At 41.3% G+C, this 55,735-nt stretch carries 46 protein-coding genes and 4 pseudogenes (1 of these 50 running past the window's edge); 18 read left to right on the top strand and 32 right to left on the bottom strand.

Annotated elements, in window-relative coordinates; all coding sequences use genetic code 11:
- Positions 1-193: 193 nt before the first annotated feature.
- Both V7L29_RS17235 and V7L29_RS17230 read left to right on the top strand, forming a co-directional pair.
- Positions 194-454 (top strand): hypothetical protein, encoded by a 261-nt coding sequence (locus tag V7L29_RS17235; RefSeq protein ID WP_334694095.1) that lies wholly within the window; start codon positions 194-196, stop codon positions 452-454.
- A 354-nt stretch (positions 455-808) separates the two neighbouring features.
- Entirely contained in the window at positions 809-3,094 is a 2,286-nt protein-coding gene (locus V7L29_RS17230; protein WP_334694096.1) for a two-partner secretion domain-containing protein, read from the top strand.
- A 432-nt stretch (positions 3,095-3,526) separates the two neighbouring features.
- On the opposite strand, the gene xylB is transcribed toward V7L29_RS17230, so the two are convergent.
- The 3 genes from xylB to V7L29_RS17215 all read right to left on the bottom strand — a co-directional run bounded on the left by xylB (position 3,527) and on the right by V7L29_RS17215 (position 7,142).
- Positions 3,527-4,993: a xylulokinase gene (xylB, locus tag V7L29_RS17225; protein ID WP_334736249.1), complete on the bottom strand. Its 1,467-nt coding sequence runs from the start codon at positions 4,991-4,993 to the stop codon at positions 3,527-3,529.
- Positions 4,994-5,237: 244 nt separating this feature from the next.
- A complete protein-coding gene (locus tag V7L29_RS17220) occupies positions 5,238-6,743 on the bottom strand; it encodes a mannitol dehydrogenase family protein (protein WP_334694098.1) in 1,506 nt (501 codons plus the stop codon).
- Between the two features lie 15 nt (positions 6,744-6,758).
- The gene (locus V7L29_RS17215) at positions 6,759-7,142 is read right to left on the bottom strand and encodes a TOBE domain-containing protein (protein WP_334736248.1); all 384 of its coding nucleotides are present in this window, start codon (positions 7,140-7,142) and stop codon (positions 6,759-6,761) included.
- A gap of 188 nt (positions 7,143-7,330) precedes the next feature.
- On the opposite strand from V7L29_RS17215, the gene V7L29_RS17210 reads away from it, so the two are divergent.
- On the top strand, positions 7,331-8,134 hold the full coding sequence (locus V7L29_RS17210) for an SDR family NAD(P)-dependent oxidoreductase (RefSeq protein WP_334694100.1): 804 nt from the start codon (positions 7,331-7,333) through the stop codon (positions 8,132-8,134).
- Between the two features lie 742 nt (positions 8,135-8,876).
- On the opposite strand, the gene V7L29_RS17205 is transcribed toward V7L29_RS17210, so the two are convergent.
- Positions 8,877-9,278 carry a fasciclin domain-containing protein gene (locus V7L29_RS17205; protein ID WP_334694101.1) on the bottom strand — a complete coding sequence of 134 codons (402 nt, stop codon included), beginning with the start codon at positions 9,276-9,278 and terminating at the stop codon, positions 8,877-8,879.
- A 450-nt stretch (positions 9,279-9,728) separates the two neighbouring features.
- Between V7L29_RS17205 and V7L29_RS17200 the strand changes: the two genes are divergently transcribed.
- Complete coding sequence (locus V7L29_RS17200; RefSeq protein ID WP_334694102.1) at positions 9,729-9,905, top strand: hypothetical protein; 177 nt, start codon at positions 9,729-9,731, stop codon at positions 9,903-9,905.
- A gap of 140 nt (positions 9,906-10,045) precedes the next feature.
- On the top strand, positions 10,046-11,008 hold the full coding sequence (locus V7L29_RS17195; RefSeq protein ID WP_334694103.1) for a hypothetical protein: 963 nt from the start codon (positions 10,046-10,048) through the stop codon (positions 11,006-11,008).
- 367 nt (positions 11,009-11,375) lie between these two features.
- Here the strand turns inward: V7L29_RS17195 and V7L29_RS17190 are convergent, their stop codons facing one another.
- Positions 11,376-11,576 carry a heavy-metal-associated domain-containing protein gene (locus tag V7L29_RS17190; RefSeq protein ID WP_334736247.1) on the bottom strand — a complete coding sequence of 67 codons (201 nt, stop codon included), beginning with the start codon at positions 11,574-11,576 and terminating at the stop codon, positions 11,376-11,378.
- Between the two features lie 467 nt (positions 11,577-12,043).
- Between V7L29_RS17190 and V7L29_RS17185 the strand changes: the two genes are divergently transcribed.
- Positions 12,044-12,214 carry a hypothetical protein gene (locus V7L29_RS17185; protein ID WP_334736246.1) on the top strand — a complete coding sequence of 57 codons (171 nt, stop codon included), beginning with the start codon at positions 12,044-12,046 and terminating at the stop codon, positions 12,212-12,214.
- A gap of 1,013 nt (positions 12,215-13,227) precedes the next feature.
- Here V7L29_RS17185 and V7L29_RS17175 read toward each other — a convergent pair.
- The 9 genes and pseudogenes from V7L29_RS17175 to V7L29_RS17135 all read right to left on the bottom strand — a co-directional run.
- Positions 13,228-13,466 (bottom strand): annotated as a pseudogene (locus V7L29_RS17175) (transposase); the annotation flags it as partial.
- A 245-nt stretch (positions 13,467-13,711) separates the two neighbouring features.
- Positions 13,712-13,852: a DUF928 domain-containing protein gene (locus V7L29_RS17170; RefSeq protein WP_334736245.1), complete on the bottom strand. Its 141-nt coding sequence runs from the start codon at positions 13,850-13,852 to the stop codon at positions 13,712-13,714.
- Positions 13,853-13,877: 25 nt separating this feature from the next.
- Positions 13,878-14,234: pseudogene (locus V7L29_RS17165) on the bottom strand (DUF928 domain-containing protein).
- A 19-nt stretch (positions 14,235-14,253) separates the two neighbouring features.
- Entirely contained in the window at positions 14,254-14,481 is a 228-nt protein-coding gene (locus tag V7L29_RS17160) for a hypothetical protein (RefSeq protein WP_334736244.1), read from the bottom strand.
- A gap of 877 nt (positions 14,482-15,358) precedes the next feature.
- A complete protein-coding gene (locus tag V7L29_RS17155) occupies positions 15,359-15,919 on the bottom strand; it encodes an HPP family protein (protein ID WP_334694108.1) in 561 nt (186 codons plus the stop codon).
- Between the two features lie 71 nt (positions 15,920-15,990).
- Positions 15,991-16,566, bottom strand: a complete 576-nt coding sequence (locus V7L29_RS17150) for a TetR/AcrR family transcriptional regulator (protein WP_334736243.1) — start codon at positions 16,564-16,566, stop codon at positions 15,991-15,993.
- A 53-nt stretch (positions 16,567-16,619) separates the two neighbouring features.
- Positions 16,620-18,248 (bottom strand): AMP-binding protein, encoded by a 1,629-nt coding sequence (locus V7L29_RS17145; protein WP_334736242.1) that lies wholly within the window; start codon positions 18,246-18,248, stop codon positions 16,620-16,622.
- A 497-nt stretch (positions 18,249-18,745) separates the two neighbouring features.
- Complete coding sequence (locus V7L29_RS17140; RefSeq protein WP_334694111.1) at positions 18,746-19,303, bottom strand: cupin domain-containing protein; 558 nt, start codon at positions 19,301-19,303, stop codon at positions 18,746-18,748.
- Between the two features lie 421 nt (positions 19,304-19,724).
- Positions 19,725-20,738: an iron-containing redox enzyme family protein gene (locus V7L29_RS17135; protein ID WP_334736241.1), complete on the bottom strand. Its 1,014-nt coding sequence runs from the start codon at positions 20,736-20,738 to the stop codon at positions 19,725-19,727.
- Positions 20,739-21,663: 925 nt separating this feature from the next.
- Between V7L29_RS17135 and V7L29_RS17130 the strand changes: the two genes are divergently transcribed.
- From V7L29_RS17130 to V7L29_RS17115, 4 genes are all read left to right on the top strand, one after another.
- Positions 21,664-23,010, top strand: coding sequence for an AAA-like domain-containing protein (locus V7L29_RS17130; RefSeq protein WP_334694113.1), 1,347 nt, complete (start codon positions 21,664-21,666; stop codon positions 23,008-23,010).
- On the top strand, positions 23,007-26,504 hold the full coding sequence (locus tag V7L29_RS17125; protein ID WP_334736240.1) for an eIF2A-related protein: 3,498 nt from the start codon (positions 23,007-23,009) through the stop codon (positions 26,502-26,504). Before V7L29_RS17130 ends, V7L29_RS17125 begins: the two co-directional genes overlap by 4 nt.
- Entirely contained in the window at positions 26,501-26,761 is a 261-nt protein-coding gene (locus V7L29_RS17120; RefSeq protein ID WP_334694115.1) for a hypothetical protein, read from the top strand. Before V7L29_RS17125 ends, V7L29_RS17120 begins: the two co-directional genes overlap by 4 nt.
- 138 nt (positions 26,762-26,899) lie before the next feature.
- A complete protein-coding gene (locus V7L29_RS17115) occupies positions 26,900-27,124 on the top strand; it encodes a hypothetical protein (protein WP_334736239.1) in 225 nt (74 codons plus the stop codon).
- Positions 27,125-27,412: 288 nt separating this feature from the next.
- Here V7L29_RS17115 and V7L29_RS17110 read toward each other — a convergent pair whose 3' ends face one another.
- Positions 27,413-27,643, bottom strand: coding sequence for a hypothetical protein (locus tag V7L29_RS17110; RefSeq protein WP_334694117.1), 231 nt, complete (start codon positions 27,641-27,643; stop codon positions 27,413-27,415).
- Positions 27,644-27,838: 195 nt separating this feature from the next.
- Between V7L29_RS17110 and V7L29_RS17105 the strand changes: the two genes are divergently transcribed.
- The 3 genes from V7L29_RS17105 (at position 27,839) to cobO (ending at position 30,774) form a co-directional block, all read left to right on the top strand.
- Complete coding sequence (locus V7L29_RS17105) at positions 27,839-29,107, top strand: plasmid pRiA4b ORF-3 family protein (RefSeq protein WP_334736238.1); 1,269 nt, start codon at positions 27,839-27,841, stop codon at positions 29,105-29,107.
- A 115-nt stretch (positions 29,108-29,222) separates the two neighbouring features.
- Positions 29,223-29,678, top strand: coding sequence for a GFA family protein (locus V7L29_RS17100; RefSeq protein ID WP_334736237.1), 456 nt, complete (start codon positions 29,223-29,225; stop codon positions 29,676-29,678).
- Positions 29,679-30,096: 418 nt separating this feature from the next.
- Entirely contained in the window at positions 30,097-30,774 is a 678-nt protein-coding gene (cobO, locus tag V7L29_RS17095; RefSeq protein ID WP_334694120.1) for a cob(I)yrinic acid a,c-diamide adenosyltransferase, read from the top strand.
- Positions 30,775-31,260: 486 nt separating this feature from the next.
- Here the strand turns inward: cobO and V7L29_RS17090 are convergent, their stop codons facing one another.
- The 4 genes from V7L29_RS17090 to V7L29_RS17075 all read right to left on the bottom strand — a co-directional run bounded on the left by V7L29_RS17090 (position 31,261) and on the right by V7L29_RS17075 (position 36,941).
- Positions 31,261-31,962, bottom strand: coding sequence for a hypothetical protein (locus V7L29_RS17090; RefSeq protein ID WP_334736236.1), 702 nt, complete (start codon positions 31,960-31,962; stop codon positions 31,261-31,263).
- A 519-nt stretch (positions 31,963-32,481) separates the two neighbouring features.
- Positions 32,482-33,465, bottom strand: a complete 984-nt coding sequence (locus V7L29_RS17085) for an RNA polymerase sigma factor, RpoD/SigA family (RefSeq protein ID WP_334694122.1) — start codon at positions 33,463-33,465, stop codon at positions 32,482-32,484.
- A 794-nt stretch (positions 33,466-34,259) separates the two neighbouring features.
- Positions 34,260-35,990, bottom strand: coding sequence for an ATP-binding protein (locus tag V7L29_RS17080; protein WP_334736235.1), 1,731 nt, complete (start codon positions 35,988-35,990; stop codon positions 34,260-34,262).
- 156 nt (positions 35,991-36,146) lie between these two features.
- A complete protein-coding gene (locus V7L29_RS17075; protein ID WP_334694124.1) occupies positions 36,147-36,941 on the bottom strand; it encodes a glutathione S-transferase family protein in 795 nt (264 codons plus the stop codon).
- 879 nt (positions 36,942-37,820) lie between these two features.
- Here V7L29_RS17075 and V7L29_RS17070 point away from each other — a divergent pair.
- Positions 37,821-38,684, top strand: a complete 864-nt coding sequence (locus tag V7L29_RS17070) for a fasciclin domain-containing protein (RefSeq protein WP_334694125.1) — start codon at positions 37,821-37,823, stop codon at positions 38,682-38,684.
- A gap of 520 nt (positions 38,685-39,204) precedes the next feature.
- On the opposite strand, the gene V7L29_RS17065 is transcribed toward V7L29_RS17070, so the two are convergent.
- The 3 genes from V7L29_RS17065 to hemL form a co-directional block, all read right to left on the bottom strand.
- Positions 39,205-39,504, bottom strand: a complete 300-nt coding sequence (locus V7L29_RS17065) for a hypothetical protein (protein ID WP_334694126.1) — start codon at positions 39,502-39,504, stop codon at positions 39,205-39,207.
- Between the two features lie 134 nt (positions 39,505-39,638).
- The gene (locus V7L29_RS17060) at positions 39,639-40,544 is read right to left on the bottom strand and encodes a polysaccharide deacetylase family protein (protein ID WP_334694127.1); all 906 of its coding nucleotides are present in this window, start codon (positions 40,542-40,544) and stop codon (positions 39,639-39,641) included.
- An 886-nt stretch (positions 40,545-41,430) separates the two neighbouring features.
- Positions 41,431-42,729: a glutamate-1-semialdehyde 2,1-aminomutase gene (hemL, locus tag V7L29_RS17055; RefSeq protein ID WP_334736234.1), complete on the bottom strand. Its 1,299-nt coding sequence runs from the start codon at positions 42,727-42,729 to the stop codon at positions 41,431-41,433.
- Between the two features lie 106 nt (positions 42,730-42,835).
- On the opposite strand from hemL, the gene V7L29_RS17050 reads away from it, so the two are divergent.
- Together V7L29_RS17050 and hisIE are read left to right on the top strand one after the other, a co-directional pair.
- Positions 42,836-43,042 carry a ChaB family protein gene (locus V7L29_RS17050; protein ID WP_334688411.1) on the top strand — a complete coding sequence of 69 codons (207 nt, stop codon included), beginning with the start codon at positions 42,836-42,838 and terminating at the stop codon, positions 43,040-43,042.
- A gap of 94 nt (positions 43,043-43,136) precedes the next feature.
- Positions 43,137-43,787, top strand: coding sequence for a bifunctional phosphoribosyl-AMP cyclohydrolase/phosphoribosyl-ATP diphosphatase HisIE (gene hisIE / locus V7L29_RS17045; RefSeq protein WP_334688410.1), 651 nt, complete (start codon positions 43,137-43,139; stop codon positions 43,785-43,787).
- Positions 43,788-43,908: 121 nt separating this feature from the next.
- Here the strand turns inward: hisIE and V7L29_RS17040 are convergent, their stop codons facing one another.
- Positions 43,909-44,802 (bottom strand): phosphotransferase family protein, encoded by an 894-nt coding sequence (locus V7L29_RS17040; protein WP_334736233.1) that lies wholly within the window; start codon positions 44,800-44,802, stop codon positions 43,909-43,911.
- A 152-nt stretch (positions 44,803-44,954) separates the two neighbouring features.
- Positions 44,955-46,238, bottom strand: a complete 1,284-nt coding sequence (locus V7L29_RS17035) for an MDR family MFS transporter (RefSeq protein ID WP_334736232.1) — start codon at positions 46,236-46,238, stop codon at positions 44,955-44,957.
- A 473-nt stretch (positions 46,239-46,711) separates the two neighbouring features.
- Between V7L29_RS17035 and V7L29_RS17030 the strand changes: the two are divergent.
- Positions 46,712-46,903: pseudogene (locus tag V7L29_RS17030) on the top strand (DUF2811 domain-containing protein); the annotation flags it as partial.
- Between the two features lie 1,164 nt (positions 46,904-48,067).
- Here V7L29_RS17030 and V7L29_RS17025 read toward each other — a convergent pair.
- Positions 48,068-48,787, bottom strand: a complete 720-nt coding sequence (locus V7L29_RS17025; RefSeq protein ID WP_334688407.1) for a response regulator transcription factor — start codon at positions 48,785-48,787, stop codon at positions 48,068-48,070.
- Between the two features lie 646 nt (positions 48,788-49,433).
- On the opposite strand from V7L29_RS17025, the gene V7L29_RS17020 reads away from it, so the two are divergent.
- Positions 49,434-50,060, top strand: coding sequence for a CPP1-like family protein (locus tag V7L29_RS17020; RefSeq protein ID WP_334688406.1), 627 nt, complete (start codon positions 49,434-49,436; stop codon positions 50,058-50,060).
- 475 nt (positions 50,061-50,535) lie between these two features.
- Here V7L29_RS17020 and V7L29_RS17015 read toward each other — a convergent pair whose 3' ends face one another.
- From V7L29_RS17015 to V7L29_RS16985, 7 genes and pseudogenes are all read right to left on the bottom strand, one after another.
- Positions 50,536-51,228: an HAD family hydrolase gene (locus V7L29_RS17015; RefSeq protein ID WP_334736231.1), complete on the bottom strand. Its 693-nt coding sequence runs from the start codon at positions 51,226-51,228 to the stop codon at positions 50,536-50,538.
- A 66-nt stretch (positions 51,229-51,294) separates the two neighbouring features.
- Complete coding sequence (locus V7L29_RS17010; RefSeq protein WP_334736230.1) at positions 51,295-51,735, bottom strand: GNAT family N-acetyltransferase; 441 nt, start codon at positions 51,733-51,735, stop codon at positions 51,295-51,297.
- On the bottom strand, positions 51,732-52,835 hold the full coding sequence (hppD, locus tag V7L29_RS17005) for a 4-hydroxyphenylpyruvate dioxygenase (RefSeq protein WP_334736229.1): 1,104 nt from the start codon (positions 52,833-52,835) through the stop codon (positions 51,732-51,734). The genes V7L29_RS17010 and hppD overlap by 4 nt, the downstream gene beginning before the upstream one ends.
- 106 nt (positions 52,836-52,941) lie before the next feature.
- Positions 52,942-53,646, bottom strand: a complete 705-nt coding sequence (locus tag V7L29_RS17000; RefSeq protein ID WP_334736228.1) for an SDR family oxidoreductase — start codon at positions 53,644-53,646, stop codon at positions 52,942-52,944.
- A gap of 91 nt (positions 53,647-53,737) precedes the next feature.
- Positions 53,738-53,824, bottom strand: a pseudogene (locus tag V7L29_RS16995) (cysteine peptidase family C39 domain-containing protein); the annotation flags it as partial.
- Between the two features lie 391 nt (positions 53,825-54,215).
- Positions 54,216-54,701, bottom strand: coding sequence for a hypothetical protein (locus V7L29_RS16990; RefSeq protein WP_334736226.1), 486 nt, complete (start codon positions 54,699-54,701; stop codon positions 54,216-54,218).
- Positions 54,702-55,139: 438 nt separating this feature from the next.
- Positions 55,140-55,735: the 3' portion of a phosphate ABC transporter ATP-binding protein gene (locus tag V7L29_RS16985; RefSeq protein ID WP_334688399.1), read on the bottom strand. The gene runs 184 nt beyond the window's last position; only the last 596 of its 780 coding nucleotides appear in the window; its start codon lies off the right edge, out of view; the stop codon is at positions 55,140-55,142.

Here is a 55,735-nt window from a genome sequence, read left to right as displayed (position 1 = left end):
GGTTATAAGCGAGGTCGCGCCAGAGCAGAAAAGGAAAGCTGTTTGAGTGATTGGGTTCTAGATTATGCCACACACAAATGCCAAGTTCTCGCTGTAGATGCTCATATAAATATTTTTTCTTAATTAGTCTTATAGAGTTCTTTAATAATACAATATAATTTCATAAATATCTCTGCAATAAAAACAAACAGTCATGGATACTCAAAAGCTAAACCAGTTAAAAGATCAGATAAAGCTAGAAATGAGTGAGATTTTGAATAACTCTAACTTCAGCAAGCTAACGGAGGATTATGGTATACAAGAAAAGGGGGCTTTGAAATTTAAGTTTCAATGTAGTATTGACCTAACTAAAATTGAATTTAGTGATCAGGATTCTTTACAAGCGATTCCAGATCAGCAAACCGTTGAATTGGATTGCATCTGGTGTATTAAGCATCAACGTTGTTGTGATTGATATATAAAGAGTACGAGAATTGAGGCAAGATACACATAAGTGAAATTTATGTTTAGAGGGGTTTGAGTAGCATGAAGCGCTATTACAATCGTCATCGTTTCACTTATGTGCATCCTTGACTTACTGAGTCCCTCTCCCATCATTGATGGTAGCTACGGTACTTGCTGCCAAATACTTTTCCAATGTTTACAAAAATCGTCCACATCACAAAAAACTTGGGTAACATCTAGCCGAAATACAATTGATTCCATCGCTAAGACACCATACGTATTTTTGTTCTAACATACCAGTCTCAGCTTTTTTTGTGTCGTTTTCAACCCCGTCGAACTCACGTAAAAAAGAGTAATATCTATTATGAGTAATCTTTGGGTCTGGTTGAAAAGTCTGGGAGTTGCAATAGGTAGTTTAATAGTCTTCTCTGCAAACTGTGCTATTGCAGAAATTACCCCAGATAGTACTTTAACTGAAAATTCTCGGGTTACAACACAGGACAAGCTCAAAATTATTGAAGGTGGAACCCGAATAAAAAGTAATTTGTTCCACAGTTTTAAGGAGTTTTCCGTACCTGAAGGGAGTACGGCTGAGTTTAAAAATGCTGACGGTGTTCAGAACATTATTAGCCGGGTAACGGGTAATAATGGTTCTAATATTTATGGCACTCTTAAAACTCAGGGTACAGCCAACCTGTTTCTGATTAATCCCAACGGGATTATGTTTGGTCCTAATGCTTCTTTAAACATTGGTGGTTCATTTATAGCGAGTACAGCAAGTAGTATAAATTTTGCTGATGGGACTAAGTTTAGTGCTACAAACCCCCAAACCACACCCCTGCTAACAGTAAGTGTACCCATTGGCTTACAATTTGGAGCAACTGCGGCTCTCATACGCAATCAATCCCAAGCAAGTCCAAATGGTGCAAGTTCCCCTGTAGGTCTGGAAGTGCAGCCAGGCAAAACATTGGCATTGGTAGGCGGTGATATAACGCTGGAGGGTGGAAATTTAACAGCAGAGTCGGGAAGAATTGAACTAGGAAGTGTCGCTAGCAATAGTTTGGTCAGTTTGAACTCAACGAACCAAGGTTGGGTTTTGGGGTATGAAAGAGTCAAGGATTTCCAGAACATTCAACTAATCCAGCGAACTGTTAACGGTTCTAATATTTTATCCTTTGTAAATACCAGTGGTGAGCGTGGCGGTATTATCCAGGTGCAAGGCAACGCTGTGGAACTAGTTGGTAATGGTGTTTTATTATTAACGCAAACTAGAGGTGACAAAAATGGCGAAGACTTAATGATTACCAGTAGAAAATTAATTGTTCGGGATGGCGCACAAGTACTCACTTCTACTATAGGTCAGGGTATGGGGGGAAATTTGATCGTGAATGCCTCTGAGTTCGTAGAATTAGTTGGTAGTAATACTGGAAGAACTACATTAGCTACGTCAACTTTTGGTGCTGGAAAGGCAGGTGATATTACAATCAACACTAACAGGTTGCGTATCCAAGATGGGGCAGAAGCATCAACAGAGTCTAGCGGAGTTTTCCTTGATGAGGAATCTCTTTCACAGCGGCTATTTAGACCAGCTATAGGAGTAGGAGGGAATTTAACGGTGAACGCTTCCGAGTCCGTAGAGCTAATTGGAACTTCAGCAACAGATCCCAGCAGATTGTTGGCCAGAACTTTAGGTTCCGGAGATGCTGGAGAAGTCAGTGTCACTACAAAGCAATTGATTGTCCGGGATGGAGCTGTAATCAATGTGAGCAGTGAACTTTTAAAGTCATTTTACGAAGGGAATGTACCCAATCTAGGAAAAGCAGGCAATCTAAATTTAAGCGCTCGCTCCATCCTGTTGGATAACGGAGGAAAACTCACAGCTACAAGTGAGTTCGGTCGAGGCGGTAATATTACGCTACAGGTACAAGACTTATTACTGATGCGCCGCAACAGTCAAATATCCACTGATGCAGGTCTAGCCCAGACATTTGGGGATGGTGGTAATATTACCATTAATATTCCATCAGGCTTCATCGTCGCCGTCAATAGTGAAAATAGCGATATCACTGCTAATGCATACAAAGGGAACGGCGGTAGGGTTGATATAACTACCACAGGTATATTTGGTATTCAGAGTCGAAAATCCAATACACCCCAAAGTGACATTACTGCAAGTTCCCAGTTTGGACTCAATGGCACAATACAAATTAACTCCCCAGATGTTGACCCCAGTAAAGGATTAGTAGAACTGCCCGAAAAGGTGGTTGATGCTTCTAGAAAAATTGTTGCTAGCTGCAATGGTGGTACAAAATTAGCAAGGAGTTCATTTACTATAACAGGACGTGGAGGAGTAGCATCTAGCCCTACAGAACCATTGACGGCTGATGCAGTGTTGGTTCCTTGGATAACACTGGAGCCAGAAGGTAGTAATCCTGCTAACGGTTTCCAAAACAGAGCGGTTATTCAGGAGCCAAGGCACACAAAAGATAATCCACAGAAAGTTAATTCTCTTAATCAACCTATTCAACTTGTGGAAGCCCAAGGATGGGTAGTAGATGCCAATGGTAACGTGGTTTTAGTTGCTCAAGAACCAACTGCGATACCCAACAGTCCTGCGCTGACTCCTGGATCTTGTGCTGCTCATTCTTGATTCTTAGTATAGATTTGCATAAGTTTGTAGCGAATTGACAGGTCAGCCCCAACTCTAGGAGACGCTACGCGTAGCTTGCTTCTCCGTAGGAGTACGGGGAAGTCAAAAGTCACTCATTCAAAAGTCAAAATTAAGATTAAGAACCACCAAAATAAATAATGGGGCTTGAGTCAACTGACGTAGTATTTCTTGTACTACGTATCTCGAAATACATTTTTTTATTTTCCATAAATAAATTTAACGCTTGCGTCAGAGCGGCGATTCCCGCTGTAGGCATCTGAACTTTGTAAGAGAGGGGCTTGTACCTTTTTCTTTCTGGTCAAAAATTTGAGTACATTTACTCTTGCCAAATGTGGGTTACATAGTTTTGTTTTTTCGTGCCGACCTACTTACCACAGGTGGATTAATCCTGCTTTTGGGAATGGTGTTCTGTCAACGAACGGCTTTCAAGATATCGTAAAGTAGCTTGTAGCGCTTAAACCCTGCTTCATATAAAGGATTTGCCTGCGGCTGTACCACATTTCGATCCTGTGCGTAGATATTGAGTGCAGCTTCTAAATTGGGGTAGGCACCAATCCCCACCATTGCCAAAATAGCTGCTCCGTAAGCAGCTCCTTCTTCGGCTTTGGGAGCAATGAGTTCTGTTTGCAAAACATCTGCCAAAATTCTTAACCAGATGTTAGAGCGTGCGCCTCCACCCGTTGCTAAGAGTTGATTAACGGGAGCGATCGCGCTGATGAGTGACAACGTTGACCGCAAGCTGAATGCAACCCCCTCTAAAACAGCACGAGTTATATCTGCTTGCGTATGAGCTAATGACAAATTCACTAAAGCACCGCGAGTATCTGGATCGAGGTGGGGACTACGCTCTCCTGAGAGGTGTGGCAGAAATAGAACACCACGGGCACCAGGCAGCGATCGCTCTGCCATATCCATCAGATCGGTGTAGGATATATGCGGTGCAAATCTATCTCGATACCAACGCAGAGAACCACCTGCTGCCAGCGTCACTCCCAGCAGATGATAGCCACCATCTACATGACAGAACAAATGCACCCGACCTTCTGGATCGGGAATTGGCTGATCGCACGGTGCAAAGATAACTCCCGATGTGCCAATACTCAAGCTACCCCGGTTCAGGTTGCTTGATGAGATGCCCAAACCGATGGCTGCTGCTGCATTGTCACCTCCGCCTGTGACCACAGGTAATCCCACAGGTAATCCCACGCGGGCGGCTATTTCTGATTTCAACTGTCCGGCGATCGCGGTAGATTTGATTACCGGGGGAAACAACGCAGGGTTGATATCAAGAGCATGGAGAATATCTATATCCCATTGCTGATTCGCCAGGTTCAGACAGCCGACACCAGAGGCATCAGATGGTTCTGTCACGGCTTCGCCCGTTAGCACATATCTTAGATAATCTTTGGGCAAAAGAATCTGCCACAACCGAGCATAGGCTTGTGGTTCTTCAGTCCGCAACCATAGGAGCTTCGGCAGTTGAAACCCTGTAATTGCCGGATTTCCAGTCCGCTCAATCAACTCCTGACGGGGAATCGTGGCTTCAATCTCAACAACAGCTTTACCCGTGCGCTGGTCGTTCCACAAAATTGCCGGTCTAATTACTTTGCCCTTTGCCTCAAGAGGAACCATACCATGCATTTGTCCAGACAAACCGAGGGCAATCGCCCGATGTCCGTCTAGCTGTTGAGTTACATCCAACAGAGCATCTAAACTTGCTTCGACCCAATCCGATGAGTTTTGTTCCGTCCAACCGGGTTGTGGAGTTAACAGGGGATAGCTTCTGGTTGACTGAGCGATAATTTGCCCTTGCAGATCAACTGCGATCGTTCGCACTCCTCCTGTACCCAAGTCTAAGCCAACTACGATGTCAGTCAATTGCCCCTCCAAATTCTTAAGATTAGAAGGCGGAAATGAAACTTCCGCTTTAAAAGGTCGCGGTTTTAAGCTCTCTTTAAGTTTTCTGCCAGAATCGGGCTAGTGGTCTGTCTTATTAATTTTGAGGGGGTTGAGAAACGAACCGCAAAGGACGCAAAGAGCGCAAAGGAAGAAAAATTAAGATCTTCCTTCGTGTACTTCGCGTACTTCTCTGCGGGACGCTGCACGAACGCGGTTCGTTCCCTTACCCATCCAATTTAGTGTGGTCGAGTACTAGTGTCTCTTTCGCTCCAAACTCATACAATCTGCGTAAATGGTTCGTAACTGACTCAACAAAATACAATGACTGCGATAAATCACCAAAAATCTCAGTGAGGTTGAGCAATTGTTTGGGGTTGCAGCCACTGGAACCAGCTAGTTGAGTCAAAGTACCTGCTATCGGATCATCAATGGGAATGGGGTTACCTTGGTCATCCAGCCCATTAAGGTAACGGAACCAAGCTGCAACCGTTAGGCTCATATAATCAATCGCTCCTCCTTGGCGCAGCGCGTCACGGACTGAGCCTAAAACAAATTTTGGCATTTTGGCGGAGCTATTCAGGCAAAGACGTGGAAGTTGATCCCGAATCTTAGGATTAGCAAAGCGTTCAATTAAGGTCTTTTTGTAATCGTCTAAATCAATCCCAGGTACAGGTTGAAGTGTAGGCGTAACTTCTGCCATCAAATGATCGACGGCTTGCCTAATCAATGGATCTGCCATGACCTGATGAACGTAGGTATAGCCTGCTAAGGAGCCAAGATAGCCAATCAACAAGTGACTAGCGTTGAGCAGCCGGATTTTCATCATCTCATAGGGATGAACATCACTGGTCATCTGAACGCCAACTGATTCCCACTCAGGTCTACCTGCGCTGAAATTGTCTTCGACTACCCACTGAAGAAACGGTTCGGCAACAACTGGAAAGGCATCATCGATGTTAAACTGTTCCGCCACCATTTTGATATCTGCTGGGGTGGTGGCGGGGGTAATGCGATCAACCATACAGTTAGGAAAGGCAACCTGTTCGGCAACCCAACGTCCCAATTCCGGGTTCTGCATTTGAACAAATGCAGTTAACATTTTGCGGGCAATGTTGCCGTTACCTTGCAAGTTGTCGCAGGACAACACGGTAAATGGTGCTATTCCCTGTTGACGGCGGCGATCAAGTGCTGCTGTCAAAAAGCCATATACCCCAATTGGCTGATCAGGATGCTGCAAATCGTACTGAATCGTCGAGTGATTGGCATCAAATTCACCGCTACCTTCAATATAGTAGTAGCCCCCTTCGGTAATGGTGAGGGTGACAATGCGGCATTTGGGATCTGCTAAGGTGTCAATCACAGCTTCGCGGTTATCTGGTGCAAACAAATATTGCGTAATTGCCCCAATTACACGAGCGCGATCGCCTGATGGTGATCTTTCAACTAAGGTATACAAACAATCTTGGGAACTCAATGCATCACGCATTCGTTTGTCGAATTCTAGTAGCCCAACTCCGCAGATTCCCCATTCACTGCCGGGATTTTGATGAAAGTAATTATCCAGATATAAAGCCTGATGTGCTCGATGGAACCCACCCACACCGATATGGACAATGCCATTAGTGATTTGATGGCGATCGTAATTAGGTACGCGAACGTTATTTCTTAAAGCAGACAGAGATGCTTCATTCAGCTTGATTGTTGAGCCTGTGCTGATATTACTGTTCATGGGATTCATTCAGGGTTAGGTGATGACCATTAACTTTGGAATGACTTCACCCTTTTGATCGAACAAATGGCAAAGCTCACCGTTAATGTAAATAGGAACGTAATCGTGTATTCTAGCGGGATTATCTCCGTCTGTTTGCACAACTATGGTTTCACCACCCGCAATCTTGATATAGAGATAGGTTTCTTTGCCCAATCGTTCTACGACTAATACTTCACCATTCACGCTTGGGTTATTGCGATCGAGCCGCAGATGTTTGGGACGAATCCCTAATGTTGCTCTATCCCAAACTGACAAAGTTTTGGGCTTCACCGGAATCATTACGGTTGCGTCACCAGGTAATCTGACCGTTGCACCAGAGTCATTGACGGCTGACACCGTGACCGAGATAAAGTTCATGCAACCAGCAATTTAGCGAAGCGGGGGATACGCATCGCATGACTCCTTTAAAGTAAAAAAACCGAACGAAATAAATTTTTAATTTTATACTCGATTTTTGGGCAAAAGCTCAATAATAGAAATCATACCAACCTGATTGCAATCATCGGCATTCGCAACAATTCTTCAATAAAAGATTAAAAATATATATGACGGCAAAAGCAACCTATCAGTTTGCAGGTAAGACCATCCTAATTACGGGCGGTGCGGGAGATATTGGCAAAGCAACTGCACACCGTTTTGCTGCTAATGGAGCAGGTGTAGCCCTGCTAGATCTGAATGAAGCGAAGATGACAGATGTGGCTCAAGAACTAAAAGAGTACAACGTTCCAGTCGGCACGTTTCGTTGTGATGTGACGGCTACTGATGATGTTGCCAAAACCTTTACTAGTGCTGTTGAACAGCTTGGGCGAATCAACTATGTATTTAATAATGCAGGCTATCAAGGAGTGTTTGCCAAGACCGACGAATATCCTGAGGACGACTTTCAAAAGGTGATCAACATCAACGTTGTCGGCGTTTTCCACATTCTCAAGGCGGCTGCACAGCACCTACGCGATACTGGTGGAGGCGCGATCATTAACATGGCGAGTTATGCAGGGGTAGTTGGGCCGCCAAATATGCTGGCATACGCCGCTTCAAAGTTTGCTGTTATTGGAATTACTCAGACGGCAGCGAAAGACTTGGCTCCTTACGGCATTCGGGTAAATGCACTCTCCCCTGCGTTGATTGGTCCTGGTTTTATGTGGACGCGGCAGACAGAATTACAAGCAGCAGTAGGGTCGCAGTATTTTGATGCTGACCCTAAGGTAGTTGAGCAACAAATGATTAATTCAGTGCCAATGCGCCGTTTAGGAAGTCTGGAAGAGGTGGCGAATGGGGTAGCGTTTCTAATGAGCGAAGAGGCAAGCTACATTACTGGGTTTAACTTGGAGGTTACTGGGGGAGAATAGACATTTACAGCTATTTTCAGATAAAATCACTGTTCGTGTGAAGAACACGCGTTCCCAAAACAGGCGATGTTTACGACGGGCTGCGCCTACGCGAACGTCAATGAACCACAATTTTGATCTCACACAGAAGCACAGAAGAGAAAACAAAAGTTGTTTTCCAAAAGTTTGATTATAAATTTGACCCGATGTCTATTTAGTATTCACCCCAACGATGCCACTGGCGAAAATCAGTTCCGGCACTTACAGCTAAACCAATTTGATGCTGTGAGGATAGTTCATCATAGCCACCTTCGGCTCAGACTTTGCGCTGCGTCGTTGGCGTAGCCCAAGGTAGAGAAGAGGCTGCGCTAACAGAAAAGACGGGAAACGACGCGATACACTTTTCGCTGCGGCAAGCCGAGGAAGCGTCTATGTTTTTCTTTCTTGTACTTAAGTCCTAATATGGTTTGACGCATCTTCATATAAAATTGGTATTACAGCCTTTGAGTACTTGCTCCCGACGGATCAGTAAAAGGGGGTGGTGAACACTGAGTGATATAAATATGTTGTATATCTACTGGCGATTCACTGGAAATATTTAACTATTTAAATCCAATTTTCAGCAATAGATATACAACATTAACTACTCAATCTTAATAAGCATATCTGGTTTGGGTCATTTTGATTGCCAACAAAGGCAAAAAATTAAATGCTTATCCCATAGGGATTACAAATTTAAATCAAAGCAAGTGTCTGAATAAACTTATTCAGGGAATAACACATTATCAATGACATGGATAACACCATTGTCAGCTTCTACATCCGAAGTCACGATGTAAGCATCATTTACCTTAACATTATTCTCAGCATTAACTTTGATATCTTTTCCCTGGGTCGTTGTTAGCTTTTGCAGTTGAACTAAATCAGTCGCATTAATCTTACCAGAAACCACATGGTACTCTAAAACGTTTCTTAACTTAATGACATCTTGTAGTAGTTCTTCTACGGCTCCTGATGGGAGCTTGGAAAAGGCTTCGTCTGTTGGTGCAAAGACAGTAAATGGGCCATCTCCCTTAAGTGCAGTATCAAGACCAGCAGTAGTAATAGCTGTTACCAAGGTGTTGAAAGAACCTGCATTAATTGCAGTATCTATAATATCCGGCATTTGATGTCACCTCAATTGTGTGAAAACTTGATGTTAAGAGATTTAACACATAAGTGTATTTGGGAGCAATGCGATTTTGTGAGATGAATGCGATTCGTGGGCTATAAATCAAGCCCATTCGGGTTATGAAGGATTAGCCGCAGGGTTTTGAACCCTAACAACTAAATGACAATATAGGTGCAAAACCTACCATCCAGGTGCAGGAGTCAAAGCATTTCCCTACGGTAGCGACTAGCCATCAATCCGTAAACCGGGAATGAAAGGTGGCTCTACTGATAGCCTAAATTGAGATTGAGTAAGAAGCTAATGTTTGAATGTAATGTTCAAAATATGCTGACGTACTTACGATGGTTTGAAAGATAAGGTCTTAATACAATACCTTCGCCAAATTAAGATCCTATAAATGCCGCAGCATTAACAGATCTACCACCATAACGAGGTTGGGACGTATTGCAACAATTGCTCAAAAGAAGTATCAATAATCGTCGTAGCAGAGCGATCGCCCGTGATTATCTCCTGCAAAAACGTGACATTAACTTTGATGCCGTGAAGTATCGCTCCAAATTTCGAGCGATCACCTACCAGGGGAAGCCGGACTGCTTTATCTTCGTACCATTCGGGTCTTAGGGGTAGTGATTGCAGTAAAGAGCAAATGTATTTTATTACTTCAGATGATTTTCAGTTAAACAAACTCGTATTTAAGATTATAAATAGTGAAATACTAAATTTGTGGCGAATTAATTTTCGCCTATAACCAAGGAGTAATAATGGTTTTAAGACAATATCAACGTGCTGTAGGCGTATTTACTCATCGTCGAGATGTAGAACAGGCACTACATGAATTGAGAGATTCTGGCTTGGCAATGGAGAAAGTATCTGTAGTTGTACAGAATGCAGACCGCAATCATGAAATCGCCGATAATGAAATTAAAGAGCGCACTGGTGATAAAGCTGACGAAGGTGCAACAGTAGGAGGGCTTTCAGGCGGAGCTGTTGGTGGTTTGACTGGTTTATTAGTAGGTCTTGGTACTTTAGCAATCCCTGGAGTTGGGCCAATAATGCTGGCTGGTGCAGCGGCAACTGCTTTGGTTACAACCCTTGTAGGGGCAAGTCTTGGTGCTGCTACTGGGACTTTTGCTGGTGCATTAGTTGGTTGGGGAATGTCGGAAGAGCAAGCTAGAGCATATAATGAGCGAGTAGAGGATGGACACTATTTAATAATTGTGGATTGTACATCTGTTGAAATTGCTAAAGTAGAAGCAATTCTACAGCGTTGGGGTATTGAAGAGTTTGGCATTTACGAGCATCTCAACAGTGAGCAATTACCTACAAATTATCTGACCACGACGACTTCTGCTACTGCCATTCCTAATAAAAGTGGAATTTTATCTAAGTATGCTATTAGTTACTTTAATCATATAGATAATGTTGATGCGGCAATTCACGATATGTATGTCGTAGGTTTTCCAGTAAACCAGATTTCCTTAATTTGTAAAGATTTTTCCCAATTGATTGGGTCAACAGGCGTTAATTTAAGTGAGCGCTTTGACGCTATGAGGCTAGGAATAGCAGATGAGTGGGCACGCTTTTACAACGAGCAAATTGATCAAGGTAATTATATACTCATCGTTAGTGGCACAGACAATGAGCTTGATCAGGCTAGCTTGATTCTGGGCAATTATGGGGTTCAAGAGTGTCAAATTTATGACCCAATGTTAATTGGTTCCTGAAAACGAGTACCGGAAAATTTAACAATTTTTTGAGCCAAATATAGCGTTTCATAAACAACTGAGGTACACTAAAGTCTTTTTAGCAAAGGTTAGCAGCTTTGAAAATGTACCTCACAAGGTCGGTAACCGCTATAAATATACAGCAATACTTTCAAAATTCTACGCTTTTTAGGTGTATCTGTTACAGCTTATAAGCTAGGCATAAAGCCAAGTATTTTAAGCCTGTTAGAGGAGAAAAATATTCTTCAATCAAATCAAGTAGGTATATTTGTTAATATTTCGCCCGTTTTCCGGGCGAAAATGTGACTAGGCAATTGTGCTGGCTAAACTACTTTCTCTAAATCTCCTGAGAAATTTAGAAATGCAATTAATAGCCCTCTATAGTATAACCAGCAGATTGAACTATCTGTTTAATTGTCTCTTCAGAAGCCGCAGATTCTACAGTTACGGTTTTAGCATTAACGTTTACATCCACTTTGGCATCAGATTCCATAGTCAGAATAGATTTAGTTATTTTATTGGCGCATTCATCACCTTTAATATTCGGAACTTTCAATTTAATTGCCATTACTTACCTCATTAGTTAACTAGAATTTCCATTTAATAAATATAATATCGCTTGAGATAGTGAAGTTACATCTTACTTAAGTAAGGGAATTGGAAATCACAGTAAGAGTAGTAAATAATAGCTCTATTTCAATCTTTGTTAACAGGTTTGCTGGAAATAAAACGAATTAAGATGCCAAAATATATAAAATAATTTCTGAAAATACACCTAGTACTACTAACTTCTAAAAAGCCGCTTTTTTAGTTTGTGCTGAAGATTCCACTAGACATTGCAGATTCTCCTATAGGCGTTCCTGTTCGACATAATTGTTCTCACAGCATTGCCTGAACATACAAGCGTCTATACGTAAGTCACAAAACCTTTTTATCTGTAGTTTTTAACTTATTGTTATACTTCAGGTTACTTATGCCCAACTTTCATAGCATATATACATTCAAAAAGCAGCTATCTTATGGCATAGATATGCTTTGGACTTCGCAGCAAAAACATTCAGTGATGCTGTGGAAGGTATGTCAGAGAAAGAACAAGACTCGCCTGCGGTGATGGAGCGATCGCGCTTTCTTAGTCAGTGGGCTTGCAAATCATCACCCCAGTGCCTGCAAGTATGTCCTTTGCACAACCACCTGTTTTGGCTCTGAAATTCCCCAACAGCGTACTATGACAGTACCTGTGCATGACTTTGAGTATTCTTTTGGTTGCTTAAGTGACCAAGATAGGGTGTGATCGCTCCGGTTTTAGCTGCGTGGGGAAAAACTTCTAAGTAGCTCTAAATATGTTTTTTCTTCAGACATAAGATTCTCTCATAACAAAAGAGCTGATGTCAAAATAATTCCTAATTAATAATTACTAACTCATCATTAAAATTCCATGCAGAAATGCACTTTATTGATTGAGTAATAAATTTATTTTTTCCATCAATAAATTGAGAGAAGTTAGAGCGCTGGAAGCCAGCACTCCAACTTCGGGGCTTGTAACCAAAATTATAAATTAATAATTATTCTGGTCAGTTTAGTTAGCATATATTGAACTGCTCAATTTTCTTTTTGTGTTATTTCGGTTGTTAAAGAGCGGATTAACTCTCGGATTATATCGGTTGCTGGTCTTCCAGTCATTGAACAGTACTTATCAAGCTTCAGAGCCTCACCTGATGTGAGATTGATTGTAAGTCGTTTAACAGCCCATTTTTTATTCACGTTTTATGCAACTATGTTTTTAAACTACTCTTTTAATATCAATCATTTAAGCTGATATTACAATGTGATAATTAATGAGATTAAATTCAAGAAACTATGAAGAAAAATCCTATGGTTTCATACTTTGTAGTTAATAGATAAAGTATATTTTAGAGTATGAAGTTTAGCTGTTTTGGATCTAAGAATTGTGAATAGAATGTAAAAAGAATATTAAAGTATATCAAGATAAAATAAGTATTCACGTAGAGTAAGTCTTAGCGCCTTTTAAAAAGTATCATCTGTAATTACCATCACATTCCTTTAGCAATGACTGAGTTATTACTCAAATAGCTATCAGTATCATAGTCATAAATTATTCAAGTTGCAAAAAAACGTAACTTTTCAATAACCTCCCCGATTGCTAACAATGATTAAAACTTTACACGTTAATTGCGATCGCTATAGCAATCTTAAATCATTTGTGAGAGAGCAAAAGGCTTTTGATAAGGATTCAGGTCAGAGGGTATTGACAAGTGTGACATCCGGTACGTTGCACGTAGAAAATTGCATTAAGAATTTCTCATAAATCTACTTCTACAGGATGCTCAAATCCTTTAGGTTTTGGTAGAAGCGGCTTGAGGATTAACCATTCGGCATCGCTTAAATCACTTGGATAGGGTTTGCGTCCTCCAATATAAGGATTATATGTGAAGGTCAAAACTCTTAAAAAATAACCCCAATTCGATAGCTTGAGGTAATCTGTGTACACGAATATCAATATAATTAAGGCAACAAAATAATATAATGGGAAAATACTAGGACTTACGCATTAAGTACGAAATGTAGGGGCAATTCATGAATTGCCCCTACGATAAACCAAGGCTTTCACAGCCTTTTTGCGTAAGTCCTGAATACCTAGAATCCGATTGCGCCAGAAGTTAATTGTTCCAGACACATTGGCAATCAATCTTGTTGAACAGATGCATTATTATAATTATAAATGTGTATTTTTGCCAGCATATTTAAAGCGTCGAACCAAATACTTTCTTTGACATAGATTATAATCTTCTGTCGAGGATCAGTTGTTGCTTCCAATTGCTGCATAACACGAGAATCTAAATTAATTCTTTTAATACCCCCCTTCTACATACACAGGAATGCTTGGTGCTTCTTGCTTACAATGTATTTTTAAATACCAGCGATATGTCTGATCTACCTCTAATGAAGCAACAGTACTAAGGAGAGAAATACCAATGATACTGGGCTTAGAAGGTAGCGCGATCGCATTTCTCTAAACATCATTTTCTGCGCTCTCCTGTAAGCTAAATTCAGCACTTGAGTTAGACAAATCCTTAGTGTAGGGGATGTAAAACCAAAATGTAGGCCGTTCAAAAGTGGTTAGTCCCTCTACAACCCTGATAATTGATTTGTTTGTCTGTGCCCCAACCTTTTGTCCCTCTTGAAATGGTACTAAGACAGTAAGCAGGGTTGGAACCGCAGGGCAATCATCGACTAGCTATTCCTGCTCTACGCCCAGATATAGGACTTAACAAAGCAGGTGCTTTTGGTAAATTAAAAACTGGTCGAGAGGTCGGTTGTTGAGGTGAAGCAGGTGTTTTGATTGATTGTGTAGGCTGTTTATTAGTGACTGATTGTTTAGTTTGGTCTGCTGTTTGTGCTGAATATTGGGTAGTGCTGCTCAAAATCAGAGCAGCTGTTAAGATCCATTTCATTGACTTAACAAGGTAAGATTTTTGCTTGTTGCTATTACTTTGCAGTCTATTTGCCAACATAATAATCGCTCAATCAAAGCAAGATTATATTAAAACTTTGTTGCAAAGCAGCTTTTGAATACAATGCACAAATTTTAGGTAATACATCATAGCTATAAGTGCCAAAATCAACGCTAGAACTGGCGTACACCCAAATAAAAATGTTCTCATTCATAGTCTCTGAGAAGGGGATATACGAAACAAATAAAGTTCTAACCCAGCAAAAAAATGGCTCTATCAGACATTTTATGGAACTTAATACTAAAAACTTGTTGCTTGACAGATTTAAAAGCTTATGGGAATTTCATGATTTACATGTGCATTATTTGATCATAATGTCAGTGCTCAACCATAAAATATACGGAAGAACCAAAAAAACTTACTTTTGAATTCCCTAACATCCAATCAAACCTTTTATATGTGATCGCCACATATTTAATTCATCTGTGTTAGTTAATAGCTTTACACAATTTACTTTGAATCTTTAATAAAGTAGACAATAGGGCAAATTATAGCCTTGAGCAAGACTGCGTCTTGAAGTCACTCATTCACTCATTCAAAAGTGAAAATCAGAAAATCGAGATGCTTACTGAGCGTAGTCGAAGTACCAATTGGTTACAAGCCCACTTCTGCTACTTCGACTGCGCCCTTCTCTACGAGAGGCTACGCTCAGGACAAGCTCAGGACAAGTACGCTCAGTCCATTGCCTAAATTTATTTATGGAGAAAGAAGGAAATTTCTAGCGAGACACGTAGTGCCAGACATAAGACGTCCATATTTCAAACTCACTTCAGCTACGCTCAGTGCATCGCCTAACTTTAGTTATAGTGAATTTGCTTTACCAATATTTCGGGTATCTACTTTCGCGGCTAAAATTATTATAGAGAAGCGCAACAAAGATTAAAACTATTGCCCCAAAAAGAGTGGGAAACAGCAGAAAACTCCATACTGGTTTTGTAAGGTAAATAATAACTGGATTGGACCCTGCTGGTGGGTGAGTTGTTCGGGTAAGCATCATCACAGAAATGGCAGTACCAACAGCTATAGCAACTGACCACCACGTTGCTCCAAAAAGCGTTAGACATACCAAACCAATAAAAGAACTGAAAAAATGACCTCCAAGCACATTTCGTGGTTGTGAAAAGGGCACATCTGGAAACCCAAAAACCAAAACGCAGGACGCTCCAAAAGAGCCGAGTACAAGTGCTACAGAAAATGTATTGGAGAGAAGCGCGATTACACTGATTGCCAGAAATCCTCCTAACCAAGCAAGTATTATTGCTTTAGCCGAATGCTTAGGAGGTAGTTTAGTATTATCTCCTTTTAGCTTATAAAAGAAATTTATCCAAGACGCTGCTTTTCTGGTGCTACCAGCATCGCTGATTGATTGCCTAACCATACACATTCACCTCAAATTGTTAATTCTTTTGTACAGACTGGTCTGTCTAGTAAAGTCAAAAAAATAAATGGTTAACTAATTAACTGCTTAACTGCTTCTCTCGCAACTTGAATAGCTCGTGTTGATCTATAGATTTGACTCTCAGTAATTGCTCCTTCAAACAGAATATAGATGAAATCCGCAAGCATTGCTGTGTTATTTTTCTTGGTTGAAATATTCAATTTGTCAACAAGTTGCCTAATGTAATCCTGCAAAGCATTTTTGTGATTTACAACCAAGAGCCGAATTTTACTGTCGGGTGACGGAAATTCAGAGGCGATGTTTAAGAAAGCACAGCCTCTAAAGTTGCTATCAGGCAACCATCGTTCTAGAAAAGTAAATAGGCTCAACAAACGTTCTTGGTTATCTTCATAGAGTTCAACCTCTTGCTGCAACCAAGAAAACCAATTTTGATGACGCTTATGCAAGTACGCTATACACAACTCTTCTTTGGAGGAAAAATGGTGATAAAAACTTGCTTTGGCTACCCCTGCTTCCGCAATCACTTGATTGATACCAGTAACATGGTAGCCTTGCTCGTAAAACAGCCTAGATGCTGTTTGTAAGATTTTTGTACTGGAGTTACTAGATAAATTTTGTGAGGTCATAAAACAAGAATACTCTAGACAGACTTGTCTGTCTAGTGCTAGTCTGAATATTTTTAAATTTTCAGTTCGTGGCGCTTCAGCGCCTCCCCTATTAACAAGTCCTTACGAACCTTGCCCGTCGCCGTCTTGGGCAAGTCGGTGAACAAAAACACTTGGGGTTGTTTGTAAGAAGCAAGTTGAGACACACAAAAATGGCGCAAATCTTCTTTGGTAAGGGCTTGGGAGTCCCTTGCCTCGACGAAAGCCACTAATAGGGTGTGGTTTTTTCCTAGCTCTTCGGGTGAGATACCAATGACCGCCGCCTCTTTTACCTGTTCGTGTCGGCACAGCACATTCTCAATCTCGATGGAGGAAATGTTCTCCCAACCGTAGTCAGTTTCTATGTAGATTAAGTCCTTCAGGCGGTCTCGAATTTCCAGATAGCCATCTGGATGGATAATTGCTACATCGCCGGTGTGGAACCACCCATCCCGAAAGGCTTTTTTGCTAGCTTCCAGATTGTTGTAGTAGCCTGTCGCTACTGTATTACCTGCCACAATCACTTCCCCCAAGGTACGACCGTCCCAAGGAACGTCTCGCCTTGAGGCATCGACCACTCGCAATCCCGTTCCGGCATGGATGGTTGCCACTCCTTGACGGGCGCGCTTGAGAGCGCGGCTGGAAGGAGGCAATGCCTGCCATTCTTCTTGCTCCTCACAGACGGTATAGGGGCCGAAGGTTTCATTTAACCCATATTGGTGGATGAAGTTAACCCCCATCTCATCTAATCGCTGGATCAGGGTGGGAGCAGGAGCAGCTCCCCCCGTGGTAATCGTCAGCCCCCGAAATGCTTTTTTGTCGCTAGGGGCTGATGCCAGCGATCGCACAAGGCGAGGAGCACCAGATAGGTGGGTAATCTGGTACTGGGAGAGTGCCTGACTTATATCTGCAAACCCATCCCGGATTTGATCACTTGGCAGGACAACTTGGGTGGCTCCCACGGCAACATTTGCCCAGATATGCCCCCAGCCATTAACATGAAACATGGGGAGCAGCCACAGATACTTCGAGGCTCGGTTGAGTCCAATCATCAGCGCTTGCCCCAGTGCATTCAGGTAAGCCCCTCGGTGATTACAAATTACCCCTTTTGGACGACCAGTGGTACCGCTGGTAAAGTTGATGGTAAGGGTATCTAGTTCGCTGACAACGGTTTGATCCAACCGAAAATCGCCATTTTCACCCGCCAGACAGGTTTCGTAGTCAAGGACTTTAGAATAGATTGGATTAGTAGCGCCATTGATAACAATTACTTGTTGCAAGTGGTCAAGGGTAACCTGAGAGTCAATGAGGATTTTCTCGCTCAAGGAAGCATCCACAATCAAGACTTTCGCCTCGCAATATTCCAGCAGGGATAGGAGGTCTGGGGCTGCCAGCCAAGGATTCAGCATGACGATCACCGCACCGATGGCTGGAATGCTGAAGTGGGCTTCGATTGTCTGTCGGTTGTTCTGTGTTAAGAGAGCAACCCGATCTCCATACCCCACCTGGAGTCGCTTTAGCACTTGTGCCAGACAGCGAGAGCGGTGCAATAGCTCGGCGTAAGTCACTATTCCATCAGGGTAGACGATCGCGCTCCGGTTAGGAAATGCCTGACCACTGCGTTCTAAGAAAGTGGTTGGACTCAAAGGTACATAGGAATGCATAGATTCTCTTTTAATACGAACTGATATGGCCAAACAAAGTAAAAGTAAAAAGTTAAAAGGCAAAAGAAAGAAAAATAAAAATGGTTTCAAGCCGAATGTCAGGAAGAAAAGGTGACATTTATTTATGGGAAAATGGCATGAAGAAAAGGTGAAACCTTGCCTTCGTCTTAATACGGTTCGGTTAAGCTAGTACCGCAAGGCGGAAGTCACTCATTCAAAAGTCACTCATTCAAAAGTATTATGGAATAAGCTCTTTAGGGCTTTTCAATGGTCTGCTTATTTACGCGCCCGCTGTACTAGTACCGCAAGGCGGAAGTCACTCATTCAAAAGTCAAAAGTCAAAAGAATTGTATTCCGGGCTTTTGTGCCATTTTGAATGGTCTTTTTATTTACGCGCCCGCTGTATTAGTAGGATGTTATGGTGTGTAGAGACATTGCAATCCAACGTCTCTACAAACTCGTGTGCCTCTTCATTGACCACAAAATCAGAGTTACCTTCAAACAGGCTTAACATCTTCGTTGCCTGAAGCAAACTCGTTCCACAAATCAGGCCGCTGCTTGACTCTGATATAACGCGTAGCCAAAATGGTGCAGCCATTACTGGAAGCCATTGTATGAAAGGTACCTGGTGAACGAAGTATTAATGATCCGGGCAAGAACGTCACACCATTCTCTATATAATCCCCGGTTAACACCACGACCATTTCATATCCTATATGTTCATGCAAGGCAACAAATGCGCCTGCCTCATATTTAAGAATTGCGGCATCGGGACCTTGCGGGTTTTGGTCTACCAGACTAAAGATTGTGTGAATCCCAACACCTTTTCTAATCTCTGGTTGATAAGGTACAAACTCAAGATCATCCGGTAAGGAAACATTTTCCATGCCCAGAAACTTAATTACCCTGTCGTTGATGGAATTGTATGGGAATGGGTCGAACTTTACTTGCCCATTGCTCATCAATTGGCCTTTTCTTGGAATTAGAGCATCACTTTTGTTTGTGTCGTTGTATCCTAATAAGGGTATTTTTGACATTTGGTTGTTCTTTAACATTTGCTTGCTCTTTATTTAAATTAATTGAATCTTTCTTTGTTTTTGGCTAAACTTGACTTTATCCAAAATTAAGAACTCGGTTTTCTTTATCTGGCAAAAATCCTGACTTTTTAGCAAATACTTTTTTCACGTCACAGATTATCGGTGAATTTAAAAAAGTAAAACTACCGTCTCATCTAGGTTTCAGTGATAGCGTTCGTGCAACGACTCCGCAGAAGTATCGCGTTGCAAAAAAATGAATAAAGTCGAGATCAGAGGATGTTTGAAAACTCGCAAAGTATACTTAAAACCTCGCTTCCATTCATTTCTCTCTTCAGGTGAGAGGCTTTGAAACCCCCATTTCTTCATTGGGAAGGCTTGCTCAGAGGGTTAGCTTTGGGAGGTATTGCTGTTACCAACAATACTTTTCAAACATCCTCCATCAAGCGACGGAGAGTCCTTTATTGGCTTGGTTGCGGGCTTCTAAAATGCCCTTGAGAATGCCGTCATAAACTCCGGCTCTGGCTTCCAGCATCCGTATCGCACTAGAGAACACCTTTTGCAAGTCTTCACAAGTGTGCATGTAGGGTCTTCCGGCAGCGAACCACCCCTCCCCGTGATCTTCATCAAGTTCGCAGTGAACGACGAAGAATTTCACCATGTCTTCACTCAAACCGCGACGGCGCAGGTGTGCCAAAACTCGGCGCTGTTGAAGGGGAATTGCTAATTCTAAAGCTCCTAGCCCGCCAATGCCATGATGAAGTCCATCGGCAAACCAGCAGAGGTTAATCTTGGTATTGAGGAGGTGGCAAGTTTCTGGGTTAATATCCTCGGAGCGCGCTCCACCGAAGTAATTCATTAGGGGTTCAAATAAATTGGGGTGAGCCTGGGCGAAATCCCCCTGACCAAACTCGTCATGAAGATTGTGATAGAGTTCTTCGCGCATCTCAAAAGGCACAATCAGGCTGAAGGCGGCAATGTGGAGGTGAAAGCGTTGCATATTGACTCGATAATTGGCAAGGAAGTAGCGGACTTCTTCATCGCTTAAATCATCGCGATCAAACAGCTTAAATAGTGGATGGTGGTTGACACGATGCCTGCTGATCCGCTCTTTGAGCCACGGCATGAAAACTTCAACGCGATCGAGTTCAGGGGGGAGTTGCTCCTGGGGTAGGTATTGCTGCTCAACTTGCTCAATCAGGTGGCGAAGTTCCCATTCTCTGAGGAAGCGAGGAGTTGCTAACCCAAACCCTTCTCCCATCAAACGCAAGTTCATGTCAAATAAAAGGAACTGAATTTTTCGCCAAGCAAGACCTCCTTTATTTTGAAAAGCTTCATGTGCCAAATTTTTGACTTGCTCGATGGGATATACGTACTGCTTAAGCACTTCCCAGGAATTGGTCTGTACTAAGTCAGATTTGACTGATAATCTTTCAGAGTAATTCAATTTAAACATTCTCTTTTTCCTTGGTAAAATCGATGTGAATTCCTATTTTTTAGTAACTCTGGTTATCAAACTGGCATTGAGGCTCTGATCAGAACTCAAAAGTAAATAGAGGCTGGAAAGACTTCCTTCAAGTATTTAACTTTAGTTAAAGGTAAAGTTTAGTAGGTTCACTAACCTTATGACATTAGAATAATTATTTTTTTTTAATATAACAATATGAAAAAGTAAGGACTTTTTTATAAGCTAAACTTTTTAAAAAAGTATGAAATATTATTAATCTTTATTTTATATGTCTTATAAAATAAAGAAGCTAAATTCCAAGCATAAATTATGACAAAATCATAAATTTAACTATAAATTTGCTTGGCCAATATTTATTTAAATAGTTTTTATAATATAAAATAAGAAAACATCATAAAAACTGAGAATAAGAAAGTAAAGTATCGCTAACTACTTGCTGGACTATATTTGAGGCAAGATAAGCAGCCGAAACTATAAAATTTATTGGCGATTACTGTGAATGGTATAGAAAGCTATTTCCAGAAGTAAGAAATTTTGAAGCTACGCACTGTACAACAAGACTGGATGGCTGCATAACGTGCGCGAGCGCGTGGAAACATTGTCTGTATCTGCGGATGAATTGTACTAGGGCGGCAAAATGCATTAGCTGTCTACAATCCACGTTCATCTTCCGCAGCGTGCATAAATTGATTTCACTTATACCTATATAAGAAGTAGAAACAGGGCTTATGTCCTCGCTAGTTCAAAACCCCGACTTGATTGAGGTAATTTATGCCTACTATGGTGATCACTACACTATCAAAATTTTGTCAATGCGTAAGTCCTAACTGCTTAAACCACAAGCTTTTCTGCTTTTCTTAGTGCCATTCGACTTATATATAATAATTACGAGGAATTTAAATCACTTTGAGGTATGAACTCAAAATTTACTTATGAAGAAGCACTGAAATTTGCACAGCAAATTTTAAGTGTAAAAAATAACAAAAATTTAACTAATTTAGAAGAGGAAATATTCAAGGGTTGTTGGGAAGATAGGGATTATGGGGACATTGCTGAAACACTTGGATACTCTACTGGTCGTATTACTGAGGTTGGGAGTCAGCTATGGAGCAAGCTGTCAACAGCTTTGGGAGAACCAATTACTAAGAAAACTTTTCGGCAACCATTGCGAGGAGAATGGGAAAAGCAATATGCTACCAGTAAAACTAGATTATCTGAATTTTTTATAACTCCACAATCTGTGAAGGATGCCTTAAATCAAGATTTTGATTTTTATGTAGAGCGTCCTTTCATTGAAGAACACTGTTACTTGGAGATTTTGAAGCCAGGATGTCTTTTACGAATTAAAGCCCCTTGGCAGACTGGGAAAACAGAATTAGTTTCAAAGCTGATGTATCATACTGCACAAAAAGGATACCGCATAGCAGTTTTTAATCTACGAGACGCAACAAAAGAAGATTTTGAAAATTTGGATAAATTCTTACAGTGGTTCTGTACTCTAGTTGCTAATAGGCTAGAGTTAATTTACTCAGTAGAAGAGCATTGGCATAAAAGCCTTGGTAATAGCAAGATTAAATGTCGAAATTACTTTGAGAAATATTTGTTACTAGGAGATAGCCCCTTAGCCTTATGTTTAGATGAGGTAGACCGAATATTTCCATATCGAGAAATCGCTAGTGAGTTTTTGGGAATGTTGCGAACTTGGCATGAAGACTCTAAAACTCGCCAACTATGGGGGCAACTCCGGCTAATTATCGCACATTCTGAAGTATATACTGAGGTTGATATCAATCAGTCACCGTTTAATGCTGGATGTGAGATAACATTGACAGACTTCAATCAAGAGCAAGTACTATATTTAGCACAACAATATAAACTGGACTGGAATATAACCCAAGTTGTACAGCTTATGGCTATGATTGGAGGACATCCTTTTCTGGTGAATGAAGCTTTCAAAAAAGTGGCACAACAAGGTATGACGCTTGAAGAACTACTGCAAACATCTCATAAGACATGGGGAATTTATCATCGCCACCTAGAACGGCACTGGAGAAATCTGCAATCCAGTCCTGAATTGGCTGATGCTTTTCAAAAGATAGTCTTGGCAAGTACCGCAGTAGAATTCCATTCAGGATTAAATCAAAGCATTGTAGTAAAGTTAAACGACTTGGGGTTAGTTAAACTGTTAAGTAATGGTGTAATACCACGTTATGAATTATATCGACACTATTACCGTAATCGCTTTCAAGATAGCTTATGAGTGCAACATCTAATGAGAGGAACTCTTATCAAGTAGGGGGAAGTTTACCAGAATTTGCTTCTAACTATGTAGTCCGACAAGCAGACTCTCAACTGTATGAAGGATTAAAGGCTGGTTCCTTCTGTTACGTGTTAAACTCCCGACAAATGGGTAAGTCAAGTTTGCGGGTAAGAACAATGCGAACCCTCCAAAAAGAAGGATTTGCTTGTTGTGCAATTGAAATGAGGGATATTTGCAGTTATGAAGTTACACCAGATGAATTTTTTGGCGGTTTTCTTAGCCTTATAGTGAGTGGATTCAATTTAGAAACAGACCCGGCAGATTGGTGGTACAAGTATCAATATATTCCTTGCTCATTACGTTTAAGTAAGTTTATTGAAGAAGAATTGTTAGATAAAAATTATCAAAACTTAGTTCTATTTATCGATGAGGTTGATAATGTTTTAAATTTAAAATTTAAAGATGATTTTTTTGCTTTTATTATTAGTTGTTATAATAAACGTGCTTTTCAGCCAAAATATAATCGTCTCACCTTTGCATTGTTAGGAGTGGCAGCGCCCTTAGATTTAATTGAAAATATTAGAAATACACCTTTTAATATTGATAGTCAAGCCATTGACTTAACTGGTTTTCAGTTAGAGCAAATTACGCCTTTAGAGCAAGGATTGGTTAGTGTAGTTAACAATCCTAAAGCCGTTTTAAAAGAGGTTTTAAAATGGACGGGTGGGCAGCCGTTCTTAACACAATGGTTGTGTCAACTGGTTTCCATTAATCCCTTTAAACTCTCTTACACAGATAGCGAGATAGAGTGGGTAGCTGAAATTGTACGAGAGAAAATAATTGAAAATTGGTGGGTGCAGGATCGGCAACAGCATTTACAGACAATTGGCGAACGTGTAATCAACAATGAAAAACATAACTGCCGATTACTAGGGCTGTATCAGCAAATTTTACGCTTTCAGGAAATCCAGAGTGACGACAGTTCTGAACAGATGGAATTGCGGCTATCTGGCTTAGTAGTCAAGCGTGGTGACAAGCTAAGAGTTTATAACCGCATTTACAAATCTGTTTTTAATGAAACTTGGATAGAGAAAGAGTTAGCAAATCTGCGTCCCTATGCCGAAGCGATTTCAGCTTGGGAAGCTTCAGAATGCCAGGATTATTCATATCTTTTACGTGGACAAGACTTACGTAATGCTCAAGGATGGGCAGTAGATAAAAGTTTAAGCGATTTGGATTATCAGTTCTTAAGCGCAAGCCTTGAGTTGAATAAGCAAGATATTCAAATTGCTTTAGATGCAGAAAAAGAAGCAAGTCAAATATTAAGTGAAGCTTATTACACATTGATGAGGGCGCAAAGGAAAGCACAGCGAATAATTAGTTCTGGATTTGCTGTATTGGTGATTATTTTGCTTGTGACAGTAATAGTAGTAAAATGGGCAGATACCGAGGTAAAAGAAATAGCAGAAATAAGTGATTTGAATGCAAAATCATCTATAAACCTTTTACAAAATGATCAGCTTGGAGCATTAGTCGCCAGTTTAGAAGCAAGTAATAGAGTACTTGCTTTGAAAGCACTACCAGAGAATACCAAGAATCGGACTGTAGAACAGCTAGAACAAGTACTCTATGAAATACAGGAGCAAAATCGATTAGAAGGGCATGGGAGTTATGTCTTAAATGTAAGTTTCAGTCCTGATGGCAAAATGATTGCTACTGCTAGTAAAGACAAGACTGCTAAACTTTGGAGTATAGATGGTCAGCTACTACATACTTTTCAAGGTCACTCTTCAGATGTACGTGGTCTAAGTTTCAGCCCTGATAGCAAGATGATTGCTACTGCAAGCTTTGATGGTACCGCTAAACTCTGGAGTATAAACGGTCAGCTACTACATTCTTTTCAAGGTCATTCAGCTCCTGTATATAGTGTAAGTTTTAGTCCGGATGGCAAGATGATTGCTACTGCAAGCTTAGATGGTACTGTTAAACTTTGGAGCACAAACGGTCAACTACTATATCCTTTTCAAGGTAGTAGAAAAGGAATTATAAGTATAAGTTTCAGCCCTAATGGCAAGATGATTGCTACTGCAAGCTTAGATGGTACCGCTAAACTTTGGACTACAAACGGTCAGCTATTACATTCTTTTCAAGGCCATTCAGCTCCTGTATATAGTGTAAGTTTCAGCCCTGATGGCAAGATGATTGCTACTGCTAGTAAAGACAAGACTGCTAAACTTTGGAGTATAGATGGTCAGCTACGACATTCTTTTCAAGATCATTCAGATAAGGTATATAGTGTGAGTTTTAGCCCTGATAACAACAGGATTGCTACTGCAAGCTTCGATGGTACTGCCAAACTTTGGAGCACAAACGGTCAATTACTTCAAACGTTTAAAGGTCATAGAGGCTATGTTTACGGCGTAGCTTTTAGTCCTAACGGCAAGATGATTGCTACTGCTAGTCAAGACAAGACTGCTAAACTCTGGAGTACGGATCTTGTCAATATAAAAACATTTTTTACAAGACATAATAACTTTATTTGGAATGTAAATTTCAGTCCTGATGGCAGGAGAATTGCTACTGCAAGTTTCGATAGTACTGCTGAACTCTGGAATCTAAACGGTCAGCTAATAAATATTTTACAAGGTCATTCTGATTCTGTATACAGTATAAGTTTTAGTCCTAATGGCAAAATAATTGCTACTGCAAGCTGGGATGGTACTGTTAAACTTTGGAACTCTGAGGGTAAGTTCCTTACGGATTTCACAAAAAATGAGAAGCGAGTCAATAGTGTAAGTTTTAGCCCTGATAGTAGGACAATTGCTATTGCTAATGGAGATGGAAATGTTAAACTCTATAATTTTGATAGCAAAACATTTCTAATCTTAGGAGTACACATTTTTAAGTCCCACGCTAAAGAAGTTTGGGATGTAAGATTTAGCCCTGATGGCAAGACAATTGCCACCGCTAGTGCTGACGATACTGCCAAACTTTGGAGCATACAAGGTCAGCTACTACATACTTTTGAAGGTCATTCTGATTCTGTATACAGTGTAAGATTTAGCCCTGATGGCAAGACAATTGCCACTACTAGTGCTGACGGTACTGCCAAACTTTGGAGCATACAAGGTCAGCTACTACATACTTTTGAAGGTCATTTTAATTCTGTATACAGTGTAAGTTTCAGTCCTGATGGCAAAACAATTGCCACCGCTAGTGCTGACGGTACTGCCAAACTTTGGAGCATACAAGGTCAGCTACTACATACTTTTAAAAGTCATTCTAATTCTGTATACAGTGTAAGTTTCAGTCCTGATGGCAAGACAATTGCCACTGCCCAAAGTGATTTTAGCGTAATTATTTGGAACCTGAACTTAGAGACCACTCTATCTCAACTAAATATGGTATCATGCCACTGGCTTAAAAATTATTTGATAGCCAATGAAATCCGAAAATCAAACAATTATAATCTTTGCAAAAAGAATAAAATATGAGCACAGATCCGAAAAACACACTAGACCAAAAAGAACAGTGCGAAGAAAAAGGTTGGGAATGGATAGATCCCCCTGGAGAATGTGTACCACCGTTTGAGATCCTTAACGATAAAGAACAATTTCACCCCCTTAATAATAAAGAAGAAGATAAAAATCATGAAAAAGAACAGTGCGAAGAAAAAGGTTGGGAATGGATAGATCCCCCAGGGGAATGTGTACCACCTAGGGGACTTAGGGACTTCCAAATAAAAAAATAACCAATCGCTGTATAAGCAGGGGGAGTAAGAAAAAAGTTAGTTGCATTAATCCTTGCTTCTTGACACAGTTTTAGCGTAGGCGTAGCCCAATACTGCTCGGTTAAGCAGAAATAAGAAGTTAAATCAAGAAAAATTTGTTTGCGTATTGATTATGAGAACAAGTTTTTCTTTGTTTTACCCTCCATTTTCCTTAACCGAGCAGTATTGTTTGATGTTGTTGATGTCGGTGTCCTCTTTGAGGGTTGGCGCTTCGAGCGTACTAAACCAGCCTATTGCGTTCGCTTTGGTAGTGCCGGGCTGAAACAAGCGCTGGCGTCTGCACACCCGAACATTAATATGCCTGAAGGCTCATGGCGGCATTGAACGCTTTACGATGACCAATAATTGGGTCTATTCCGAATGGCATTAATAAAAGCGGAAACGCTTGTGGTTTAAGCAATTTGCAATTCCTTTTGTAGTTCATGCCGGGGTTTGGTCATCAAAGGATAAATTTTTGGGCGACGTAAAAGGACTCGTGGTTGGCTTCGACCTGGGCGATGTCTGACGACAAGCCGCTAGCCTGCGGCTGTTAGCATCGCCGTGCCGCCAGGTTGGAGGCAGCAATCATACCCACTGGAGCAGGCTGGGTTGCAAGTTGGGCAAATTTAGAAATCATCCCAATGTTGATGCTGCCATTGGCGCTTTTAATGGTGGGCTTACATTGCTGGCTATTGCAACATTCGGTAAAAGGCATTCCACTTGATTAAGCTTAATAATAGTTATTACCCAGCAAAGTTTCCCATCTAGTTTAAAAATAGGTTGCCAGCGCATGGGCAAAATCTTTAATACTGTATCAATACGTGTATCAGCTAAAATCATCTGTAGACGAGTGTTACTATTCATATCAAATTCCTGAGATTGTCAAGTAGAAGGTGAAAATATTATCATTCACATTTCATTAAGCTTACAGTGTTGATAGTCCTGCGGTGACACTTAGCGGGTTGATGTTTTTTAGGGTAACTGTTGAAGTCATAGTATAAAGAGAGCAGGATTTTATGGAAGGTTAAATTGTGAATTTAGAATTTAGAATTTTTATTTATGGAAGATTTATTTGCGCGGCTAGAACGCACACTCAATCCTGAACTGCCTTCCCTAACAGAGTCACAACAACAACTTCTACAAGAACTCAGTATTGATCAAAATCAACCCGGTACGATTGGGCGTGACTTTCAAACCCTGATAGATTTCTTGCAACCAAATGGAGTGGAAGTTAGTAGTGTTAATAACCTTCTACCGTTGAAAGTACTATCAGAACTTAATTCTCGGTTAAGTCGCCCAATTGAAATTAAACTCAAACGCCCCGTACAGAAATCATACCCCTACATTAATGGACTGTATCTGTTATTACGCAGTTCTGGGATAGCCCAAATTAGATCCCAAGGTAAGAAGCAAATTTTAGTATTAGATGCAGCTACCTTAGAATCATGGTCAAATCTCAACCCAACAGAACGCTATTTCAACTTATTAGAAGCCTGGTTTATTTGGGGAAATAACGAAATTTTGGGTGAGCATCAAGACTCATTCGGGAATTTATTTAGATGCATTCAACTTTGGGATCGCGTCCCAGATAAAGGTTTAAAATTTCCTAAATATGAAGACCAACACGATATTAGTTATTATCCTGGTATGCATAACATTGCCCTGTTAGAGTTATTTGGATTATTATCTATCAAACAAGGAAAATCACAAGAAGGCAAGGGGTGGCGTATTACTAGTTTACAACGCTTGCCCTTTGGTAATGCTCTGTTACAATTCCTATTTCCGCTGGGGATAAGGGGAGAATTACAGGATGATGTCAATGTGAATTTTGGAAAATTGCAGTCACACTTTCAACCATTATTTCCGGAATGGGAGCATAATTTATTTGTTCCCAAGCAAGGATTCAATGATGGAATTTATATTTTTAAAGTGTCCATTTCTAAGGCTTGGAGACGCATCGCCATACCAGCGAAAAAACCATTAGGCTGGCTAGCGGAGACAATTCTCGATGCTTTTGATTTTGACTACGACCATTTATATGAGTTTAGTTATAAAGACCATTTTGGTCGCATAATAAAAATCAGTCATCCCTACATGGAAACACCCCCATTTGCAGATCAAGTGCAGATTGGTGACTTGTCTCTAGAACCGGGTGCTAAAATTACCTATCTTTATGATTTTGGTGACAACTGGAAATTTGATGTGCAGTTAGAAGCAATTAATCCACCTGATAACAAAATCAAAAAAGCAAAAATTTTAGAAGTTCACGGAAATGCACCTCAACAGTATTGGAGTGAAGATGATGAATCGGATGAAGAGGAAGAATGAGGGAGATTTACGCAGACGTGGACAATGAAAATGTCTCTATGTCCCCCTGCTTCCTGATCTCCCCCATTTCTAGTTAGGATGATGAAACAATACAAATTGTCAGGAGATAAAACTTGTGAGTCTTCCATATACTGGAGGTTGTCAATGTGGACAGATTCGTTATGAAATTCATGCCGAACCGTTAACCCTTTATCTATGCCACTGCAAGGAGTGTCAGAAACAATCCTCTAGTGCCTTTGGAATGTCTCTCACCGTACCACGAGATGCTGTTGTGATTCTTCAGGGAAAACCGAAAGCTTGGACTCGGAAAAATGATAGCGGACGTGAAGTAAATAACCTGTTCTGTGGCGACTGCGGAACACGATTGTTCCATGAACGGACTCACAACCCAAATACTATCAATGTCAAAGCCGGAACGTTAGATGATACAAGTTGGTTACGCCCAGTGGGTAACATTTGGACACGCAGTGCCCAGTCATGGGTGATAATTTCAGACCAATTGCTCAACTATGATGGGCAACCAGAGGATGTGCAGCCTTTATGGGAAAAATGGACACAACAGCATCCATAAAGGCATAATTACTGATATCATACATCACACTGTTGAGAGTTAAACCAAATAGTATAGGTGAGATACTTTCAAGGGTGCGATCGCCTACTCACCCACCACAGGCATTGCCCTGAGTTGGTAGTCTAACTCATGACTGTACTAAACCAGAGAATGACAAAATTTTACTGGTAAAGTGCTTTAATAAACATATTAAATTATTTAAAACAGTAATAGTAAACTCAAATTATAAGTTTAGTTTGTATATCATATGGATTTCCATACTTGTCTGCAAATCATGTTAATCAAGCTAACACACTATTAATATTTCACATGAAAACTTAGTGGACATTTCCAATCAAGTGATTTAAGTGAAATTAAATAAGCAAGACAATTTTGGTTTATTCTCAACACTTTTAACAGTTATTTCTAGACAAGGTTGATGACAAACGACACACCACAAGAATTGAACCCAGACCAAGAGATTGAGCGTTTGATTGATCAGGTAATGTCTTCATCTCTGACTGATGAACAGTACCGCAAAAAGATGCAGCGACGCAAAGAAGTCCAAGACAAGCGAATAGCAGAAGCTGTAACAGAAAAAGGGCTAATTATTGTAAATACTGGTAACGGTAAAGGTAAAACCACTGCGGCTTTGGGGATGGTGTTACGCTCGCTCGGTCACGGGTATAAAGTAGCGATCATCCAATTCATCAAAGGTGGCTGGGAACCTTCAGAAAAAAGGGTTTTCAGCTATTGGGAAGACCAGATAGAATTTCATGCAATGGGTGAAGGCTTTACCTGGGAAACTCAAGACCGCGATCGCGATCTCGACAAAGCTAGCGCCGCGTGGGAAAAATCATTAGAATACATCCGCAACCCAGACTTTCATCTGGTGTTATTAGATGAAATCAATATCGCCCTCAAAATGTCTTATTTAGAAGTAGAGGATGTTTTAGCGGGTTTGGCGCAAAAACCAGCTAACAAACACGTTATTCTCACAGGTAGAGGCGCACCGGCTGCTTTAATTGAGCGTGCTGACCTCGTAACTGAAATGACCCTAGTTAAGCACCCTTTCCGCGATCAAGGCGTTAAGGCGCAACCAGGAATTGAGTATTGAAGAAGAATGCAGAATTCAGCAATTCTAAATTCTGCACTTCGAGTTCGGAACACTAAATTCTAAGCTCAGAACAGCAAGCTTGGAGTTCGGAACATCAAACTCCAAGCTTGGAACATGGAACCTGTTCTCTAAAAGAAGGCTACAGAACAAGTTTGGTAACCCAGATTAAACCTAAATTTCTTAATTATGATTTATGTAGCTTGCTTCTCGCCTTCTCTACGAGACGCTACGCGAATGGCAAGTATTATGAATTACGAATTGGTATTAGGAGCGATCGCTCTTAGAGTCTCTAAAGAAATGTAAATAAAGCAAAATTCGGCGATCACCTCGTCTGAAGATAGATCACTATCCATTTCAGGCGATCGCGCAGTGATTCTTATTATAAGTATTTAACCGGAGATGAAAAGACTCAAAAATTCATCAGTCATCATCAAGACTTTGAATTTATTTATATTTGACTAGCTTTGTGTAGATAACTATTGGAGATTATTTGCACATTTGCAACGTGTGGCGATCGCTAGCAGTGATGGAATTTAAGCGATGAAAGTCTTGCAGAGCCACCAAATAAGCATAACTGCTTGACTCATCTTCACCGACCTTAGGGAGTCTACTGTTTGTAGCTACCTGATTTGACTGATTAGAGCTGGCTTCATATGATGAACCATTAACCGTCATCGCCAACTCACCTGATGGGTTGAGTGTACCCTGAAAACAATTAAACTCTGATTGGGGCATATACAATGCACCAGTTACCTTGGCCTGCTGCTTTTGAAATATGATGTAACCTTGACCAAGCTGGTTTGGTTTTGGGGATTGACCATAGAGATAAACCCCATCTTTTTCCGGAAAATTCGCTTTTGGTAAAACTTCTGCGCCTTTTGTAGCTCCCTGAGAACCTGGAACCAGCGCTGTGGCTCCAGGTTCTATTTTTCCGCCCTTATGGACAAAAAGCCCTTTATCTCCAAAAACCCGAGCAAGTTGACTTCTCTGCTCCCGAACTCTTCTTAGCTGCGACAAAAGAGAGGTTTCGGAGGTTTGATGAATTTGAGCCGATGAGAATGAAGAGTTTGTAACTGATACGACTTGAGTCTGTTTGGCCATAAAGCCCAAACCGAGAAGTAAGCCTAAGCCCGCTAGGGAAATTCCCCACTGACGGGGAGATAATAACTGATGAAGGTTGTTAAGCACCCTACTTCTCCTGTTAAAAAACTAACCAATTTTTCTAGAACTTACTTAGATTATAACCAAGTCTTAATTGTCAAAGACTTTATTAACGACTTATATTATTATTGTCCAAAAAAGAAAACTGTCAAAACTAAAGTCTTTATTTAATTTAATTCAACAATCTTAGATTACCATCAGTTAGAGTATTTATTCTTCATCCAATAGATTCATCCGATTGAGTGAGGTTAATCACAAATTAAACCCTGTCAATTAACATTCAATTTTTTAACATCTTGCCTTTTAGATTTTTCCAGAGAGAAAAATACTGGTATTTTTTTTAGATGCATCTCCGTAGAACTATAGTAATCCGATTTGATTTGTGAGAAGCAAATGGTGATAGAATAGCACAGCTAGCTGTACGCCCTTACGAAAGCGTCAAATCCAAATATTTTTCCTGGTTGTCAACACAAAAAAATCGCCCCCTGAATTCAGAAGGCGGATCACCAAGGTAGTGTAGAGACGCGAAATTTCGCGTCTCTCGTTTTAGCTAGCAACGTATTCTTGGACATTGGCCCGACGGCGACGCAGATGAGCCAAAGCTTGATGCTCTAACTGGCGAACGCGTTCACGGCTGAGATTCAATCTCTCACCCACTTTCGCCAATGACATTTCGTTACCATCCTCTAAACCAAAACGTAGAGCTAAAACTTCTCGCTGTTGCGGGGTTAGTTCTGCTAGCAGGTTGTTCAAGTCTTGGCGTAAGAATTCCTGGTTGGTGTAATACTCTGGTGATGGGCCATCATCTTCGAGCATTTCTTGTAACTCAGTATCTTGGTTATCACCAACTCGTACATCCAAAGACACTGGTTGACGAGCCATATTCAGGTACTCGCGGATCTGAGCAGGTTCTATTTCCAGTTCTTTGGCAATTTCGGCTGGAGTCGGCGATCGCCCCAAGGTTTGAGCCAACTCGCGCTGCACTTTTTTGATTTTATTCAATTTTTCGGTAATGTGGATCGGTAAGCGGATGGTGCGCCCTTGCTGGGCGATCGCGCGGGTAATCGCTTGGCGAATCCACCAGTAAGCATAGGTTGAAAACTTATAACCCCTGGTTGGGTCAAATTTCTCCACACCCCGTTCTAATCCTAGTGTTCCTTCCTGGATTAAATCCAAAAACTCCATATTCCGCTTTTGGTACTTCTTGGCAATAGCAACCACTAAGCGCAAATTCGCTTCGATCATTTTTTGCTTTGCCCGCTTACCTTGGGCCACCGTTTGTTGTACCTCGGTTTCCGATTGTTGAACCTGGTCAGCCCACTCTGACATATTCGGTTCGCGATGCAGCTTCTTCGCCAAATCTTCCTTGGCATCAATCAGCGTCATCATTTGTTGCACCTGCTTCCCATAGACAATTTCTTGTTCACGGGTTAGCAGTGGTACACGACCAATTTCCCGCAGATAGGTTCGCACCATATCAGCCGTAAATTTGGTATTGAGGTTTTCCGTTTGGGTGTTGACAGTAGGCATTGGTGCGTTTTCCTCTACTCCGTAAACACAATGTATGTTTTCTTACTAAAATGAATTGGGAAAGGTAGTACATCTATCACGAAATATCGGGAGCTACCAAAAGCAATTAATCAATTGATACAGCCGTTGTTAAGACGGTAAGCCCCCAATGATAGGTTCCCCTACCTTCCCTAAATTTTCAATCTCTTATAAGCACGTTGGTTGTTTTTGAGAATTCTTCTTTTCGTCGGCAGTTACTGACAGTAACTGGTAAAATCCGAAGTCGGTATGAGTTCTACTTAGCTTTATAATACGATAAATCAGGCAAATAGTAAAGTATCTTAAGATAAAGCGGATAATTATAATTCAAAAGCAGTCTTTTGCGAAAATAAATTTAAAGTTCCTTGAAATTACTTACTATATCTATAGTGACGCCAAAAACCCCTCTTCTGTTGCCAAAACCTAGCCGGATAACCGAACTTAATTTGCTGTGAGCATGGAGGGATGTCACGAATTAGTCATTAGTTATTAGTCATTGGTCATTTGCAAAGGACAAAGCGCAAAGTCGAGCCAGTCGCTTGGGCGGGTTTCCCGACTTGGGCGTTAGCGTAGCAGTAGCGACGCAGGAGCGTCACTGGCGTTGAGCGGAGGTTTGCGGACGTTCGCGGACTCCTTAGCATAGCCTCTCGTAGAGAAGAAGCTGCACTATCCGTTGGCGCAGCCCGCCGTACTCCTAGGTCGAAGCAAGCTACGCATAGCGTCTCGTAGAGAAGGCATCAGAACTTTGTAACAGAGGACAACTGACAAATGACTATCTAGAATCCCAAGTCAGCTTTGGCTAGTTCAGCAGCGGCGAATACTTCTGCGTCAGGTTTTTCTTCCCAGGCTGGCTCACCAATTTCTTCGTAAAAAGTTGCGTCGTAAGGACGAGTACGCACTACTACTGGCATAGGAACGGCGTGACCCAAAATTAAGGCTTGTTGTTTAGAGTCTAACTTTGCTAACACCGATCGCAATCCGCCACCACCAGATACACCTGTAAAAATCGCGTCAATATCTTTTTCATCATTCAGCAAAGCCGTAATGCGAGTCCCAATCTGGGACATAACTTCATTATCTATGCCTGATGGACGTTGATCAACTACCAAAAGTGTGACAAAATATTTCCGCAGTTCACGGGCAATAGTCCCAAAGATAGTACTTTGTACGACTGCTGGGTCAAGGAAACGGTGCGCCTCTTCAATGGTAATCATCAATGGTGTCGGGCGATCGCTAGGATTTTTGCTTTGCAGGAATTTGTCTGCTTTCTTGACGTAATGCTCGTGAATACGCCGGGTGATCATATTCGTCACCAACATATAAGAGAGCATATTAGACTGGGAACCAAATTCTATCACAACATTCTTCCCAGATTCCAGGCACTGGACAATTTTACTAATGTAATTCTGGGGGCAAACCGCTCGCATATACTTCAAACTATCCATCCGCAAGAGTTTGCGCTGCAATGCCATAATCGAGCCTTTGTGTCCGCGCTTCTCGTCGCAGAACATCTCGATTTCTTCATTGGTCATGTTCAGCAACTGGATAATCCAGGACTTGCCATACTCGCTATACAAGATATTGGCGTTATCCAGGGCTGCGTCAGAGAGTCCTAAATCTCGACTACATAATTTAATGTCTTCAACTTCAATTTGCTCATAACTCAAATAAAGTTCTTGAGCATCACGCACACCTCGGCGCTTTGTCGATTCCGGGTCGAGGGTGTAGACTTCGACTTTACTGGGAAATAATTGTTTTAAGCCTTTAACAGTATTTACGTTCTTACCTTCTGCAACGGCTTCCCAGCCATACTCGGAGTGCATATCAAAAATCAAGTTCACCGCCGCATTTTTACGGATAACGCCAGCTAAAAGTAGCCGCGTTAAAAAGGATTTACCAGTACCAGATTTCCCAAAAACCCCATTACTCCGTTCCACAAAGCGGTTTAAATCGATACAAACAGGCACATCCATATCCAAAGGTTTCCCAATGGAAAAATTGCGCCTTTGGGGGTCATCTTCCCAACCAAATACCCGGCGAAAATCCTCAACACTTGCTTCGTAAACTTGACTAAAGTGGCTAGGAATAGTTTTAACAGGCAACAATTCCATCGTCGTACTGGTTTGTGGCACAAATGAAGCTAAACCCGTCACCGATGGGATAAAGGGATTTGCCGATTTGCCATTTGCTGGGGAGAAAGATTCTTCAGATTCGGGAGTGAACATCAACATCGGCGCGAGATTGATTGTACCGTATGTACCACTTCCGGCTAAAACATCTCGTAAAAAAGTGTCTTCCCAACTGGGGGGATTAGCAATAATTCGCGCATTAGCAGCTCCGAGTGCCACATCTGTCAGCATACAAAAAAAACGCGATCGCATCCCTTGGACAACAAGAAACTTACCCACCCGCATATCTTCCACAGAAATGTCAGGATGCAATCGTACTTCTAAACCTTCAGTCAGAGAACCTTGAATAACCGAACCTAATGGCTGTCCCGAATTCATCTAATTAATTACATGATTGTTGGTGCTATCTCTTATGTTGAATTTTAGTTGGATAGGGCAAAAGTTGCGAATTTGTCATTGGTCATTGGTCATTAGTCATTTGTGTTGAGTTATTCTCTCCCAATGCCCCATGACCCATGCCTAATTCCCCATTACCTAGTCAATCTGAATAGAAGTTGGCGCACCCCCTGTTGGGAAAGTGGTACTGATGAATGGTTTACGGAATTGGGCGTAAAGGCGATCGCGCCAGGTGAAGAATGGTTCATAATCTATATTCTCTGCAAGGATTGGCAATCCCTTACCTCTAATAGAAGCTGGTAAATCCAGATAGGGGCCAGGAGGGAACTTGAGCAATATCGATAAGCCAGCCACTGCCAAGTCAGCTAAAGTCGGCTCATCTCCTGTTAAATAAGGACTATCTGCCAGTAACAATGTCAAGGCTTCTAAGTCTTGTTTTAAAGATGCGATCGCTGACTGTATCACATCTGGACTATAACCTACCCCAACACCCAACACTGTCAGGAAGTCACTAGGTACTCCTCCAACCAGACTTTTAAATATATCTGGTGTTGAGGTGGGTAATAAAGACTTGCGGAAATTTTGATCTTGACTTATTGCAGCAAATAGTGCTTTCCGACCTTTGATGCCTATAGACTCATCCGCCCATTCTTCTATTAATAAAGTTAAACCCCGTTTTTTGGGATCTTGCGGTATTATTGGGCGATCGGGATACTCTAAGTCTAAATACTTAGCTATTTCCGTAGAATCCGCAATATATCTATTACGATCCTTTAATACCGGAACTTGTTTTTGACCAGTCAGCCGGAACAGTTCTACTTGTCCAATCCCAGGCGTAACCTCTATTTTGCGGTAATCTAGTCCTTTAAAATCTAGAATTAGGCGCACTTTCTCTGAGTATTGAGAGAGTTCCCATTGGTATAATTCCAGCATCTTGTGTATACCTTGTAACTGGTCAACTTCTTAACTTTACAATTGTATCTTTAGTTAAAGTAACGCGACGTGCAACTTCTTCTTAGAAGCCCGCTTCCATTCCTCTGCCTAGAGGGAGAGAGGCTTTGATTCTTGCTCCCTAACGCTAGTAAAGGAGCCAGTACGTTGCGGGGGTTCCAAGAGTTGTAGCAACTGGCATAAGGGGTTGGGGGTTAGGTTTGAGAGAAAGTTGCACACCGCGTAAAGTAATTTTTATTGCGATTAATTGTTTAGTTATCTATATTAAATGATATTATGGTTAAAATTATGCCTTATTTTTGGCAAAATCCTCTATTGAAAAAATATTGTTTTCTAATTGATTAAAATATCAAATAACTAAATAATTTAATTTCGCATATATAAATAAACCTAACCGCTCAGTCGTGAGTCTTCAATATTTCTGTGATTTTGCTGAGTAATCAATAGTTAATTCAGAGATATAGCCTTCTACCGTATGGAATTCATAATTTTTGAATCAACTGTTAATTTACATCCAAAATTGTATATAATAAATTGGTTTTTAAGTAGAATCTTTCTCAGAGCTTATTGTAACTCATAACTTGTATATGTGAGATTTTCAGACTTTCTTAGAGTTGACGCTACACCAAGTAAGGCTTTTTAACTCCTTTTGGTGTGACGGAGAAAATCTGCTCAATTTAGATGAAATATATGCTAAATATATTTCATCCTTATCAGCGCAAACCGAGGTTGGCTATTTTACTTTACCAGCACAAACTATTCTAGGTAAAAATCTTACTTCCCTCTTGAGTTAGATTTTGTACCTAACAAAATGTTATAAATCTTTATGTAATGTATGGACAAAAAAGACAAACAAAATTTATGAAGACAAATTACAGCAAATTGCTGACCACGTTGGCAGGCATAGCAGGATTTACTAGTTTCAGCCTTCTGATTACTTTACCATCTGATGCAAAATCAGCACTAAATCCTAATCCCAGTATTTTCAATGAAGCCCCATACAACCAGGGACAACGTCTTCAAGTAAATGCTCAATACACACCTGCTGAGGCTGCTTCCGAAATAGAAAAGGGCAATACCAAACGCAAACAAGTGGCGCAAAATAGTGGTGGAACCGTAAATCCCAGACCAAGTATTTTCAACGAGCCTCCCTATAACCATAATGTTACACCTAGTGAATCTGCACCACCTGCAACCCGCACCCCACGCCCTATCCCGGAAACTCAACCCAGCACACCACCAACACAAGTACCATCTACGGAGACACCGACTCCAACTCCACCAGGGCCAGGGGCAAGCGACAATCAAGGCAAAAACTTGTTAGCGTTGGCAGAGTCAAACGCTTCTTTTACAACCTTAACCAAGGCTTTGAAAGCAGCAGGATTGACTGGAACTTTGCAAGGCAAAGATAACTTAACTATTTTTGCACCTACTGATGCAGCTTTTGCTAAGTTGCCAGCAGATGCTTTGCAAGAATTGTTAAAACCAGATAACAAAGAAGTTTTGATCAAAATCTTAACTTACCATGTAGTACCTGGTAAGGTCTTGTCAACTGATTTGAAGTCTGGCGAAGTTAAAAGCCTTGAAGGCGGCACAATTAACGTTAAAGTTGATCCTGCTACCGGTGTGACTGTCAATGATGCTAAAGTGACACAGGCAGATATCACAGGCACTAACGGTGTAATCCATGCGATTGATCAGGTGATTTTGCCTCCTGACTTGTAGTTTTTAAGTACAAGTACAACCAGGAATAGAACTAGGTTGGTATAAAGTATTAATATGTAAAAATTCCGTTCAGATGTTAATTTTGGACGGTTTTTTTGTAAGAACGGTGAGTTACAGCTATTTTCAGGTAAATAGACCAAGCAGTAGGGGCACAGCATTGCTCATAAGTGTCAACTTAAACCAAAACCCCTTTAAAACCTCGTTTCTAGCCAGAGGCTAGAAATGCTCGTCATTGCGGCTCTGCTGCAAGTAAGAGGCGGAGCCTCTCATTAGGCATTCCAGTTTCTGACTGGGAACGAGGCAATCTCTAAAAGCTGGTTCTAGACTGGCTTTCATGTTAAGTTGACACCAATGAGCATTGCTGTGCCCCTACGAAAGATGTGGTTCAAATACATGAAAACTGCTGTAAAAAGGAATTTTAATGAGACCAAAAATAGTTCATCGTTCAGCTAGGTTCTTAGCGAGTTAAAACCTCAAAGGAGCAAGTGACTACAATTGGCTAAGTCCCTAATCTAAATCACTAAGGTATAGGCAGACTACCTTGTAGTATCATCTGACTTGCCCTAGCTTGACAGATGGCGCAGGCACAGCCAAACATCTGCATAGCAAGCTGTTTAACTTTTTCATTAGCACGTATTGATGGGTATTGGGGATATTCTTGTGAAACAGGTGCAGCAACTGTCTGTGTGTCAGTGGGTGTTAAGGTAGGATTGGCTAATTCTTGAGGAGAAAGCTTCTTAGCAAAAGCTGGATTGACACTTAGGAGCGTCAAAGCAAAAAAGCTAGAGCAGCAAAGCAAAGCCATTACAATTTTATTCATGATTTTCCTGAGTGGTAGACCTTATTATTAGTTGAGTTTAGCTAAAAAAAACTACAAATCGTCAGAAAAATTCAACTTGTTTTTAGTTGCCGAGTAGCGATTGATAGAGCTGCTGATTTCTATTGAAATAACAATTACTTTTTGTTTGCAATCAGCTTTTGGTCTTTATCTTGCATTTCTAAAAGTTCAGGGATAGTAACAAAGCTATAACCCTGTTTGCGAAAGTTGGCAATAATTTCTGGTAAAGCTTGCACAGTTTTAGAACGATTACCACCACCATCATGCATCAGCACAATCCCACCTGGTTTAGCCTTCCTAAACACATTATTAATTAATTTTGGTACAGCCGGACGCGAGTAGTCTACAGAGTCAGATGACCAGAGAATGATCGCATATTTGCTACTTCGAGCGTAATCAGCCACCCCATTGTGCATGATTCCCCCTGGTGGCCGAAACAAATTTGTTTTAATCCCTGTCACTTGATAAATCAGGTCTGCTGTGTGGACAATTTCATAGGCAGCTGCTTGTGGATTCAAGAATTGATACCAATGATGCCAAGTATGGTTGCCAATTACGTGACCTTCAGCAATCTCCCGCTTTACTAAGCCTGGATAATTCTTTACGTTCTGCCCAATCAGGAAAAATGTCCCTTTGATGTGATTTTGTTTAAGAATATCTAGTACTTGCGCGGTACTCTCAGGCCATGGCCCATCATCAAAGGTAAGAGCAATTACTTTCTGTTCGGGAATAAGTTTTGCCGACTCAACTATTGCCCCTTGAAAGCGTAGAGGTACAGCATAGGAGAGACCCTTTGTTTGTGCTTGTTGCTGCCAACTTTTAAGCATCACCGCTTTTAGTTCTTCAATATGCTGCTCAATTCCAACCTTGGCTGGTAAATTGTTATTTATATTCTCTGTACTTTGAGCCTCAGAGGAGCTTGACTTGATAAACATCATCGTGATAACACTCAAACTGGCACTCAAGACAAGCAACGTAATTAATATTTTTTGCAGACCAAAAAATGACTTATTGTCCTGCACTTCATAGCTCCTTCAAAGGTCGAACCATCTTTTTTTATAATACTTCGGGCAGGTTTTTCTACTCTGGTAAGCCTTGCTATGCAGGCTACAGCATGATTGGTATATTTTTTAAACTGACATCCAACTTTGACTCTGAAAAAATGTCTTACCCTACGGATAATCTAATATCTATAAGCAAAACCCTGACCATGAAAGCGAGAGCCTTCTTGCGCGTTAATTTTTGTAGACTATGGGGTATGAGGGGAATTTCGAGAACAGTAAAAGGCAATTAATCCTGCGTTATTAATATGAATATACTTAATGTAGGTTAAATATTGCATATCCTATTGACGAAGCTATTGCGAAATTATGACGAAGATGTGACCTTCCTTGAGTGATGACGGCATAACGCAGACCCGTTAAAAAATTTCTTTGATCCCTGACCGCGCAAGATGAGTAAACACCATAGTCAGAGAATCTCGCACGCTGACTTTTGTCTTACTGGTTTAAAAAAGGGATTTCCAATAAATCATCCATTTTATGGGGCGGGCAAGATGCATTGGTGTCAACTTACAGCTATTTTTAGGTAAATAGACTACGCTCTACGGGCACAGCAATGCTGTGCCCCTACGACAGATGTGATTCAAATACATGAAAACTGCTGTAAGTAAAAAGCCTTTCTAGAACAAGCTTTTAGAGATTGTCTCGTTAAGAGTATCAGACTGGGAATGCCTAAGGGGAGGCTCCGCCTTAAGACTTGCGGCAGAGCCGCAATGAGAAGCATTTCCAGCCAGAGGCTGGAAACGAGGTTTTAAAGGGGTTTGGGCTTAAGTTGACACGCATGGGCAAGATGCCCACCCCACAAAAGGTCACTGAATGCTTTTTTATTTGGAAATCCCTTAACAGGTTACAGGCTCAAGATTACATCCCGTGCTACTGCTAAAGTCTGATTAATATCCTCTTCGGTGTGAGCAAAAGACGTAAACCCAGCTTCAAACTGAGAAGGTGCTAAGTAAACACCACGCTCTAACATACCCCGATGGAAGCGTCCGAATTTAGCTGTATCAGACTTTTTCGCATCTTCGTAGTTATGAACTGGCCCAGAGGTAAAGAATAAGCCAAACATCGCACTGATTTGACCACCACAAGCCGCATGACCAGTTTCTTTGGCAATTTGGAGCAAACCATCTGCTAGCTTTTTAGTAATCCGGTCAAGATACTCGTAAGTACCTGGCTTTTGCAGCAATTCTAAAGTCTTAATCCCAGCAGTCATCGCCAAGGGATTACCTGAAAGAGTCCCAGCTTGATATACGGGACCGGCGGGCGCAACCATTGACATAATATCTCGGCGACCACCATAGGCTCCTACTGGCAAACCACCACCAATCACCTTACCCAAGGTTGTTAAATCGGGAGTGATGCCAAATTTTTCCTGAGCGCCACCGTAAGCAATCCGGAAGCCTGTCATCACCTCGTCAAATACCAATAACGCTCCATGCTCGTGAGTCAGCTCTCGTAATCCTTCTAGGAAGCCAGCATCAGGTGCAATAAATCCGGCATTGCCAACAACTGGCTCAAGAATGACGCCAGCAATCTCGTCGCGGTTTTCTTCAAACAAGGCTTTGACGGATTCTAGGTCATTGAAAGGCGCGGTTAGAGTGGTGCTAGTTGCCGCTTTAGGAACCCCCGGCGAGTCTGGCAAGCCAAGTGTGGCAACACCAGAACCTGCTTTCACTAGAAACGTATCGGCGTGTCCGTGGTAGCAGCCTTCAAACTTGATGATTTTGTCTCGGTTGGTGAAAGCCCGCATTAGCCGCAAAACTCCCATACAGGCTTCAGTTCCAGAGTTGACAAATCTGACCATTTCGATGCTAGGAACGGCATCGATGACCATTTCTGCCAAAACATTTTCTAGTACTGAAGGGGCACCGAAACTGGTGCCTTTTTCTAAAGCTTCATGCAACGCTGCAATTACTTCTGGATGAGCATGACCGCAAATAGCTGGGCCCCAGGTGCCTACATAGTCGATGTATTGGTTGCCATCTACATCCCAAATGTATGCGCCTTTCACACGATCAAAAACGATGGGTTGTCCGCCCACAGATTTAAAGGCACGAACTGGAGAACTGACTCCTCCTGGCATGAGGTTTTGAGCAGCGGCGAAGACTTCTTGTGATTTTGTTGTTTTAATTGTGGTATTTACCAAGGTTTTCTCCTAACAGTGGGCAATAAAAAGCTCTATCTTAGGATAGGGTCAAAAACTGCTTAGAATTTCTATCGTATAGAATTAGCTGAAACAGAAAAATAATAATATGTTATACAAGTCGAATAAAGATTTGCCTTTAGATATCCAAACTCGATTATCTGAAGCATACCAGGATCTTTACCGAGCAGCTTTTAACTCGGCGATCCATTGGTATGGTGAAGCCTCAAAAGCTCACAAAGTCGCGTTGAGTGCTGTAAAGATGCAGTCTGCTATGGAACGGAATGCTCTTGTTGAGAGTCTTGTTGAGAGTTAGATAAGATAGTGCAATTCAAAAAACATGCCAGCAGGTCTATTTAGAATGGTATCGTGAATCCATGAATTATTCTCATTAGAGCAAACTAGCTGGTATGTCTTTTAACGATTCGCATTTACTACATTACGCCATCCCTGTTGAGAAAATTCGCTACGATGAACGGGGTCTAGTACCTGCAATTGTCCAAGATTATTTGGATGGTACTGTCCTGATGATGGCGTGGATGAATCAAGAGTCGTTACAAAAGACTTTAGAAACTGAAGAAACTTGGTTTTGGAGCCGTTCCCGGCAAGAATTGTGGCACAAGGGGGCGACTTCTGGACATATTCAAAAAGTACGAAGTATCCGTTATGACTGTGATAGTGATGCGTTGCTCATAGGGGTAGAGCAATTAGGGGATGTTGCCTGCCATACTGGAGAACGCAGCTGCTTTCACCAAATAGAAGGGAAAATTGCCCCACCACCAGGGGATACATTGTCGCAATTGTTTCAAGTAATATGCGATCGCCGCGACAATCCTATTGAAAGTTCTTATACCTGTAAGTTATTAGCAGGTGGTGATAACAAAATTTTGAAAAAGATCGGTGAGGAAACCGCTGAGGTGGTAATGGCCTTTAAAGATGATCAAGTAGATGCGATCGCAGGTGAAGTGGCCGATTTGCTATATCATACTTTGGTTGCCTTAGCTTACCATCAAGTTGATTTAAAATCGGTGTATCGTAAACTCCAAGAACGTCGTCAATAAAGAATGTAGGCAAATGGCAGTAAAATAAGCGAGTAGCGGAAGTAGATAAAATACTTGATTCCCTAGCTTTGCCAGTTGCCAGACTTAAATAAACGTGCTCTTTGTTATTGGCTATGGCGAGTTAATTTAGCCGTGTACCTACAGGTTGAACCTCTCTGGCCAAACCAATATGTGCCAACGACAATGGGATATGGTTAAACTTTACTCCAGCCAAAGCCCACTGAAGTTCAAGTGTCCCCACCCAGAAACGTGCCCGGTCGATGACATCCGGTAACATAGGATAGCCGCTTTCCATACGCCGCACAATACTTTCTCCGTAATTACCAAGTTGCACGGCAATATCGCAAGCTGGATCGCCCAAACCAGCTGTGCCAAAATCAATCAGACCGCTGATGCTCTCTAAGATGGGGTCAAACAGAATGTGATACACTGGCTTGTCGCCGTCGATAAGTACGGGTGTGTAGTTGAGGTCAAGTTCACCTGTAATTACGGGGGCAAAAAGTTCGTGTATCCAAGTTTGCTGATGACGCCACAGGTGAGGAAAGAGAGTTTCCTGAACTTGCTCATACAACTGCAACCAATCTTCACGAGAACGTTCTGCACCAGAGGAAGACACCCCAGCATTAACTAAAACTTCATTTGGGATGCTGTGCAATTGTTGATGAAATCTGGCTAGTTGAGAGATGATACGCGCTTGTGATACTTCACTCAGCTTCAACAAGGTGTTACGAGATAGCGGTTCACCTTTAATAAATCTGTAGCTAGCAAAGCCTTCTTCCAAGTGTTCAAAGTGTGGAACTCGCAATTCAACATACTTTTGCACCACTTCCAACACCCTAGCTTCATGGGAAAGTACCTGTTTTCCCCAGTCATCTTTGGCAAAGCGACATACAAGCTCATGATTAACAATTACCACATCGTTAACCATTCCATCTTGATTAAAGTCAAGATGGTCAACAGAGATATTGGAATATACAGCACGAATTCTTTCGAGATACGAGTAAGGAATATTCACAGTAGATTATGATGCAATCACAACAAACTAAAAATAAAAAGTTATCGGACTTTCAGCCCGATCGCAGCGACTTATAATTATTTGCCTGTTTGTTGTATCAACGGACCACTGTGATTTCACTCCTGAAAAAATTGCTAAATGTGAGCATAACACTATTTTGGTAATTGATCAGCCCAAATTCGATTCAGGTACTGTAAAATTACCACGACGATCGCCACACTCAAAGAAAAGCCTAGCCAGAAACTATCAGTAATAATTCGCGGTTGATCTAATGCCCATCCACCTAAGGGATGACCAATACAATAGCCAACACTCCAGCACACAGCGTTGATGGAGAAATAAACCCCGCGTTGATTTTCAGGGGCTAACTCAGTGACTAAAGAAGCAGCAGATGGGGTATAAGAAACAATCGCAACAGCAAGTACTCCTAATGCCAATGCTACCCAAACTAGATTATGAGATGGGGCAGTACCGCTTACCCAAATCAGGCCAAAACCAATTGCCCACAAAATAGCAGACACAGTAAGTGCGAGTGTGTAAGAACAGCGTTTTAAGGCACTGGTAACAGGCAATTGACAAATGATGGCTAGCACCAGATGCCAAGCAAATAGAACGCTAATCGTAGTTTGAGCAAATCCTTCGGTAGTACTTTTGATAACAAAGTTTTTAAAGTAAAGCGGCAGAGTGCTGTGGATTTGAGAAAGATAGATTGTGAAGAATATATTAACTGCTATATAGACAAGGAAGCGGCGATCACTTAATACTGTCCTCCAAGAAGCAAAATGTTGTGTCTTTTCAGATTCCTTTTTCTGCTGTTGTTCGGTTTCATTAATTCCCACATAGACAACCCCAAAAAACACCAGAAAAGAGATGGCATCAATCACAAATAGCCACCGATAACTTCCAATTATCGCGATTAAAAACCCTGCTAGCACAATTCCGATCGCTAACCCAAGATTATCTGCTAGTCGGGCGATCGCAAAAGTTTCGCGGCGATTGTCAATCTGGCTGGCGTCAGCAACAACAGCTTCAGCAGCCGGCCAATAGAAACCTATCCCTAAACCGCTAATCAAGCTACCAATTACCAAAATAGTAAAATTAGTGGTTGCAGCTAAAACTAGAGAACCACTGGCTGAAATCGCCGTCGCTAGCAACAAAGTACGGCGGCGTCCCCATTCCCCAGAATCAGCCAAGGAACCACCTACAATCCGCCCTACAATGCCGGAAATCGAGGCGCTACCCAAGGCTATGCCAACGGCAGTTGCAGATAAACCAACTTGATTGACAAAAAAGATCGGGGCGTAAAACAGGGTAAAGCCGGTGCCAACTTCCGAGAAGAATCTACCAATTGCGAAAATCCAGACCTGGGGATGTATTGAGGGCAGCCACGATGATAACTGAGATTGAGAAGCTAATTTCATGAGCTTAAATGTCATAGTTTCGTGACATTTTTGTAATTCTTATCATTGCCTGCTATTTTCCTGACTCATTCCACAGGGTTTCCACAGAGATTTTAACAGTTTTCCACAGGTACTCAACGAGCTAATGGGCTTCTTGCCGTCTGACTGGGGATTGTTAATTAACAGTGACAAGGAACTTGAAGGACTGAGTTTTTGTAAAGTAAAGTAACAAAAAATAGGCTCTAAAGGTGATTATTCCATTCGTGTTTATTTTTTATACAATCGTTTTTAACATTTCGCAGCATTGACAAACCCACCCCCTCTTGGCGCACAATGATGCGGCTTGCTTTTGTAGTCCGTTCAACCGTTGGCATTAAATGTGTAAAATATATTACCACAAGATGTGGACGCCGATTGTCGGGCTGGCGAAAGAGAGTGTGAGGTAGCCCTAAGCCGCTTCACTGCAAGCAACTTGTCCCTCTTGATTGACCTCATAGGAGGAAAATCTCATGAAAGCAACGGTTAGCATCTTTACAGAAATTCCCGAAACACTCCACGAATCCTTAAAAAACTACTTAGAAACCCATCCCGATTGGGATGAAAACAGAGTATTCACGGCAGCGTTATCATTGTTTTTACTCCAAAATGGAGATAGCGATCGCCGTGCTGCCCGAGTCTATCTGGAAACTTTGTTTCATCACTCCTCAGTAGAAATGCCCAGCATCGATTCCCCCGCAACAGCTAATCTACTAGACACCCCATAGGTACTGGTATGAAGGGCGTTATATTCTGGCTCATGCGCTAATATGGGCATGGCAAACCGTGTCCATCAATGGGATTTTGACCCAATAGCGATCAACTATCTGCGGGCAATATTACAACAAAAAAGATCAGTAAATTCTGATCCTTAAAAAGGTTCCAATAGTTTCTCCTATTGCTAAAACTAGTTGGTAATAGTGCAAGATTTAGAATTGAGGTAAGGCTTGAGTATATTAGCTGATCGTTAGTACTTGTTATAAGAATGCAGCCTGAAAACCTCGAAGTTCAATCTTCAAAACTTTTTGGGTTTTGAAGATTGAATGTTTTTCAAGTCGGGGATGAAAGCTGCTAATTGGCTCTAGTACCGCAAGGCGGAAGTCAAAAGTCAAAAGTATTATGGAATAGGCTTTTTAAGGATTTTAAATGGTTGCTCTATTTACGCCGTGACGTACTACCCCTCAGTGACAATGAATGACGATTAGCTTAAGAATGCGGATGGTACGACATTTTGAGTTGGATAAGTAGGCGATGTTCCGCTTGGCTAGTGATTAATCGTTATATTCTCAATAGCTATTTGTTGGTCATCACTATTAACATCTGGTGACTGCTCACTACTATTAACAGTTGTGGGTTCCGCATCGTCTATTCCCATTACTTTTACTGGTAGAGTAGAAACGTAATTAAAAAAAACTGTTAGCCAATCTGCTATCGTGTTATCTGGATTGATAGGAAAGTCTGGACATAACCAAAATCCTGGGAAATGTCCTTTAGGAGAATCTATGTCAAAAGTTAATTGGTCGAAACAGTCAGAGCAAAGAAATATTTTCCAGTGGACTCTCCCCCCTGTCCACTGTCTTAAACGGATAAATCAGCATCTCAAATAACTTCTTGGTCTGTATTTGAGGAATATCTACCTATTTTAATTTAGGACTTAGCAAAAATCGCCAACTGTGCTTAATTTATCAAACCACAAAGACGCCAAGAATCGTAGAGTGTACGTAAGTCCTATGATTGTCTAAATTTGTCTTTTACTAAAGCCAAAGAAATTTACTAATTACTTCCCCAAGAGTGAACAGTCAAGAGTTAAAAAACTCTAGACTATAAACTCAGGACTTGGCTTCCAATTGCTGGGGGTGAGCAGCAGATTCAAACTTATACCCTACGCCACGTACAGTTTGAATTAATGCTGGCTGACTAGCATCAATTTCAATCTTCTTGCGAATTTGACCGATATGTACATCTACAACCCGCTGGTCGCCGACATATTCATAATCCCACACCTCTTGGATTAGTTCTGCACGTCGCCAAACTCGACCTGGATGACTGGCTAAAAAATGCAACAAGTCAAATTCTAGAGCAGTTAAGAGTACTGGTTGGTTATTAAGTGCCACCTCCCGTCGCACTGGATCAATCATAAGTTTTTCAAATACCAAGCGTTTCTGCTCGGCTGTAGTTATCACTCGCTGACGCCTCAAAATAGCTCCGACTCTGACTTCTAGCTCTCCTAGCCCAAAAGGCTTGGTGAGATAGTCGTCAGCACCTTTAGAAAAGCCGCGAATTTTATCAGCTTCGTCAGCACGGCTAGTCAACATCAGAACAAAAACACCATTACGACTTTGCATCTCTTGGCAGAGGTTAAACCCAGTTACATCTGGTAAATTCACATCTAGAATCACCAAATCAGGGTTAAATTGCTCAAATAGAGCTAAGGCTGTCTTTCCATCTTCGGCAGCCTCCACCTGATAGTTCTGCTTAATCAAAAAGCGTTGGATTAAATTCCGAACCGCAGGGTCGTCGTCAACTACAAGAATCTTGGCAGGAGCCATGACCATTACTTTGCACAAAAATTCGTAAGATTAACAAGAGGGTTGCGTAAAAACGCAGTTGCCACTTTGGAGCTAACTAAGAATCTACATGGCTACGGTATAAGAATCCTGATTATTTAAAAATAAATACTTTAATCAGGATTGTGGGCGATGAGAACGCGAAACTTCTGTTAGCCACAGTATATAAGCGCTCTGACTTTAGCCGCAACAGTTCTTGACACCAAGACACCTTTTTGATCCCAGTTAGGTGGTAACTTAAAACGTTTCAATTTTAAATCGATATGCGGATATATACCACAAGCGATTATTCAGTATAATTAAAAAAACTCTGTTAGGGCACAGTAAATTGCCAAATTTGAAACAGTAAAGTTAATTTTTTCATAAAAACTATGTGTTTTAGGTACTCTCGGTTCAAATTCTAGATTAGAGCCTGAACTGGGCAACGACATGAGGGTATACACGGAGTTATAGAGATATGTTAAAGTGACTATAGTTGAAATTACAAAGTTAATCAAACTAACCCGTGCTACTATCCTGGTAGGGCATAAAATAGGTCGAGACTTTAGTTTCGATCAAAGAAAAACCTAAAGCTGTTTTTTATTCGACAAAAGACTGCCGCTGACTGAGGCTGAAGTAACAAACTCCCATGAGCGATCAAAATCCCTACGAAAAACTTGGGGTATCAGAAGAGGCTAGCTTCGATGAAATTCAGGATGCTCGTAATCGCCTATTCGAGCAACATAGTGGCGATGCCAAGCATTTAGAAGTAATTGAAGCGGCTTACGATGCGATTTTAATGGATCGCTTACGGATGCGCCAGGAAGGTAAAATTAAAGTCCCTGAGCGTATCCGCTTTCCAGAGTTGCGAGTGCAATCGCCTCCTAAAGAAACTCAAACCCCTCGGGAGCAGTCACCTGCATGGCTGCAACGGATGCTGGATCAGCCAACACCTACGGATATACTCTTACCAGGAGCTTGGTTTCTTGGTTTGAGTTCTATTAGTCTGTTTTATCCAGAGGGAGGTGATCAGGTTTTGCAGTTAGCATTGGTGGTTGGGGTAGGCACCAGTATTTATTTTCTCAATCGCAAAGAAGGCAAATTTGGCCGAGCAGTTTTGTTCACCCTCGTGAGTTTAATAATTGGCTTAATCGCTGGGGGACTAGTTGCTAGCTGGCTTTTACCACAAATATCATTTACCAGTCTGGGAACAAATCAGTTCTCTACAGTAGTAACGTTTATATTGTTGTGGTTGGTTAGTAGCTTTCTACGCTAAATCATTACCTATAAGCAAGTTTCTGTAAAGAAGACATGGTTGATGTGTGTTTTTCTCAAATAAGAGAGTCAGGAGTCAGAATAGGTATGCTGACTCCTGCTTTAATTTGCAACCTGAATTCTGATTAGGTTATTACCTGGTATCTTGCAGCATCGCCAACAACCGCCTTCAGAATGAATCTAAGATTAATAGCTAAAGTTGTCTAATGAAGAGTGAGCAAGGGCTTGAGTCCATTATTTGGCTATAAGACAATACCTTGTGTTAGTGATTTTTGCCCCAGAAGATCCCCCCAACCCACACCACTTGCTCCACTTGGGGAGACCCCAGACGCTCTCTACGAGACGCGCAAGGGACGCGGACTCGCTCTAAGCGTTCGCGCTAGCGTCTCGTAGAGAAGCTATAGGTAAGTTACCCAATATTAAAAGATAATAAACGAATGCCGATTAATTCAATCTGTTGCAACTACAGAGCCTTTCTAGACAAGGTGTTTAGGTTTTAAGACTAAATCTACAGCAGCGCTGAAATCCTTAACGATTAAGTCGGGGTGGTAAAGTTCCAATTGGGTGCGATCGCGGATGCCAGATTCCACAGCGATCATCTTAATACCATAATTTTTAGCAGCGGTGATGTCGGCTTCCGTATCTCCCACCATCCAGGTATCAGCAGCCGGGGGCAATTCTTCTAAAGCCCTAGCCATTAACAAAGGCTTATCTTCAATATCGCGAGTTTTAACGTAGTCGTTAGTCAGGCAATAACAACGATTTTCTGGGAAAAATCTGCCTAAATTGTGTTTTTTGAAGGCATAATCTAGTTCCCGAAATCGGCGCATGGTCATAACTGCCAAATCAATTCCAGCTTGTTGAATTTTTAACAAAGCATCCACAGCACCGGGTGCAAGGCTGTCATAGGGAAAGTAAGGTTCTGTATGCACTGTTTGCCGCCGTAACTGAGCAAATTCTTGGGCTTGGGCTTCGTCTAAGCCAGAATTTAAGGCGATTTGTTTTTCGGGAATGCGCGATCGCTTTAATTGCCAAAATTCTGCTTTCGGAAGTTCTTGCACTACTTGGTCTAGGCGACGGGTTTTCTCTAAGCAGAATTGATAAACACGGTAGTACCGTTCGGAAACATCAATAATTGGGCCGTCGAAGTCAGTAATAAGTCTTAGCATCGGCGGAAAAGTTAATTTTTATTAAAATTATCTCAGATGTATGGCTATTTTTTGAGGATACCAAGTCTAGCTAAGGGTTTTTTGTAAACTCTTTTTAAGAAAGTATCGACGATGGCCTGGAGGAAAATCTTCTAACTCTCCAAAAACTTCATACCCCAAATGCTGATAAAATTTGGGAGCCTGGAAACTGTAAGTAAAAAGATATGCGTTTAAGCAGCCACGATTAACAGCCTCTTGCTCTGCCTCCAAAAGAAGTGCTTTTCCATATCCATAACCTCTTAACTCCTCTGTAACCCAGAGAATACCGATATGGAACCATCCCAAGCCGATAAAACCCTCCAAGCCGCCCACTACCTTTTTTTCTGAATCATGAAGCAATAGAAACAGTGGCGTATATTGGTAATTTCCAATCTTGCCTACATTGAAATGTTGAAGTTGCTTGTCAATAAAATCAACTTGTTTGAAGTCTGGCTGAATCTCAATTGATATTTTGTACTCAGGCATCATTGCAGCGTACCGCGTTTGATTTGTTCGCTTTCAATGGCTTCAAATAAGGCGCGAAAGTTACCTTCGCCAAAACCTTGAGCTTGGTAACGGCGTTCAATAAACTCAAAGAAAAATGTCGGCTGTTCAAATATTGGCTGGGTGAAAATTTGTAGTAATAAGGGCGCGATATTTCCTCCCTCTAAAGGAGTATATTCTTGCCAGTCCACCAAAATTTCCTGTTGAGCGATCGCTTCCAGTTCTAGGGGTGATAGAGGCAATCCTGGACGTTGTTTTAGCTGCGAGTAGTAGCTTTGGGGAACTGAGAGTAAGGATAAACCACTGGCACGAAATTTAGCGATCGCACTTACAAGATTAGTCGTCCGCAAGGCAATATGTTGAACTCCTGGCCCCCGGTTGACATCGAGAAACTCCTGAATTTGGGAATTGCTGGAAGCTGGTTCATTAATTGGCAATTGGACGCTACCGTTGCGCGAAACCATTACCTGGCTGTGTAAAGCAGAGCGATCGGTTTTAATTTTAAATGTCTGCTGGGGTTGAAAATCTAGGATATTTTCGTACCAAGCGACGGCACGATCCAATTCACCAACTGCCACGTTTAACACTATGTGATCTATGGCGGTAATTGAAGAGGAGGGGGAAATGGGGGAAGCAGAGGGGAAATTATCACAAATCTCTCCCCTCTGCCAAAAGCTTTTTGCCATTTCTCCACAGTGCTTTTCTATCAACGTATGAGTCAGTCCACCCCAAGCGGCAATTTTGCCACACTTGAGGAATGCCGTACCTACCTGGTGTTCCTGGATGGGTTGTAGGATTGTAGCATCGTATTTTTGAGCTAGTGCGATCGCGCCTTCTACATCTTCGACAGCAAAAGCGACATCTGCTACACCAGGTGGATATTGACGCAGAAACTCAGCTACTGGACTTGTAGGTAACAGTGGTGAAGACAGCAAAAAGTTGACGGCACCACTATTCACCATTTCTGTACAAGTGTGAAATGAACTGATGCGCGAGGCTACTGCTTGAAAACCAAGATGGTATACAAACCAATCCCGCCATACTTTAGCGTCTTCTACATAAAAATGAACGTGATCAATTTTCATAGATACTGAAAATCCAGCATAACAGCTTATATCTCTGTAAATTTTGCCTTTTTTGCTAAATTTTCAGGTCTTTCCCAGGCAAGAATTATGTAGACGTACTGGCACTCTAAAAAAACAAATGACTATCAGGTTGAATGTTAATTTCCATTGGCACAGCTTGCGGTTCGGCAGAAAGGGCAAAGAAAATCGCATTGGCAGCAGTTTGAGGACTGAGCATTTTTTTCCGGTCTACTTTTAGGTTGACGTTATCCCAGAAAGGAGAATCTACCCCACCAAAGTAGAATAGCGTGAACTTGATACCAAAACGCTTGAGTTCCTCTGCCATGCACTTGCTGAAACCGACAACACCAAACTTAGAAGCAGAATAAGCCGCTGCCATCCCCATCGAATGCTTGCCCAGAATTCCAACCACGTTACAGATGTGACCAGACTTGCGCTTTTGCATCTCTTCAGCAGCTGCCTGAGTTGTGTAAAAGCTGCCTTTTAAGTTGACATCTAGCATCTTGTCTAAATCAGCGGGTTCCAGGTTGTTGTAAGGCTTGAGTATACCAGCACCAGCTGCATTCACCAAAATATCGATTTGACCAAACTCAGTGACGGTCTTTTTAATCAAAGTATCTACTTGTTGAGGGTCAGTAATATCTGTGGGAACGGTCAAAACTTGCCCTGGTAAATCAGCTACCAGCGTTGTTAAACGAACCGCATCTCTGGCAGCTAGTACCAACCGTGCACTGGTGGGCGCAAGTTTGTGTATTAAGGCTGAACCAATGCCACCAGTAGCACCGATAACGACAACAACTTTATCCTGCATTTGATTATTTACATTTATTTATATCTTTTTACATAATACTGAATTACAGGCGAAGGTTATACGTAGACAGTGAGAAAGTATTTACTCAAAGAGTAGCGGCGTAGTGTTTGGCAATGGTGGCTAGGCACGCTGCACCGCAGTCTTCTTGGCTGTGTTGAAGAACTATTTGGTATTTTATTTTCAGGTGCAATTATTTATAGGTGAAAAAATGCAGTCGGGTCATTTGACCCGACTTGATTGAGCGTTTAGCTTGTCACTTCAGACTTTTGACTGCTTGGCTATAACTACTTTCGCTTTACTCAAAAGCACCCTCGGCAACAATGTTGGCTCATTGGTAACAAGTTAAGGTTATTAACTATTTGTCAATAAGTAATAGTGCTTGAAATTTCACCACAAATCGAGGTCGGAAACACAAATTTTAAGCTAGCTATACTTACGGCTAGCTATGCCTACGAGTCATATTTAAAAGCATCGTTCATCCTTATCCCAAAAACAAAATATAAGGCTAAATTAGATACTCGACATTATGATTTATTTACAGCTTAATTACTATTGACAAAACTAATACCTTAAGTTGTTTCTATAGGGTTAGATCCAATCTTATTAGTTAAGATTAAATAATCGCCATTCAGAGCAAAGTTATTTTCTCCTTGAACTAGCCTTCCGACTGAATTATGCTCAGATCCAATTTTGTTAGGGTAGACAACAACTGGTGACTGAGAAAAGGAATATGTAACGTCTTCGTTAGGAGCCAAAGACTTCTTTTGTCCGTTAATATCATACTCGACGTCAATACCCGATTGATTGCCGAGAGAGTAGTCAGCACCACCTTCAATGACGGCTGCTTCTTCAAGAGTTAATTCGGTGAACAGTTGTTCTTGACCAACAGCACAATAGTTAGAAATAGAAGTGATCTTGTCGATATTTGACATGGTTTTTCTTGTTGATTGTAATTGACTGAAATTTCTGGAAATAGTTTTTTTCCAGATCAACTTGTTAGTTACTGGAGTTTCGACTAATTTCAATACTGAAAGCTCAAATGTATTACTAGACATGAAGTAGAGTTAATTCACTCCATTTGTTGTCTATTTGATACAGCGAAATCTCAAAGCATTGCTGGGACTTAAATAAAGTAAATTGACTTAAGTTTTAGTCTAAACTTCTAAATCCATAAAGAATGCTACTATGCAGCAACCAACCAGTTAATAATTGCTTTATATATTGAAACAAAAACAGGAGTATATGATGGCGATCGCATCCTCCCGCTTTGCAAATTATACCTGAAGTAGATTCGCACCAGGGACATTTCATTTTGTGATTCAGGTAGTCTATGACAGATACTTATCTGGAAGCATATAGTATAAAAAAAGACTGTTCAGGTAAGTTTTTATTGCTCAACAAAAGAACAACTGTATGTGAGTGGAAATTAAATTCAACTCTTAATTCCCTTTCGCACTATGTGGTAGTCCTCTAAATACCTAGAATCAAATACTTCAACTGACGCGGGCGAAAACGTAGTTGCGGGTACGAGAATCCACGGGGTTAGTAAAGATTTTATTTGTAGTACCAAATTCAATCATTTCAGTAATGCGATTTTCATTCCTATAAAAGAAAGCCGTAAAATCAGATAGGCGAGGAACTTGCTGCATGTTGTGGGTAACTATCACAATTGTCAACTCAGAGCGCAAGTTATGGATTAGATGCTCAATTTTCATACTACCGACAGGATCAAGACCTGAACAAGGTTCATCCATCAACAGAACCTTCGGTTTGACTGCTAAAGCACGGGCAATACATAATCTTTGTTGTTGACCGCCTGAAAGCTCTAAAGCAGACTTGTGCAGATTATTTTTCACTTCATCCCAAAGTTCGGCAGCTTTGATGGCAGATTCAACAATTCCATCTAATTCTACTTTCGGATGCCATCCAACTAATTTCACCCCATAGGCAACATTATCGTAAACGCTCATGGGAAAAAGATTTGGCTTAGGAAAAATCATACTAACTTGGCGACGTAAGCGATTAATGTTGACACGACGCTCATAAATACTCTGTCCGAAAAATTCTACTCTTCCTTCAACCCTCACTT

It is taken from the genome of Nostoc sp., from assembly GCF_036916575.1.
GTDB lineage: Bacteria > Cyanobacteriota > Cyanobacteriia > Cyanobacteriales > Nostocaceae > Nostoc.
This window is presented reverse-complemented; position numbering and strand designations above follow the sequence as displayed.

What these genes read in the sequence shown, in the direction of transcription:
- V7L29_RS17080 (WP_334736235.1), bottom strand. Translation starts at nt 35,990, where the DNA reads ATGAATTCGGGACAGCCATTAGGTTCGGTTATTCAAGGTTCTCTGACT.
- V7L29_RS17220 (WP_334694098.1), bottom strand. Translation starts at nt 6,743, where the DNA reads ATGAACAGTAATATCAGCACAGGCTCAACAATCAAGCTGAATGAAGCA.
- V7L29_RS17020 (WP_334688406.1), top strand. Translation starts at nt 49,434, where the DNA reads ATGAGCGATCAAAATCCCTACGAAAAACTTGGGGTATCAGAAGAGGCT.
- V7L29_RS17160 (WP_334736244.1), bottom strand. Translation starts at nt 14,481, where the DNA reads ATGAAATGGATCTTAACAGCTGCTCTGATTTTGAGCAGCACTACCCAA.
- V7L29_RS17105 (WP_334736238.1), top strand. Translation starts at nt 27,839, where the DNA reads ATGGAAGATTTATTTGCGCGGCTAGAACGCACACTCAATCCTGAACTG.
- V7L29_RS17205 (WP_334694101.1), bottom strand. Translation starts at nt 9,278, where the DNA reads ATGCCGGATATTATAGATACTGCAATTAATGCAGGTTCTTTCAACACC.
- V7L29_RS17015 (WP_334736231.1), bottom strand. Translation starts at nt 51,228, where the DNA reads ATGCTAAGACTTATTACTGACTTCGACGGCCCAATTATTGATGTTTCC.
- V7L29_RS17085 (WP_334694122.1), bottom strand. Translation starts at nt 33,465, where the DNA reads ATGCCTACTGTCAACACCCAAACGGAAAACCTCAATACCAAATTTACG.
- V7L29_RS17150 (WP_334736243.1), bottom strand. Translation starts at nt 16,566, where the DNA reads ATGACCTCACAAAATTTATCTAGTAACTCCAGTACAAAAATCTTACAA.
- V7L29_RS17130 (WP_334694113.1), top strand. Translation starts at nt 21,664, where the DNA reads ATGAACTCAAAATTTACTTATGAAGAAGCACTGAAATTTGCACAGCAA.
- V7L29_RS17135 (WP_334736241.1), bottom strand. Translation starts at nt 20,738, where the DNA reads ATGTTTAAATTGAATTACTCTGAAAGATTATCAGTCAAATCTGACTTA.
- V7L29_RS17230 (WP_334694096.1), top strand. Translation starts at nt 809, where the DNA reads ATGAGTAATCTTTGGGTCTGGTTGAAAAGTCTGGGAGTTGCAATAGGT.
- V7L29_RS17145 (WP_334736242.1), bottom strand. Translation starts at nt 18,248, where the DNA reads ATGCATTCCTATGTACCTTTGAGTCCAACCACTTTCTTAGAACGCAGT.
- V7L29_RS16990 (WP_334736226.1), bottom strand. Translation starts at nt 54,701, where the DNA reads ATGTCTAGTAATACATTTGAGCTTTCAGTATTGAAATTAGTCGAAACT.
- cobO (WP_334694120.1), top strand. Translation starts at nt 30,097, where the DNA reads ATGACAAACGACACACCACAAGAATTGAACCCAGACCAAGAGATTGAG.
- V7L29_RS17000 (WP_334736228.1), bottom strand. Translation starts at nt 53,646, where the DNA reads ATGCAGGATAAAGTTGTTGTCGTTATCGGTGCTACTGGTGGCATTGGT.
- V7L29_RS17065 (WP_334694126.1), bottom strand. Translation starts at nt 39,504, where the DNA reads ATGAATAAAATTGTAATGGCTTTGCTTTGCTGCTCTAGCTTTTTTGCT.
- hisIE (WP_334688410.1), top strand. Translation starts at nt 43,137, where the DNA reads ATGTCTTTTAACGATTCGCATTTACTACATTACGCCATCCCTGTTGAG.
- V7L29_RS17120 (WP_334694115.1), top strand. Translation starts at nt 26,501, where the DNA reads ATGAGCACAGATCCGAAAAACACACTAGACCAAAAAGAACAGTGCGAA.
- V7L29_RS17075 (WP_334694124.1), bottom strand. Translation starts at nt 36,941, where the DNA reads ATGCTGGAATTATACCAATGGGAACTCTCTCAATACTCAGAGAAAGTG.
- V7L29_RS17170 (WP_334736245.1), bottom strand. Translation starts at nt 13,852, where the DNA reads ATGCAGCAATTGGAAGCAACAACTGATCCTCGACAGAAGATTATAATC.
- V7L29_RS17110 (WP_334694117.1), bottom strand. Translation starts at nt 27,643, where the DNA reads ATGAATAGTAACACTCGTCTACAGATGATTTTAGCTGATACACGTATT.
- V7L29_RS17070 (WP_334694125.1), top strand. Translation starts at nt 37,821, where the DNA reads ATGAAGACAAATTACAGCAAATTGCTGACCACGTTGGCAGGCATAGCA.
- V7L29_RS17010 (WP_334736230.1), bottom strand. Translation starts at nt 51,735, where the DNA reads ATGATGCCTGAGTACAAAATATCAATTGAGATTCAGCCAGACTTCAAA.
- V7L29_RS17210 (WP_334694100.1), top strand. Translation starts at nt 7,331, where the DNA reads ATGACGGCAAAAGCAACCTATCAGTTTGCAGGTAAGACCATCCTAATT.
- V7L29_RS17125 (WP_334736240.1), top strand. Translation starts at nt 23,007, where the DNA reads ATGAGTGCAACATCTAATGAGAGGAACTCTTATCAAGTAGGGGGAAGT.
- V7L29_RS17155 (WP_334694108.1), bottom strand. Translation starts at nt 15,919, where the DNA reads ATGGTTAGGCAATCAATCAGCGATGCTGGTAGCACCAGAAAAGCAGCG.
- V7L29_RS17235 (WP_334694095.1), top strand. Translation starts at nt 194, where the DNA reads ATGGATACTCAAAAGCTAAACCAGTTAAAAGATCAGATAAAGCTAGAA.
- V7L29_RS17140 (WP_334694111.1), bottom strand. Translation starts at nt 19,303, where the DNA reads ATGTTAAAGAACAACCAAATGTCAAAAATACCCTTATTAGGATACAAC.
- V7L29_RS17025 (WP_334688407.1), bottom strand. Translation starts at nt 48,787, where the DNA reads ATGGCTCCTGCCAAGATTCTTGTAGTTGACGACGACCCTGCGGTTCGG.
- V7L29_RS17050 (WP_334688411.1), top strand. Translation starts at nt 42,836, where the DNA reads ATGTTATACAAGTCGAATAAAGATTTGCCTTTAGATATCCAAACTCGA.
- V7L29_RS17190 (WP_334736247.1), bottom strand. Translation starts at nt 11,576, where the DNA reads ATGGCAATTAAATTGAAAGTTCCGAATATTAAAGGTGATGAATGCGCC.
- V7L29_RS17195 (WP_334694103.1), top strand. Translation starts at nt 10,046, where the DNA reads ATGGTTTTAAGACAATATCAACGTGCTGTAGGCGTATTTACTCATCGT.
- hppD (WP_334736229.1), bottom strand. Translation starts at nt 52,835, where the DNA reads ATGAAAATTGATCACGTTCATTTTTATGTAGAAGACGCTAAAGTATGG.
- V7L29_RS17215 (WP_334736248.1), bottom strand. Translation starts at nt 7,142, where the DNA reads ATGAACTTTATCTCGGTCACGGTGTCAGCCGTCAATGACTCTGGTGCA.
- V7L29_RS17035 (WP_334736232.1), bottom strand. Translation starts at nt 46,238, where the DNA reads ATGACATTTAAGCTCATGAAATTAGCTTCTCAATCTCAGTTATCATCG.